The organism is Acidihalobacter prosperus, from assembly GCF_000754095.2.
GTDB classification, from domain to species: Bacteria; Pseudomonadota; Gammaproteobacteria; order DSM-5130; family Acidihalobacteraceae; genus Acidihalobacter; species Acidihalobacter prosperus.
Genome location: NZ_JQSG02000003.1, coordinates 617,469 through 673,899, shown reverse-complemented (window position 1 = coordinate 673,899; position 56,431 = coordinate 617,469). Strand labels below are relative to the sequence as shown.

At 65.5% G+C, this 56,431-nt stretch carries 54 protein-coding genes and 1 riboswitch (2 of these 55 only partly in view); of the genes, 29 read left to right on the top strand and 25 right to left on the bottom strand.

Features of this window, described 5'->3' with window-relative positions; genetic code table 11:
* From purH to THPRO_RS09815, 13 genes are all read right to left on the bottom strand, one after another.
* Positions 1-1,327 carry the 5' portion of a bifunctional phosphoribosylaminoimidazolecarboxamide formyltransferase/IMP cyclohydrolase gene (purH, locus tag THPRO_RS09875; RefSeq protein ID WP_038092432.1) on the bottom strand. It extends 242 nt beyond the left edge of the window, so the window shows 1,327 of its 1,569 coding nt (coding positions 1-1,327); its start codon is at positions 1,325-1,327; the stop codon falls past the left edge of the window.
* A gap of 92 nt (positions 1,328-1,419) precedes the next feature.
* Positions 1,420-1,710, bottom strand: coding sequence for a DNA-binding transcriptional regulator Fis (gene fis / locus THPRO_RS09870; protein ID WP_038092431.1), 291 nt, complete (start codon positions 1,708-1,710; stop codon positions 1,420-1,422).
* Positions 1,707-2,708 (bottom strand): tRNA dihydrouridine synthase DusB, encoded by a 1,002-nt coding sequence (gene dusB, locus THPRO_RS09865; RefSeq protein WP_082954569.1) that lies wholly within the window; start codon positions 2,706-2,708, stop codon positions 1,707-1,709. The genes fis and dusB overlap by 4 nt, the downstream gene beginning before the upstream one ends.
* A gap of 83 nt (positions 2,709-2,791) precedes the next feature.
* Positions 2,792-3,571: a DUF3426 domain-containing protein gene (locus THPRO_RS09860; protein ID WP_065089567.1), complete on the bottom strand. Its 780-nt coding sequence runs from the start codon at positions 3,569-3,571 to the stop codon at positions 2,792-2,794.
* On the bottom strand, positions 3,568-4,452 hold the full coding sequence (gene prmA, locus THPRO_RS09855; protein ID WP_038092430.1) for a 50S ribosomal protein L11 methyltransferase: 885 nt from the start codon (positions 4,450-4,452) through the stop codon (positions 3,568-3,570). The genes THPRO_RS09860 and prmA overlap by 4 nt, the downstream gene beginning before the upstream one ends.
* Before the next feature lie 65 nt (positions 4,453-4,517).
* Positions 4,518-5,858, bottom strand: a complete 1,341-nt coding sequence (gene accC / locus THPRO_RS09850) for an acetyl-CoA carboxylase biotin carboxylase subunit (protein WP_065089566.1) — start codon at positions 5,856-5,858, stop codon at positions 4,518-4,520.
* Between the two features lie 17 nt (positions 5,859-5,875).
* Positions 5,876-6,334 carry an acetyl-CoA carboxylase biotin carboxyl carrier protein gene (accB, locus tag THPRO_RS09845; protein WP_038092428.1) on the bottom strand — a complete coding sequence of 153 codons (459 nt, stop codon included), beginning with the start codon at positions 6,332-6,334 and terminating at the stop codon, positions 5,876-5,878.
* 9 nt (positions 6,335-6,343) lie between these two features.
* Entirely contained in the window at positions 6,344-6,796 is a 453-nt protein-coding gene (aroQ, locus tag THPRO_RS09840) for a type II 3-dehydroquinate dehydratase (protein ID WP_038092425.1), read from the bottom strand.
* A gap of 141 nt (positions 6,797-6,937) precedes the next feature.
* The gene (dsbD, locus tag THPRO_RS09835; RefSeq protein WP_082954568.1) at positions 6,938-9,223 is read right to left on the bottom strand and encodes a protein-disulfide reductase DsbD; all 2,286 of its coding nucleotides are present in this window, start codon (positions 9,221-9,223) and stop codon (positions 6,938-6,940) included.
* Positions 9,220-9,537 (bottom strand): divalent-cation tolerance protein CutA, encoded by a 318-nt coding sequence (gene cutA / locus THPRO_RS09830; RefSeq protein ID WP_038092529.1) that lies wholly within the window; start codon positions 9,535-9,537, stop codon positions 9,220-9,222. Before cutA ends, dsbD begins: the two co-directional genes overlap by 4 nt.
* Positions 9,530-10,324 (bottom strand): efflux RND transporter periplasmic adaptor subunit, encoded by a 795-nt coding sequence (locus THPRO_RS09825; protein WP_065089564.1) that lies wholly within the window; start codon positions 10,322-10,324, stop codon positions 9,530-9,532. Before THPRO_RS09825 ends, cutA begins: the two co-directional genes overlap by 8 nt.
* A complete protein-coding gene (locus THPRO_RS09820) occupies positions 10,321-11,652 on the bottom strand; it encodes a TolC family protein (RefSeq protein WP_052064586.1) in 1,332 nt (443 codons plus the stop codon). The genes THPRO_RS09825 and THPRO_RS09820 overlap by 4 nt, the downstream gene beginning before the upstream one ends.
* 6 nt (positions 11,653-11,658) lie before the next feature.
* Positions 11,659-12,204, bottom strand: coding sequence for a thioredoxin family protein (locus THPRO_RS09815; protein WP_038092422.1), 546 nt, complete (start codon positions 12,202-12,204; stop codon positions 11,659-11,661).
* Between the two features lie 190 nt (positions 12,205-12,394).
* On the opposite strand from THPRO_RS09815, the gene THPRO_RS09810 reads away from it, so the two are divergent.
* The 7 genes from THPRO_RS09810 (at position 12,395) to THPRO_RS09780 (ending at position 20,268) form a co-directional block, all read left to right on the top strand.
* Positions 12,395-12,847, top strand: coding sequence for an FxsA family protein (locus THPRO_RS09810; protein WP_052064585.1), 453 nt, complete (start codon positions 12,395-12,397; stop codon positions 12,845-12,847).
* Between the two features lie 128 nt (positions 12,848-12,975).
* Entirely contained in the window at positions 12,976-13,266 is a 291-nt protein-coding gene (gene groES / locus THPRO_RS09805) for a co-chaperone GroES (RefSeq protein WP_038092421.1), read from the top strand.
* A 49-nt stretch (positions 13,267-13,315) separates the two neighbouring features.
* Positions 13,316-14,968, top strand: a complete 1,653-nt coding sequence (groL, locus tag THPRO_RS09800; RefSeq protein ID WP_038092418.1) for a chaperonin GroEL — start codon at positions 13,316-13,318, stop codon at positions 14,966-14,968.
* Between the two features lie 261 nt (positions 14,969-15,229).
* Positions 15,230-15,697 carry a hypothetical protein gene (locus tag THPRO_RS09795; protein WP_065089563.1) on the top strand — a complete coding sequence of 156 codons (468 nt, stop codon included), beginning with the start codon at positions 15,230-15,232 and terminating at the stop codon, positions 15,695-15,697.
* A gap of 15 nt (positions 15,698-15,712) precedes the next feature.
* Positions 15,713-18,097, top strand: coding sequence for a protein kinase domain-containing protein (locus tag THPRO_RS09790; RefSeq protein ID WP_065089562.1), 2,385 nt, complete (start codon positions 15,713-15,715; stop codon positions 18,095-18,097).
* Positions 18,098-18,115: 18 nt separating this feature from the next.
* Positions 18,116-19,210 carry a type IV pilus twitching motility protein PilT gene (locus tag THPRO_RS09785; protein ID WP_038092416.1) on the top strand — a complete coding sequence of 365 codons (1,095 nt, stop codon included), beginning with the start codon at positions 18,116-18,118 and terminating at the stop codon, positions 19,208-19,210.
* Positions 19,211-19,212: 2 nt separating this feature from the next.
* Positions 19,213-20,268, top strand: coding sequence for a type IV pilus twitching motility protein PilT (locus tag THPRO_RS09780; protein WP_038092415.1), 1,056 nt, complete (start codon positions 19,213-19,215; stop codon positions 20,266-20,268).
* A 29-nt stretch (positions 20,269-20,297) separates the two neighbouring features.
* On the opposite strand, the gene THPRO_RS09775 is transcribed toward THPRO_RS09780, so the two are convergent.
* Both THPRO_RS09775 and THPRO_RS09770 read right to left on the bottom strand, forming a co-directional pair.
* Positions 20,298-21,038, bottom strand: a complete 741-nt coding sequence (locus THPRO_RS09775; protein ID WP_038092411.1) for a hypothetical protein — start codon at positions 21,036-21,038, stop codon at positions 20,298-20,300.
* Positions 21,038-21,592, bottom strand: a complete 555-nt coding sequence (locus THPRO_RS09770; RefSeq protein ID WP_065089561.1) for an RNA polymerase sigma factor — start codon at positions 21,590-21,592, stop codon at positions 21,038-21,040. Before THPRO_RS09770 ends, THPRO_RS09775 begins: the two co-directional genes overlap by 1 nt.
* Before the next feature lie 412 nt (positions 21,593-22,004).
* Here THPRO_RS09770 and THPRO_RS09765 point away from each other — a divergent pair, with 412 nt between their 5' ends.
* The 10 genes from THPRO_RS09765 to THPRO_RS09720 all read left to right on the top strand — a co-directional run bounded on the left by THPRO_RS09765 (position 22,005) and on the right by THPRO_RS09720 (position 33,306).
* The gene (locus THPRO_RS09765; RefSeq protein WP_038093725.1) at positions 22,005-22,472 is read left to right on the top strand and encodes a DsrE family protein; all 468 of its coding nucleotides are present in this window, start codon (positions 22,005-22,007) and stop codon (positions 22,470-22,472) included.
* A gap of 62 nt (positions 22,473-22,534) precedes the next feature.
* Entirely contained in the window at positions 22,535-23,971 is a 1,437-nt protein-coding gene (locus THPRO_RS09760) for a porin family protein (protein ID WP_038093679.1), read from the top strand.
* Between the two features lie 156 nt (positions 23,972-24,127).
* Positions 24,128-27,010, top strand: a complete 2,883-nt coding sequence (gene glnE, locus THPRO_RS09755; RefSeq protein WP_407922449.1) for a bifunctional [glutamate--ammonia ligase]-adenylyl-L-tyrosine phosphorylase/[glutamate--ammonia-ligase] adenylyltransferase — start codon at positions 24,128-24,130, stop codon at positions 27,008-27,010.
* A 51-nt stretch (positions 27,011-27,061) separates the two neighbouring features.
* Positions 27,062-27,982 carry a branched-chain amino acid transaminase gene (locus THPRO_RS09750; protein WP_038093681.1) on the top strand — a complete coding sequence of 307 codons (921 nt, stop codon included), beginning with the start codon at positions 27,062-27,064 and terminating at the stop codon, positions 27,980-27,982.
* A gap of 29 nt (positions 27,983-28,011) precedes the next feature.
* Entirely contained in the window at positions 28,012-28,248 is a 237-nt protein-coding gene (locus tag THPRO_RS09745) for a zinc-finger domain-containing protein (protein ID WP_065089560.1), read from the top strand.
* Positions 28,249-28,264: 16 nt separating this feature from the next.
* Positions 28,265-29,305 (top strand): lipopolysaccharide heptosyltransferase II, encoded by a 1,041-nt coding sequence (gene waaF / locus THPRO_RS09740; protein ID WP_038093684.1) that lies wholly within the window; start codon positions 28,265-28,267, stop codon positions 29,303-29,305.
* Entirely contained in the window at positions 29,305-30,351 is a 1,047-nt protein-coding gene (waaC, locus tag THPRO_RS09735) for a lipopolysaccharide heptosyltransferase I (RefSeq protein ID WP_038093687.1), read from the top strand. The genes waaF and waaC overlap by 1 nt, the downstream gene beginning before the upstream one ends.
* On the top strand, positions 30,341-31,099 hold the full coding sequence (locus THPRO_RS09730; RefSeq protein ID WP_038093690.1) for a glycosyltransferase family 2 protein: 759 nt from the start codon (positions 30,341-30,343) through the stop codon (positions 31,097-31,099). Before waaC ends, THPRO_RS09730 begins: the two co-directional genes overlap by 11 nt.
* An 8-nt stretch (positions 31,100-31,107) precedes the next feature.
* Entirely contained in the window at positions 31,108-32,172 is a 1,065-nt protein-coding gene (locus THPRO_RS09725; protein WP_052064708.1) for a glycosyltransferase family 9 protein, read from the top strand.
* Positions 32,173-32,196: 24 nt separating this feature from the next.
* On the top strand, positions 32,197-33,306 hold the full coding sequence (locus tag THPRO_RS09720; RefSeq protein ID WP_038093696.1) for a glycosyltransferase family 4 protein: 1,110 nt from the start codon (positions 32,197-32,199) through the stop codon (positions 33,304-33,306).
* Here the strand turns inward: THPRO_RS09720 and THPRO_RS09715 are convergent.
* Genes THPRO_RS09715 through lpxL form a run of 6 tightly spaced genes read right to left on the bottom strand, consistent with a single transcriptional unit; the run spans position 33,282 to position 39,454 of the window.
* The gene (locus THPRO_RS09715) at positions 33,282-34,382 is read right to left on the bottom strand and encodes a glycosyltransferase family protein (RefSeq protein ID WP_038093699.1); all 1,101 of its coding nucleotides are present in this window, start codon (positions 34,380-34,382) and stop codon (positions 33,282-33,284) included. The genes THPRO_RS09720 and THPRO_RS09715 overlap by 25 nt on opposite strands.
* 6 nt (positions 34,383-34,388) lie before the next feature.
* On the bottom strand, positions 34,389-35,507 hold the full coding sequence (locus THPRO_RS09710; protein ID WP_065089559.1) for a glycosyltransferase family 9 protein: 1,119 nt from the start codon (positions 35,505-35,507) through the stop codon (positions 34,389-34,391).
* A 5-nt stretch (positions 35,508-35,512) separates the two neighbouring features.
* Positions 35,513-36,331, bottom strand: coding sequence for a polysaccharide deacetylase family protein (locus tag THPRO_RS09705; protein ID WP_038093731.1), 819 nt, complete (start codon positions 36,329-36,331; stop codon positions 35,513-35,515).
* The gene (locus THPRO_RS09700; protein WP_052064709.1) at positions 36,328-37,434 is read right to left on the bottom strand and encodes a glycosyltransferase; all 1,107 of its coding nucleotides are present in this window, start codon (positions 37,432-37,434) and stop codon (positions 36,328-36,330) included. Before THPRO_RS09700 ends, THPRO_RS09705 begins: the two co-directional genes overlap by 4 nt.
* A complete protein-coding gene (gene rfaQ / locus THPRO_RS09695; protein WP_065089558.1) occupies positions 37,434-38,537 on the bottom strand; it encodes a putative lipopolysaccharide heptosyltransferase III in 1,104 nt (367 codons plus the stop codon). Before rfaQ ends, THPRO_RS09700 begins: the two co-directional genes overlap by 1 nt.
* A complete protein-coding gene (gene lpxL / locus THPRO_RS09690; protein WP_052064712.1) occupies positions 38,537-39,454 on the bottom strand; it encodes an LpxL/LpxP family Kdo(2)-lipid IV(A) lauroyl/palmitoleoyl acyltransferase in 918 nt (305 codons plus the stop codon). The genes rfaQ and lpxL overlap by 1 nt, the downstream gene beginning before the upstream one ends.
* A 154-nt stretch (positions 39,455-39,608) precedes the next feature.
* Here lpxL and hldE point away from each other — a divergent pair, with 154 nt between their 5' ends.
* The 6 genes from hldE (at position 39,609) to fabB (ending at position 46,075) form a co-directional block, all read left to right on the top strand.
* The gene (gene hldE, locus THPRO_RS09685; protein ID WP_038093708.1) at positions 39,609-41,066 is read left to right on the top strand and encodes a bifunctional D-glycero-beta-D-manno-heptose-7-phosphate kinase/D-glycero-beta-D-manno-heptose 1-phosphate adenylyltransferase HldE; all 1,458 of its coding nucleotides are present in this window, start codon (positions 39,609-39,611) and stop codon (positions 41,064-41,066) included.
* Positions 41,063-42,004 carry an ADP-glyceromanno-heptose 6-epimerase gene (gene rfaD / locus THPRO_RS09680; RefSeq protein WP_038093711.1) on the top strand — a complete coding sequence of 314 codons (942 nt, stop codon included), beginning with the start codon at positions 41,063-41,065 and terminating at the stop codon, positions 42,002-42,004. The genes hldE and rfaD overlap by 4 nt, the downstream gene beginning before the upstream one ends.
* Positions 42,005-42,013: 9 nt before the next feature.
* The gene (locus THPRO_RS09675) at positions 42,014-42,853 is read left to right on the top strand and encodes a hypothetical protein (protein WP_052064713.1); all 840 of its coding nucleotides are present in this window, start codon (positions 42,014-42,016) and stop codon (positions 42,851-42,853) included.
* Positions 42,853-44,154, top strand: coding sequence for a lipid IV(A) 3-deoxy-D-manno-octulosonic acid transferase (waaA, locus tag THPRO_RS09670; protein ID WP_330219985.1), 1,302 nt, complete (start codon positions 42,853-42,855; stop codon positions 44,152-44,154). The genes THPRO_RS09675 and waaA overlap by 1 nt, the downstream gene beginning before the upstream one ends.
* Before the next feature lie 178 nt (positions 44,155-44,332).
* A complete protein-coding gene (gene fabA / locus THPRO_RS09665) occupies positions 44,333-44,848 on the top strand; it encodes a 3-hydroxyacyl-[acyl-carrier-protein] dehydratase FabA (protein ID WP_038093714.1) in 516 nt (171 codons plus the stop codon).
* Positions 44,849-44,851: 3 nt separating this feature from the next.
* Entirely contained in the window at positions 44,852-46,075 is a 1,224-nt protein-coding gene (fabB, locus tag THPRO_RS09660) for a beta-ketoacyl-ACP synthase I (protein WP_065089557.1), read from the top strand.
* Positions 46,076-46,117: 42 nt separating this feature from the next.
* Here fabB and THPRO_RS09655 read toward each other — a convergent pair whose 3' ends face one another.
* On the bottom strand, positions 46,118-46,684 hold the full coding sequence (locus tag THPRO_RS09655; protein WP_052064714.1) for an isochorismatase family protein: 567 nt from the start codon (positions 46,682-46,684) through the stop codon (positions 46,118-46,120).
* Positions 46,685-46,718: 34 nt separating this feature from the next.
* Complete coding sequence (locus tag THPRO_RS09650) at positions 46,719-47,378, bottom strand: protein-L-isoaspartate O-methyltransferase family protein (protein ID WP_038093748.1); 660 nt, start codon at positions 47,376-47,378, stop codon at positions 46,719-46,721.
* Between the two features lie 150 nt (positions 47,379-47,528).
* Here THPRO_RS09650 and pap point away from each other — a divergent pair, with 150 nt between their 5' ends.
* The 5 genes from pap to THPRO_RS16685 all read left to right on the top strand — a co-directional run bounded on the left by pap (position 47,529) and on the right by THPRO_RS16685 (position 53,006).
* Positions 47,529-49,019, top strand: coding sequence for a polyphosphate:AMP phosphotransferase (gene pap / locus THPRO_RS09645; RefSeq protein WP_038093716.1), 1,491 nt, complete (start codon positions 47,529-47,531; stop codon positions 49,017-49,019).
* Between the two features lie 48 nt (positions 49,020-49,067).
* Positions 49,068-49,175: riboswitch (TPP riboswitch) on the top strand.
* A 51-nt stretch (positions 49,176-49,226) separates the two neighbouring features.
* The gene (thiC, locus tag THPRO_RS09640; protein ID WP_038093718.1) at positions 49,227-51,116 is read left to right on the top strand and encodes a phosphomethylpyrimidine synthase ThiC; all 1,890 of its coding nucleotides are present in this window, start codon (positions 49,227-49,229) and stop codon (positions 51,114-51,116) included.
* 87 nt (positions 51,117-51,203) lie between these two features.
* Positions 51,204-51,527, top strand: coding sequence for a type II toxin-antitoxin system RelE/ParE family toxin (locus tag THPRO_RS09635; RefSeq protein WP_065089556.1), 324 nt, complete (start codon positions 51,204-51,206; stop codon positions 51,525-51,527).
* A complete protein-coding gene (nadS, locus tag THPRO_RS09630) occupies positions 51,520-51,810 on the top strand; it encodes a NadS family protein (protein ID WP_038093720.1) in 291 nt (96 codons plus the stop codon). Before THPRO_RS09635 ends, nadS begins: the two co-directional genes overlap by 8 nt.
* Positions 51,811-51,881: 71 nt before the next feature.
* Positions 51,882-53,006, top strand: a complete 1,125-nt coding sequence (locus THPRO_RS16685) for a hypothetical protein (RefSeq protein ID WP_145930791.1) — start codon at positions 51,882-51,884, stop codon at positions 53,004-53,006.
* 618 nt (positions 53,007-53,624) lie between these two features.
* Here the strand turns inward: THPRO_RS16685 and THPRO_RS09625 are convergent.
* A complete protein-coding gene (locus THPRO_RS09625; protein WP_052064715.1) occupies positions 53,625-54,398 on the bottom strand; it encodes a nitrilase-related carbon-nitrogen hydrolase in 774 nt (257 codons plus the stop codon).
* Between the two features lie 443 nt (positions 54,399-54,841).
* Positions 54,842-54,970: a hypothetical protein gene (locus THPRO_RS17390; protein WP_269085367.1), complete on the bottom strand. Its 129-nt coding sequence runs from the start codon at positions 54,968-54,970 to the stop codon at positions 54,842-54,844.
* A 706-nt stretch (positions 54,971-55,676) separates the two neighbouring features.
* Here THPRO_RS17390 and THPRO_RS17280 point away from each other — a divergent pair.
* Positions 55,677-56,431, top strand: partial view of a hypothetical protein gene (locus tag THPRO_RS17280; RefSeq protein ID WP_052064716.1) — the 5' portion only. Its footprint extends 583 nt past the window's final position; only the first 755 of its 1,338 coding nucleotides appear in the window; it begins with the start codon at positions 55,677-55,679; its stop codon lies off the right edge, out of view.

Genomic DNA, 56,431 nt, shown 5'->3' with positions numbered 1-56,431 from the left:
GGCTCATCTGGCCGGCGCCGACGCCGACCGTCTGGCGGTCGCGCGCGTAGACGATGGCGTTCGACTTGACGAACTTGGCGACCTGCCAGGCGAACAGCAGGTCTTCGAGTTCCTGCGCCTCGGGCGCGCGGCGGGTCACGGTCTTGAGCTCATCGGTCGCGACCGCCGTCAGATCGCGATCCTGCACCAGCAGGCCGCCGTTGACGCGCTTGAAGTCGAATCCGGGCTGCGGTGCATCCCATTGACCGCAGGCCAGCAGGCGCACGTTCTTCTTCTCGGCCACGGCACGTGCCGCCGCCGGCGTGATTTCGGGGGCGATGATGACCTCGACGAACTGGCGGCTGACGATGGCGTGGGCGGTATCGCCGTCCAGCGGGCGGTTGAAGGCGATGATGCCGCCGAAGGCCGAGGTCGGGTCGGTCTGGTAGGCGCGTTCGTAGGCGGTCAGCAGATTCGGCGCGACGGCGACCCCGCAGGGGTTGGCGTGCTTGACGATGACGCAGGCCGGGGCGTCGAACTGCTTGACGCATTCCAATGCCGCATCGGTATCGGCGATGTTGTTGAAGGACAGCGCCTTGCCCTGTAGCTGACGTGCGCTGGCGACGCTGGCCTCGGCCAGGTTGCGTTCGCGGTAGAAGGCCGCGCGCTGATGGGGGTTTTCGCCGTAGCGCAGGTCCTCGGCCTTGTCGAACTGCAGGCTGAGCGTGTCCGGAAAGGGCGCGCGGCTGCCGTCGGCGGCGATTGCGCCTAGGTAGTTCGCGACCATGCCGTCGTAACGGGCGGTGTGGGCGAAGGCCTTGGCGGCCAGCGCGAAGCGGGTCTGCAGGCACGTGCCGCCGGCCTGGCGCAATTCCTCGACGAGTCCCGCATAGTCCGCCGGGTCGACGACCACGGCGACGTCGGCGTGGTTCTTGGCTGCGGCACGGACCATGGCCGGGCCACCGATGTCGATCTGCTCGATCGCCTCGGCCAGTGGGCAGTCGGGGTTGGCGATGGTCGCCTCGAAGGGGTAGAGATTGACCACCACGAGGTCGATGGCGCCGATGTCGTGCTCGGCCATGATCTCGTCGTCGATGCCGCGGCGACCGAGAATGCCGCCGTGGATCTTGGGGTGCAGGGTCTTGACGCGGCCGTCCATCATTTCCGGAAAGCGGGTGTGCTCGGATACGTCGAGTACGGGCAGGCCGGCCGCCTTCAGGTTGCGTGCGGTACCGCCGGTGGAGAGGAGTTCGACGCCCAGTTCGACGAGCGCCTGTGCGAGTGTTTCGATGCCGGTCTTGTCGGAAACGCTGATCAGCGCACGGCCAATGGATCGCTTGTCTTGCATGGAGGAACCCCCGCCACTTCAGGAAAAGCGCGCAGTATACCGGGACGTCCGGTTACGGTCTTGCCCGTCGGGACGGGTGGGGTGAGTGTCGCTCAGTTGAGCCCGTGGTCGAGCAGCTTCTTGCGCAGCGTGCCGCGGCTGATGCCGAGATAGGCGGCCGCCCGGCATTGGTTGCCGCGACATTGGATCAGCACGGCCTCCAGCAGCGGGCGTTCGACCTCGGCCAGAACCAGGCGGTAGAGGTCGCTGGGCTCGTGGCCGTCCAGGGTCTGGAAATAGTGCTCGAGCGAGGTTCTGACCGCGTCGGATAGCGGCGGGGGAGCATGTGCAGCAGCCGTATCCGCAAGAGACCGGGTCAGTTTCTGCGACGGTGGTGCGTTCATGCGGCAAGCCCCCTTGAATGGCTGTTCCGGAAAAAGGACTCGAGCAGGCGGTACTGCGCGGCGCTGCCCTCGGCGCTCAGTATGCGTGCGCGCCAATCGGCAATGCCGTGACGTGCTGTATTGATTGTGATCGTCTTAAGATACCAGTCGATGTGCTTGCGTGCGACCCTGTAACCGCGCGCTTCGCCGTAGAACCGGTACAGGGCCTGCACGTGTTCCAGCAGCGTTTCGCGGGTTTCGTCCGCGTCGGCGGCTCCCCCGGTCTCGCCGGTCCGCAGGAAATGATCGATCTCACGGAATATCCAGGGGTTGCCCTGAGCGGCCCGGCCGATCATGAGGGCGTCGGCTTCGCTTGCCTCAAGCACCGAAAGGGCCCGTTGCGGGCTGTCGATATCGCCATTGGCGATGACCGGGATACCGACCGCCCGCTTGACGGCGCGGATGGTACCGTATTCCGCGTGTCCCTCGAAGCGGCAGGCACGGGTGCGACCGTGCACCGCGAGCGCGCGAATGCCGGCGGCTTCGGCGATGCGGGCGACGACCACCGCGTTGCGGTGTTCGGGCGACCAGCCGGTGCGGATTTTGAGCGTGACCGGGATGTCGACGGCGTCGACCACGGCTTCGAGAATGCGCTTCACCAGCGCCTCGTCGCGCATCAACGCGGAGCCGGCCGCCTTGCTGCACACCTTCTTGGCGGGACAGCCCATGTTGATGTCGATGATCTGGGCGCCTTCGGCGGCGTTCACGCGCGCGGCCTCGGCCATCATCGACGGGTCGGCGCCGGCGATCTGGACGCTGCGAATGCCGGTTTCGCCGGCGTGATCGAGTCGGTGCCGGGTCTTGTCGCTGGCGCGGAGTTCGGGGCGCACGGTGACCATTTCGGAGACCGCCATGCCGGCGCCCAGCCTTCGGCACAGATTGCGGAACGGCTGATCGGTGACCCCGGCCATGGGCGCGAGGATCAACCGGTTGGAAATGGCATGGGCGCCGATCTGCATGTGCGTCGGGGTCGTCACGGGGAATCGAAAAAACATAGTTGAGCGGGTGGGGATTGTAAAGCAGGTGGACGCCTTGCGCCGCCTCAATGAAAGCTGAATTCGTAGCTGACCGCCTGCGGCCCCGGATCCTTGAAGGAAACGCTGATCGCAATCGGCGTGTCGGGGGGCATGGATTGCCGCGGATTGATGTCCGGCGGCAGATATTGGGCGGGTTTGAAGCGGCCGATGGCAACGGTCTTGCCCTGCAGATTGGAGAAGCTGATCTGCAGCACGGGATACGGTTGCGGGAAGGGGGCGGTATTGTCGATGGTGGCCGTGAGCATCAGTGCATGCGCGATATTGGGGTGCGTGAACACGTTGCGGCTGATCAGTTCGATGCGGTTCAGAGCCCGTAGGGGCGGCAGGGTGCAGCCGCGCAGTTCGCAGAGCTGCGCGAGCCAGGGGCGCAGCGCCGGCGTCTGCGCCAGCTGGTCGCGGACGCTGAGCAGGTACTGGCCGGCGAGCAGGGCAAGCAGGGCGAGGATGCCGAGGCTCCACGCCAGGGTGGCAAGCCAGCCGCGTGGCCGTTTCGATGCCGCTACGGCGTCGTCGCCGGTGTCCAGCGGTGCCGTCGCGACGGGTGCGCCAGACTCGGCGGCGGGCGGGTCCGGGTAGCCTAGCGGTAATTGCGGGTGATGTTCGTCTTCGTCCGAGAGCGTTTCCCGGGCCTCGAATACATGCTGGCATTCGCCGCAGCGCACCCAGCCGTCGGCGGCCGTGAGTTGGTGGCGGCTGATGCGGTAGAGGGCGTGGCACTGCGGACATTCGACGTACATGGTGTCCTCAAGGATACGGCCTGCCGCGCGGGCGGCAAAGCCCGTCAAGCATCGTCGATTCGCCGACCCGACAGGCGTACCCAGCCCTCCTGCGTGACGGGGGCGTCCCAGTCGATGCGGTCCGCGTAGGCGGCCGCAGTGGCCTCGGCCTGGGTCTCGAGTATGCCGGAGAGCAGCAGCCTGCCCCCTGGCCTGACGTGGGCGCAGAGCGTGTCGGCCAGTGCGATCAGCGGGCCCGACAGGATGTTCGCGACGACGAGATCGGCCCGCCAGGTGCCAGGCGCGTCGGGCTGGCCGATGTGCAGGCGCTCGTCGGCGATGTCGTTGCGCCGCGCGTTGTCGCGGGTGGCGGTCAACGCCTGCGGATCGATATCCACCGCCCAGGCCTCGCCGGCGCCGAGCATCAGGGCGGCGATGGCGAGCACGCCGGAGCCGCAGCCGAAGTCGAGCACGCGGTCGCCGTCATGCGTGTGGACGTCGAGCCACTTAAGGCAGAGCGCCGTCGTGGGGTGGGTGCCGGTGCCGAAGGCCAGCCCGGGATCGAGCCTCAGGTTGACGGCGTGCGGATCGGGCGGCTCGCACCAACTTGGACAGACCCAGACGCGCGCGCCGAATTGCATGGGTTTGAAATCGTCCATCCATGCGCGGGTCCAGTCCTGATCCGGCACGGCCGCCACGTGCGGGCTTGCGGCCAGCCCGTATTCCGCTTGCAGCGCAGCGGCCAGGGGGGCGAGATCGATATCGTCGGCAAACAGCGCGGTCAGGCTCAGTTCCGGCCACAGAGGGGTTTCGCCGGGGCCGGGCTCGAGCACCGGTGTGTCGCCCGCATCGCCGAGGGTCATCGACAGCGCGCCCGCGCTTTCGAGGCGGGCCTCGATCGTCTCGGCGAGGTGTTCGGGGACGGTAATGATCAGGTTCTGCCAAGGCATGGGCGTGTACGGGGTCGGAGATGGTCTGCCGCCGAGCGTATTCGCCGGCGGCGGGTGGCCCTGTCTTACAGGCCCAGCTTTTTTTCCAGATAGTGGATGTTGGTGCCGCCCTTGACGAAGGCGGCGTCAGAAATGATGTCCTGATGCAGGGGGATGTTGGTCTTGATGCCGTCGACCACGATTTCCTGCAGGGCGCCGCGCATGCGGGCGATGGCGGTCTCGCGGGTCTCGCCATAGGCGATCAGCTTGCCGATCAGCGAATCGTAGTTCGGCGGCACGCGATAGCCGTTGTAAATATGCGAGTCGACGCGGATGCCCGGTCCGCCTGGCGCGTGATACTGGGTGATCGTGCCGGGCGAGGGGAGGAAATTCTGCGGATCCTCCGCATTGATCCGGCATTCGATCGCGTGCCCCCGGAATTGGATGTCCTTTTGCCGGAACGGCAGCGGCTCGCCGCCGGCGATCAGCAGCTGCATGCGCACGATGTCGATGCCGGTGATCATTTCCGTCACCGGGTGCTCGACCTGTACGCGGGTATTCATTTCGATGAAATAGAACTCGCCGTTCTCGTACAGGAACTCGAAGGTGCCGGCGCCGCGGTAACCGATCTTGCGACAGGCTTCGGCCAGGCGCTCGCCGAGCTTGCTGCGTTCGCGCTCGCCGATGCCGGGGGCCGGTGCTTCCTCCACGACCTTTTGGTGGCGCCGCTGCATCGAGCAGTCGCGCTCGCCCAGGTGAACGGCATTGCCGTGGTGGTCGGCGAGCATCTGGAATTCCACGTGGCGGGGAGCCTCGAGGAACTTCTCCATGTAGACGGTGGGATTGCCGAAGGCGCCCTGCGCCTCGGCTCGGGTCATGGCGATGGCGTTGAGCAGGCTGGCCTCGGAGTGCACCACACGCATGCCGCGCCCGCCGCCGCCGCCCGCAGCCTTGATGATGACCGGGAAACCGATCTCGCGGGCAAGGCGAAGATTGGTGTCGGCGTCATCGTCGAGCGGACCGTCGGAACCGGGTACGCAGGGGACCCCGGCGGCCTTCATGGCATGTTTGGCGGAGACCTTGTCGCCCATCAGGCGGATGGTTTCCGCCTTGGGGCCGATGAAGATGAAGCCGCTCGATTCCACGCGCTCGGCAAAATCGGCGTTTTCCGCGAGGAAGCCATAGCCGGGATGGATGGCGACCGCGTCGGTCACCTCGGCCGCGCTGATGAGGGCCGGGATGTTGAGATAGCTCTCGGTGGACGAGGCGGGGCCGATGCAGACGGATTCGTCGGCCAGACGAACGTGCTTGAGATCGCGGTCGGCTTCGGAGTGGACGGCGACGGTCTTGATGCCGAGTTCGCGGCAGGCGCGCAGGATGCGCAGCGCGATTTCGCCGCGGTTGGCGATGACGACTTTCTTGAGCATGATCGGGTGCGTATCCCTTAGCCGATGACGAAAAGGGGTTCGCCGTATTCCACCGGCTGGCCGTTTTCCACCAGGATCGCCTTGACGACGCCGGCCTGTTCGGCCTCGATCTGATTGAGCATCTTCATCGCCTCGATGATGCACAGCGTATCGCCGACGGCAACGTTTTGGCCGATCTCGACGAAGGGCGGGGCGCCCGGCGAGGACGCCCGGTAGAACGTGCCCACCATGGGCGAAACGACACGCTGACCGTCCGGTATCGCCGATGAGTTTTCGGATGCTTCGGCATGCAGGAGCGCAGTGGCGCCGGTGGCGGGAGCGGCCGCCGCCGGCGCGGGCGCATAGGCGATCGGCGCTGCGCCTTGGGTGGCCTGGCGGCTGATGCGCACGGATTCCTCGCCCTCCTTGATCTCGATTTCGGCGATGCCGGAGGATTCGAGCAGTTCGATGAGCTTTTTGACTTTGCGGATATCCATACTGAAGCCTTATTGTTTGAGTGGTTGTCCGAGCGCGTCGGCCGCGGCCGCGACGGCCAGCCGATAGCCGAGCGGGCCGAAACCGCTGATCACGCCTCGTGCGACGTCCGAGAGGTAGGAGTGGGCACGGAAGGGCTCGCGCGCATGGACATTGGACAGATGAATCTCGATGAAGGGGATGCCAGTGGCGAGCAGCGCGTCGCGCAAGGCCACGCTGGTGTGCGTGTAGGCTGCGGGGTTGATCAGGATGTAGTCAACCGATTCGGTGGCCGCCTGCTGGATGCGGTCGACCAGCGCGCCTTCGTGATTGGACTGGAAATGGAGCAGTTCGTGGCCCAGCGATTGCGCCTGCCTGGTGGCGTCATCGACGATGGCATCGAGCCCGGTATGTCCGTACACGCCGGGCTCGCGCTTGCCGAGCAGGTTCAGGTTGGGGCCGTTGATAAGTAGGAGTCGCGACATGTGCGGCGATGCTGGCACGTACAGCTTGAATAGCGCCGGATTGTGCCGAATTCGGCATGAACTGTCCAGTTCGCTGCAAAATAACCGACGTTCGCGCGCGTTTTCCCGTCGGGTGGGCGGGGCGCACCCTTGCCGGCAGGCTCAACTGTCGGCGGCCTTGCGCACGTGCTTGACGAAATCCCCGGGCGGCATATAGCCGACGACCTGCAATGCGCGCTGTTCCCGGCCTTGGGCGTTGAAGAAGATGATGCCGGGGGGGCCGAACAGGCCGAAGCGTTTGAGCAGGGCCTTGTCGGCGGCGTTATTGGCGGTGACGTCGGCCTGTAGCAGCACGAATCCCGATAACGCCTGCTGCACCTTGGGGTTGGAGAAGGTGTAGGCCTCGAGTTCCTTGCAGGAGACGCACCAGTCGGCGTAGAAGTCGAGCATCACGGGTTTGCCCTTGGCCGCCGCCAGAGCCTGATCGAGGTCGGCGACGCTCTTGACGCGCTTGAAGGCGAGCCCGTGGTTTTCGGCCGCGGACTGTCCGCCGCCGCCAACGCTCGCGCTGCCGACGGACAATCCCTGCAGAGGCGTGAATACGCTGCCGCCGCCGGCGGCGACGCCGACCAGAATCAGCACGCCCCAGAGGGCGAGCACGATGCCCAGGCCCTTCCACAGCTTGTGCCATCCGGACACGCCGGTGCGCACGGGGTCGAAGGCGCCGAGATAGACGCTGGAGGCGACCAGCAGCAGGCCGGTCAAAAGGGCGATCGACCATCCCGGCAGGAAGCGCGAGAGCATCCAGATGGCGACGCCGAGCATCAGCACGCCAAAGGCGCCCTTGATGCCGTCCATCCAGGGGCCGGCCTTGGGCAGGAAGCGCCCGCAGGCCGTGCACACGATCAGCAGCGGCAGTCCCATGCCCATGCTGAGCGCGAACAGGCTCAGGCCGCCAAGCAGTGCGTCGCCGGTATTGGCAATCACGATCAGGGTGGCGACCAGGGGGGCGGTCACGCAAGGGCCGACGATGAGTGCGGAGAGAAAGCCCATCACGCCCACGCCGATCAGCGATCCGCCCTGCTGGCGGTTGCTGATCTCGGTCACGCGGCTCTGGATGAAATTCGGCATCTGCAGGTCGTAGAAACCGAACATCGACAGCGACAGCAGGACGAAAATGGCGGCGAAGGCCGAGAGTACCCAGGGGTTCTGGAACCAGGCCTGGATGCCGGCGCCGGTCAGTCCCACGACGACGCCGGCGACCGTGTAGGTCAGCGCCATCGCGAGCACGTACACCAGCGACAGCATGAAGGTGCGGCTCGGGCTGGGGGTTTCGCGCTGGCCGACGATGATGCCCGACAGGATCGGAAACAGCGGGAAGATGCAGGGCGTGAAGGCAAGGCCCAGGCCGAGCAGGAAGAACAGCCCAAGGCTCATCCACAGAGGCTTGTGCAGCAGAAAGGCGGCAAGCCGGTCCTGCTCGCTGCTGCTGCCGTTGGTGGCCGTTCCCGACTGCGCGGTTGCTGCGCCGGCGCTCGTCGAACCCGCTGCGGCACCGCCGCCGCCGGGCTTGAGGCTGAAATCGACGGTCTTGGTGATCGGCGCGTAGCATATGCCCTTGTCGGCGCAGCCCTGATAGTGAACCTTGAGCACGCCCTTGTCAGCCGCGCCCTGCGCGCGGGTGATCGGCAGGCGGACGTCGAAGGGATGCTCGTAGACCACCTGCTTGCCGAGAATCGGGTCGTCGACCGTTTTGCCGGGCGGCAGCTTGAACTGGCCAAGACTCAGGCCCTTGCCCTGTTCGAGAGCGAATTTGATCTGGTCGCGGTAGAGGTGGTAGCCGGGCGCGACGTCCCAGTGCGCGACGAGGTCGCCGTCGGCGTCGGTCTGCAGCGAGAACTTGAAGGCTTGCTCGGGCTGCAGGAATTGACCCTGGGCTTCGTTGTTGAGGTTGGCGGTAAGCGCCGCGAGCCCGTTCTTGCCGTTGCTACCGGCGTTCGCCTGAGTCGCAGGCAGGGCGATTTTGAGAGTCTGGGCGAACGGTGGGTAGCACACGCTCTGCTCGGCGCAGCCCTGCGCGGTCGCCTCCAGCGTCAGGGTGTCGGGCGCGCCGGCGGCGCGGGTGATGGGCAGGCGCACCGTGACCGGATGGGTGAAGACCTCGACCGTGCCGAAGGTTTCGTCGTGCTTCGTCTTGCCGGCGGGTATGCGCGGCGTGCCGAGGGTGATGCCGGGAGTCTCGCTCTTGAAGCTGAACTTGTCGCGGTACAGATAGTGTCCGGGGACGGTCTCCCAGCGTATTGCGACGCTGTTCGCGGACAGCGCGGTGGCGCTGGCGGGGAAGGCCTGTTCCGGCGGCAGCACGTTGCCGGCGGCATCCTGTTCGGCCAGTGCGGCGACCGGCAGCAGGAAGAGGGCGAGCAGAATCGGCAGGAGACGTTTCATCATGATGTGCTTGATTCGATCCAGTTGAGGTAGCCGGGCAGGCCGCGGCTGATGGTGGTGGCGATGATTTCGGGCAATTCGTAGGGATGGGCGTCGAGGATGGCGGATTCCACCTGCGGATACAGCGCATCCCGGGTCTTGATGAACAGCTGATGTTCGGTGCCGCTGTTTTCCCGGCCTTCCCACAGATAGAACGAGCGCACGGCCGGCAGCACATTGACGCAGGCCGCGAGCCGCGCGCGGACCAATTCGGCGGCGAGGCGTTCGGCACCCTCCTGATCGGGGTAGGTGGTCAGCACCAGCAGGGGGTCATTCATGGCGGGCGTCTCCGGGGAGGTCGATGCGCGCGGCGCCGCCCGGTTGCAGCGGCGCGCTCGGGTTCGGCGCGAAGCGTACCATCACTTCGCTGCCCGTGCCTGCGTCCGGCGACGGTACGGGCACGGCGAGCCGGCCCTCGTAACGCGCGTCGCCCACCCGCACCGCCAGCGCCTGGCCGGGGCGCAGGCCGGCGACCTGAGCGGGACTCAGCCGCGTCCGCGCGACCCATTGCCGCGGGTCGGCCACGATGACCATGGGCGTTGCGCGCAGCGCATTCTGCACGGTCTCGCCGGCGGCCACGGCCACGCGTAGCACGCGGCCGTCGATGGGGCTGCGCACGCTGGCGTGTTCGAGCGCGATGCGGGCGGCGGTCAGTTGGCTGCGGGCTTCGGCATAATCGGCGTCGGCCGTTGCGGCGGCGATCTCGGCCAGACGCAGGTCATGATCCGAAATGACGGTTTTCTCGTGCAGCGCGCGCGCGCGTTCGTATTCTCGTCGGGCCTCGTCGCGCGCCAGCGCGAATTTGCGCGCCTGGGCTTCGAGGCCGCCGACGCGCGCGCGCTGGGCGCGGTCGTCGAGGCGCACCAGTATCTGTCCCCGCTTGACCGTCTGCCCCGCGTTGACGTCCACCCGCGTGACGATGCCGGATGCCGGTGTGCTCAATGTCAGCGGTTCGGCGTAATCCAGCACGGCGGCGACTTCCGCGCCGTTGGCGGCAGGCATGCCGAGGGAGCCCAGTGCGATGGCCGTCGCCAGCGCGGCGGCGCAGTGTCTGCGTGAGGTCATGGCTTGTGCTCCGGCTGCCCGATCGGCTCCAGGTGGGTATCGCCGGTCAGGGTGGCAAGGGTTTCCCAGGCCAGCGCGCGCTCGAACCGGTTGGCCATCAGGCGCGATCGGGTCGCGCTCTGCTGCACCATGGCGTCGCCCAGATCGGTCTTGAGTTGCAGGTCGTAAAGCGCCCGGCTGCGGTCGAGATACAGGTCGCGGTAGTCCGTCTGCACCGCCAGCGCCTCGGCGCGCGCCTTCAGGGTCAGCAGGCGCTGCCAGGTTTCGAGTATCGCCTGCCGCAGGCGATACTCGTAGCGCGAGGCCTCTGCCCTGGCGCGGGATACCTCGGCGCGGGCCAGGTCGCTGTCGGCGTCGACGCGGCCTCCGCTGTATAGCGGCACCTCCAGCACCAGCCCGGCGCTGAAGGGGTCGCGGGTGCCGAAGTCGCGCGCATACCGCGTTGCGCGCAGTTCCAGGCCGAGCCGCGGGTTGCCTTCGGCCTGGCGTTCGGCAAGCCTGGATTGCGCGCGTGCCAGCCGTGCCCGCAGGGCCGCAAGGGCTGGGTTGTCCCGCAGTGCTCTCGCCAGCAGCGCTTCATAGTCTGGAGGCTGGCGGTCGATGCCGGCAAGATGGGGAGGAATCAGCTGCTCCGGCAGCGTGTCCGGTCTGCCCATGGCTGCTGCCAGCAGGGCGCGGCTGGTGCGCTGCGCGGCTTCGTCGGCGTAGCGTCGGCTGCGGGCGGCCTGGTAGGCATCCTCGCGGGCGAGCAGTTCGATATCCGATATCTGCCCAAGCTTGTTGCGGTCGCGGGCGCGGTCGAAATCCACGTAGGCTACGGCCATGGCTTCATTGGCCTCGGCGAAGCGCTGGTCCGCGAGCAGCACGTCGAAGAAACGGCGCATGATTTCCAGTCGCTGGCGCGCAAGGGTTTCTTTCTGTGCGTGGCGTGCGGCTTCCAGCCCCGCCTCGGCCGCGCGGTCCCGAGCGCGGCTGCGGCCGAAGTCGTACAGCGGCTGGTTCAGCACCAGGGCGGCGCTGGAATCGTTGTGTTCAGGGTAGGGGCTGGCGGGCGGTGGGTTGATGTAGCGCGCATCCAGCCGCGCGTCCAGCCGTGCCCCGTCTGCCGCATGCGCTCGGCGGGTCTCGGCCTGTGCGCGCGCCAGCGCGGACCGCGCGAGCGCGCGCTCGGGATGCGCGGCGGAGGCGAGCGACAGCGCGCTTTCCAGGCTGAGCGGTGTCGGCAGCGCCGTATCGGCCTGGGCCACGGGGGCGGTCAGCAGGGCGAGGGCGAGTATGAGCGCGGCTTGCGAGGCCGCCGAGGCTGGGAGTGGGAGATGGCTGCGCATCGGAGCTCAGCTGGTCTCCTTGCCGCGCATCTCCCGCTTGTAGCGGATGAATGAGGTGTCCTTGTAGCGGCCTTCCGCGACGTAATGTCCCAGCCACATGAACTCGCGTGCGCCGGAGGTCGCGCCCGTGTATCGGGTGATCAGTCGGCCGTTCAGATCAAAGAAGGCGAATACCGGTGTGGCGCGGACCTGGAACTGTTTGAAGGAAAAATCCTTCTGGGTGGTTTCGTGCCCCTGGAAGTCCGTGATTGGCAGGCTGCCCTGGATGTCCATCGAAAAAATCAGGAAATGCTTGCGGTAGTAGTCCTGTATCTCCGGACGGTTGAGTACGGTGGTCTTCATGCGATGGCAGAAGGGGCAATCCGCCTGCTCGAAGAAGATCAGTATGCCTTGCTTGCCGGCCTGACGGGCGGTGGTCAGTTCCTCCTGGAAGTTGCCGAAGCTTTCCTGGAAGAAGAATTTTCCCGGATCGCGGGGTTCCGCGGCGTGAGCGGCGGCGGCGAACAGCAGGCCGGCAAGTAATGCCTGGCCGAGCGTGCGCAACGATTTCATGATCGATCTCCCTGGTGTGACCGGCTTCATTATCGAGTCAGCCCTGGTGCCGGTCGGGTCGCTCCTATCTATATAGACGTTGGGAGTGGCCTGAATATTTCAACGATGCGGCATTGAAATGGCGGTGATTCGCCCCAATGCTCTTGGTCCACCCGCCAAAGGCGCCCCGGCGCCGGATTCGTCCGAGCCTATGCGTGTTTTTCCGCTCTTCGCATTGCTTCTGATCGGTTTTCCCCTGCTCGAACTGTATATCCTGATCAAGCTGGGGACGGTCATCGGCGCGTTCCCGACGGTCGCGCTGGTCGTCGGCACCGCGCTGCTCGGCGCCTTCCTGCTGCGCCGTCAGGGTCTGAGCAACTATCGCCGCATGCAGCAGAGCATGGCTCGCGGCGAGGTGCCGGCGCAGGAGATGCTGGAGGGGGTGGTGATCCTGCTGGGTGCCGTGCTGTTGCTCGTGCCCGGCGTGATTACCGATGTGCTTGGCCTGCTGTGCCTGCTGCCGCCGCTGAGGCGGGTGATCGTGGCGTTCTGGTTGCGCCGGACGGTAGTCGAGATGCAAGTGTCGTCGCGTGTTCGCGGTACGCACGGCGGTCGGGTCTATGATGCGGAGTACCGCCATCTGCCGTCCGACGATGACCGTTGAATGACGTGCGATACGAGGCCTTGATTTTGCCAAGTCCGCCACTATTATTAGCACTCTCCTACGCGGAGTGCTAAATACCACCGCCAAACTTCATCGTGGTTTTAATCTGAAATAAGGAGTCGTAGCACATGAACATTCGCCCCTTGCATGATCGCGTGGTCATCAAGCGCATGGAAGAAGAGCGCACCAGCCCCGGTGGCATCGTGATCCCCGACTCGGCGACCGAGAAACCCGTTCGCGGCGAAGTGCTGGCTGCGGGCAAGGGCAAGATTCTCGAGAACGGCGACGTCCGCCCGCTGGACGTCAAGGTCGGCGACAAGGTGCTGTTCGGCAAGTATGCCGGCACCGAGATCAAGATCGACGGCGAGGAGCTGCTCGTTATGCGCGAGGAAGATATCGTCGCGGTCGTCGAAGGCTGATCGGTCTTTCTGCGAATCCAACATCTGAATCAAGACAGAGGTACTGGCAATGAGTGCAAAGGAAGTCAAATTTTCCGACGACGCCCGCTCGCGCATGGTGCGCGGCGTGAACGTGCTGGCCAATGCGGTCAAGGTCACGCTGGGTCCCAAGGGTCGCAACGTGGTGCTTGAGCGTTCCTTCGGCGCGCCCACCGTGACCAAGGACGGCGTTTCCGTCGCCAAGGAAATCGAGTTGGACGACAAGTTCGAGAACATGGGCGCGCAGATGGTGAAGGAGGTCTCCTCGCAGACCTCGGATGTCGCCGGCGACGGCACCACCACCGCGACCGTGCTGGCCCAGGCCATCGTCCGCGAGGGCATGAAGTCGGTCACTGCGGGCATGAACCCGATGGATCTCAAGCGCGGCATCGACAAGGCCGTTGCGGCCACGGTCGATGAGCTCAAGAAGCTGTCCAAGCCCTGCACCGACAACAAGGCGATCGCCCAGGTCGGCACCATCTCCGCCAACTCCGACGCCTCGATCGGCAACATCATCGCCGAGGCGATGGAGAAGGTCGGCAAGGAAGGCGTGATCACCGTCGAAGAGGGTTCCGGTCTGGAGAACGATCTGGACGTGGTCGAGGGCATGCAGTTCGACCGCGGCTACCTGTCGCCCTACTTCGTGAACAACCAGCAGAGCATGTCGGCGGAGCTGGATGACCCCTTCATCCTGCTTTACGACAAGAAGATCTCCAATATCCGCGAGCTGCTGCCCGTGCTGGAAGGCGTGGCCAAGTCAGGCAAGCCGCTGCTGATCATCGCCGAGGATGTCGAGGGCGAGGCCCTGGCCACCCTGGTGGTCAACAGCATTCGCGGCATCGTCAAGGTCGCAGCCGTCAAGGCGCCGGGCTTCGGCGACCGCCGCAAGGCCATGCTGCAGGACATCGCCGTGCTGACCGGCGGCCAGGTGATCTCCGAAGAGGTTGGCCTGTCGCTGGAGAAGGCCTCCCTTGAGGATCTCGGTCGCGCCAAGAAGGTGCAGGTCACCAAGGAAAACACCACTATCATCGACGGTGTCGGCAGTGGCGCGGACATCAAGGCGCGCGTGGAGCAGATTCGCGCCCAGATCGAGGAGGCCTCCTCCGACTACGATCGCGAGAAGCTGCAGGAGCGCGTGGCCAAGTTGGCCGGCGGTGTGGCCGTGATCAAGGTCGGGGCCGCCACCGAGATGGAAATGAAGGAGAAGAAGGCGCGCGTCGAAGACGCCCTGCACGCCACCCGTGCGGCCGTCGAAGAAGGTGTGGTGCCCGGCGGTGGTACCGCGCTGGTGCGCGCGCTGGCCGGTCTGGCCGCGCTCAAGGGCGACAACGCCGATCAGGATGCGGGGATCAGCATCGCCCGTCGTGCGATGGAAGAGCCGCTGCGCCAGATCGTCGCCAATGCCGGTGAGGAGCCTTCCGTGATCCTGAACAAGGTTCGCGAGGGTGACGGCAATTACGGCTACAACGCCGCGACCGGCGAGTACGGCGACATGGTCGAGATGGGTATTCTCGATCCGACCAAGGTCACCCGCTCCGCGCTGCAGAACGCCGCTTCCGTGGCCGGCCTGATCATCACCACCGAGGCGATGGTTGCCGAGCTGCCGAAGAAGGACGAGGGCGGTGCCCCGGCCGGCGGCGACATGGGCGGCATGGGCGGCATGGGCGGCATGGGCATGATGTAACGCCCGGCGTACAAGCCGATCCAAGAGAGCCCCGCCTTGTGCGGGGCTCTTTTTTTGCCCGCATGGCGGAGGCCGCGAGCGTTTCGTGCCGATCGCGCGAACGGGGCGTCGTCGAAGGCCGCGGCGGCGCGATATGCGTTTTGTCAGGAAAATGGCTTAAGTGATTGTATGGTAATGAACATGCCCGCCGTGTTAGCTTTAATCGCCAGGGGCAGGGGTTCAGCGACCCCGATAAACTCAATAAATGCGTAGGGAGCGGACATGGTCGAGCATGCCTGGGTGGTGCCCAAGGCGCTGAAGCAAGTGCGGATGTGGATTCATCCCGAAGGGCAGGTGCTGGCAGGCATCTATCTCGTTTCGGATCATCCTGGCGAGCTGCCTGCCGAGCTGCCGATCGACCTGCTCAATCAACCCGCCCCCTTCCTGGCGTGTCAATGCCATGGCGGGGAGTTGCGTTTCTATAACAAAAATGCGCTGGTTCGCATGGAGTACGAATCCGAAGACGAAAGCCTGCGCGCGGCCGATGTGGTATTGCGCGGCGAGTTCGGTTTGATGGACGGTTCGGTTTTCGTGGGCGCCATTCGCGAGAATCTGCCGCCCGAACGCCGTCGTCTGCTGGATTATCTCAATGTGAATGTCGAACGCTTCATCCGTGTCTTCCTGGAAGAGGAGGCACGCGTGGCCTTGATCAACAAGGCCTATATCGTTCGGGCCATCCCCCGAGACTGAACCGGCGTTCGAGCTATGAGTCTGTTCCGAGATTTCCGCACCGAACGACGCATCGCGCAGATGCTGGCTATCAAGCAGATCAGCTCGGTGGAGGGTGTGGAGGCCCTGCAGAAGTTGCGCGAGTGCGCGGGCGAGTCCATACCTCGGCTGATTCGCCTGCTGGCGTCCGGCGAAAGCGCCAATCGCGGCCGGCTCGTCCAGATTCTGACGCGGCTGCTGGACGACGACAGCCTACCGCATTTCCACCGTGTGCTGGCCGCCGGCGAGCCGCGCCTGGCCCAGGCAGCGGTCGAGATCCTGCGTGGTGGACGGGGTTATAACCCCAATCATCTGTTGGAGTTTCTGGCGGACCCGGCGGTCCCCAAGGCGGCGTTGCTGGATATCCTGTCGGCGCAGGGCAAGGCGCTCGATGCCGCCGGCGTGTTGCGTCAGATCAGCCACCTGGACCCCAGCGAACGCAATATCGCCTTCCGTCTGCTCGCGGAGATTGCGGAGCCGTCGTTGATTCCCGAGCTGGCGAGCCGCGCCAACGCCCGTGATCTGCAGATTCGACAGGGCGTGGCGCGTGTATTGGGGCGATTCGATCATCCGCAGGCGCATGAGGCTCTGCGCCAGTTGCTCGACGACCCGGGCAAGACGGTGCGCCAGCTCGCCCTCGAAGGTCTCGCGGCCCATCCCGGTGCACTGGATATCGAAACCGCCTTTCGCCTGCTGCGCGACAGCGACATGTCGATACAGGGGCGCGCGGTGGAAACCATCATCCGGATGCAGGACCCCGAGACACTCACCCACCTGATCGACATCCTGCGCGACGAGTCGGAGTATGTCAGGCGTGCCGGCGTCGAGATCCTCAACGAAATCGGGGATACCACGGCGATCAAGACGCTGCTCCGGGCCATTCGTGACGACGACTGGTGGGTGCGCGCGCGTGCTGCGGACGCCCTGGCTCGAATCGGCGGCAGCCGAGTGATTCAGGCGGTCGTTTCCCTGCTGCGTGACGACGATGAATTCATCCGTCGTGCCGCGGTGGAGATCATGAACTCGATCAAGGACGAGGCCTCGTTCCGGCATTTGATCGATGCGTTGGCGGATTCGGACTGGTGGGTGCGCGAAAGAGCCGTCGATGCGCTCGCCAAGCTGGGCAACAAGGCCGCCGTGCCGGCGCTGATGCCGCTGCTTGAGCGTGACGATTCGACCGCGGTCGCAGTGCTGCGGGCACTGATGCGTCTGGGTGGCGTGGAGCAGATCGAGGCCGTATCGGCGCAGCTCAACCGGCCGGAGCCGGCGGTGCGCAGCGAAGCGATGCTGGTGCTCGTGGAACTGGCCGATGCGGCGCATGCTCCGACAATCCGCGGGCGCCTGGAGAAAGCGGCCCAGAGCGCGCCGGAAGACGAAGTGCGCGAACTGGCGCGCGACTGTGCGATCCGCCTAGGTGAACGCTACGCCGCACCGGGTGCGGCCGCCGCAACCTATGCCACGCCGATGACCGGGGATGCCTCGGAAGCCGGGAGCGCGGAAGCGGAGGTGCCGGTCATCGAGGGGCCGCCGATCAAGCTCAAGCTGCTGCGCGCAGGCGAGCTGTTGGGCGAGCGATACCGCCATATCCGGCGTATCGGGCGCGGTGCCTTCGGCACGGTGACGCTGGCCGAGGATTTGGTGCGCGGCGAGCAGGTTATCCTCAAGTTTCTGCATCCGCAGATGGCCGTGGACGACAACATGGTGCGGCGCTTCCAGCGCGAACATCATTTCGCCAAGCGCATCGAGCACCGCAACGTCATTCGGATCTACGATTTTTTCATGCTGGGCGGCTTGTACGTGATCAGCATGGAATACTTCCCTTCAACGGCCCTGTCCGCCGAGGTCAAGGCGCAGGTGCCACTCAGCCTGGAGCGGGCGTTGCACATCGCGCATGAAGTCGCCGCGGGCATGACCGCGGCGCATGCGATCGGCATCGTGCATCGCGATCTCAAGCCCGGCAACATCCTCACCAACGAACACAATCTGGTGAAGATCGTGGATTTCGGTGTCGCCGCTGCGGTCGACAGCACCGATACGCGTTTGACGCGAACCGGCCTGCTGGTCGGCACGCCCCGCTACATGGCGCCCGAGCAGGTGCTCGGCAAGACCATCGACGCGCGCACGGACATCTACAGCCTCGGCGTGATTCTGTATGAAATGCTCGCCGGCAGCTCGCCCTACAGCGGTGAGGACAACGTAGCGGTGATGTATCAGCATGTGCAGGGTGGCGCCGCGCCACTGCACGAGCGCAACCCCGAAATCTCACGCACGTTGAGTGCTTTCGTCGCCCGCATGATGGCCGTCGACCCGGACAAACGTTTCCGCAACATGTCCGAGGTGCGGCGTACGCTGGAGCCCTTTATGCACGATCACCGGCTGTGAGGCTGGGGAGGCGGCATCGTGGCGCGTATTGATGCCTTCTTGAAACTCGGTCGCGAACAGGGGTGTTCCGACGTGCATCTGGCGGTGGGTTCGCCGCCGTTGCTGCGCATGAACGGCGAAATCATGCCGATTCGTTTCAGGGAACTTGGCGATCGCGAGCTGCTGGGTTACGTCTTCGAAATCCTCAGCGAGAATCTCAAGCAGCGCTACCGCTTGGGCGAGGATCTCGATTTTTCCTACATGGCCGAGGGCGTCGGCCGCTTTCGCGCCAATGTGTTTCGCAAGGCGACCGGTATCGGCGCCTCGTTCAGACACATCCCTTCGCTCGTGCCGAGCCTTGGTGATCTGGGCCTGCCGCCCGTGGTTCATCGTCTGGCCGAGCATCGTCAGGGCATGGTGCTGGTGACCGGCTCGACCGGCACGGGTAAATCCACCACCCTGGCGGCCATGCTCGATCTCATCAACGGGCAGGATGCACTGAACGTGATCACGCTCGAAGACCCGATCGAATTCATCCATGAGAGCCGCAAGGCGCAGATCGTCCAGCGCGAGATCGGTACCCATGTGCCCGGGTTCAGCGAAGGTCTGCGTTCGGCGCTGCGCGAGGACCCCGACGTGATCCTGGTCGGCGAGCTGCGTGATCCCGACTCCATCATGATGGCCATGGTCGCCGCCGAAACCGGCCATCTCGTGCTGGCCACGCTGCATACCACCACGGCGGTCAAGACCATCGACCGGATCATCGACGCCTTGCCCGCCGAGCAGCGCGAGCAGGGCAAAAGTTTCCTGGCGAACAATCTGCGAGGGGTCATCTCCCAGGTGCTGGTGCGTTCGGCCGAGGGGGGCGGACGTCGCGTGGTGGTGGAATCCCTGGCCATGACGCCCGCGGTCGCGCAGATGCTGCTCAGCGACAAGACGCATCAAATCCCCTCGGTCATGCAGACCGGACGCGAGGCGGGCATGCAGTTGCTTGACCAGGGTCTGCTCGACGGGATCCAGCGCAAATTGATCGATCCGGACGACGCCTATCTCTACGCGCAGGATAAAAAGGCATTCCAGCGCTTCGTGACCGACGCATCGTTGCTGCCGCGCGTCGGCCTGGCCGGGGGCTGAGCGTGAGCCGCGTGGATCGCTGGCTGGAGGATTTGCTGCAGCGCGGCGGTTCCGACATGCACCTGATTGCGGGGCAGCGTCCCCGGATGCGACTGGACGGCGAACTTCAGGCCGTATCCGACAGCCCGCTACCCGCCGAGGAAATCGAAACCATGGCGGGCGAGCTGCTGGGCGAGCATGCCCGGGCGCGGTTCGAGCGCGAGGACGGAGTCGATTTCGCGTATCAAATGGCCGATCAGGCGCGTTTCCGGGTCAATCTCTTCCGCCATCTCGGCGGCCTTGGCCTGGTCATGCGGGCGATCCCTCATGTGCCGAGATCGCTGGAGGCGCTAGACCTGCCGCCGGTGCTGGGCAGCCTCTGTCAGCACAAGCAGGGGCTGGTGCTGGTGACCGGCAAGACCGGCTCGGGCAAGTCGACCACCTTGGCGGCGATGGTCGATTTTATCAATTCCAAGCGGCGTGGCCACATCCTCACCATCGAGGACCCCATCGAGTTCGTGCATTCGCGCAAGCGTAGTCTGATCAGCCAGCGCGAGGTCGGCGAGCACACGCCGAGCTTCGCGGCCGCACTGCGCTCGGCGCTGCGCGAGGACCCCGACGTGATTCTGGTGGGCGAACTGCGCGATCACGAAACCATTGCGCTGGCGGTCACCGCCGCGGAGACCGGTATCCTGGTGCTCGGCACCCTGCATACGCGGCGGGCGGATCTCACCGTGGACCGGTTGATCAACGTATTTCCCGCCGGTAAGCAGTCGCAGGTCCGGATCATGCTTTCGACGTCCCTGCGCGGCGTGGTGTCGCAGCAGCTCGTGCGCCGTGCCGAGGGTTCTGGACGGGTTGCTGCCACAGAGGTGCTGGTCAATACCGCAGCCGTGTCGAGCCTGATTAGGGACGGCAAGGTCGGACAGCTGGAAACTGCGATGCAGAGCGGCGCGTTGGTGGGCATGCAGACCATGGACGGCGATCTCCGCCGGCTGGTCGACGCCGGCGTCATCGAGGGGCACGAAGCCTACACCCACAGCACGCACAAAGAGGCCTTCCGTGCCTACCTGGCCTAGCGGCTTGAAGCCCCGTGCGCGCGACGCCGTTAGATGTTGACGTACATCCAGCCCTGGCGCAGGCGTTTGACCACCTCTTCCACGGCTGAAGGCGCAACCCGTACGTGCCGTATCAGGTCGACCGGCACGCCTGCTGCCTCAAGATGGTGCAGCGTGATGCCGCAGGCGACGAAATGCAGGTTCGGATACTTGCGCATCATTTCGCGGATGCGGGTCGCATAATCGGAGTTGTCGTTGGCCTCCAGCAGCTTGAGCCCGCCGGCATTGGCGACGACTTCGACCTCGATGCCATCTCGGCCACCCTTGTTCAGCAGATAGCTGGCCTGCTGCAGGGTACCCGCGAACTTGACCGGATTGTCCGTGGCCACATGCAGCAGCACCCGCGGCGGTGCCGCCTCCGTGCCCAGACCTGTGTCGAGACGGATGGCGCCGAGTCCGGCGAGGTGGTCGGTCAGCGAGGCCGCGTCCTCGCGCGAGTGGACCAGCCAGCCGCCGGCAAAACTCAGCAGCATCAGCGCGAGTACCGCGCAGCAGGCCGCGATGGACCGACGTTGGCCGAAGCCGCGCCGGCTTGCGTGTGCCTGCGGCGGTGGAGGTGGGACGAAGTAAGCCTGCTGGACCAGATCCTTGATGCGGCGCAGTTCGCAGACCTGATTGCGCAGGTCCGTATCCTCATACATCGTTTCGAGCAGCTCGGCACGATCGTCCACATCGAGTTCGTTGTCGATGTAGGCGTGCAGTCGAGGATCGTCACGAAATCCCGTGTTCATCACTTGACCCTTCTGAGTGAGGCGCGTGGAGATGACGTCTGCGGAGATTGCTGTTGTACGTCCGCCAGGGCGACCAGCAGGGCCTGACGCGCTCTGCTGAGACGGCTCATGACGGTGCCAATGGGTATATCCAAGATACGTGCCACTTCCGCATAGGCGAAACCGTTGAGGTCGACCAGGGTAATCACCTCGCGCTGACCGAGGGGCAGCGCCTTGATGGCCGCGCGCACGCGGTCCACGACCTGCTGCCGCTGATTGACCGTTTCCGGGCAGTCGTCGCAGGGAAAGGCTTCCTCGTCGAGAGGCTGATCCGGGCGCTGCCGACGCAGATGCGTGCGCCAGCAGTTGTGGAGTATCGCGTAGAGCCAGCTTTGCAGTCGTTCGGCCTCGCGCAGTTGCCCGGCCTTCTGCAGGCCCTTGGAGATGGCCTCCTGTGCCAGATCGTCGGCAAGCGTGGGGTCGCAACACCAGGCATAGGCCATGCGGTAGAGGCGCGGCCGCTCTTCGGCGATACGCTTCTTGATCTGGCTGGATAGGCTGACGAGGTCAAACATACCTGGCGTGTCCATGGGTTTCGGGCTCGTTTCCAGACATTAAGACGTCCAGTATACCGAAGTTATTCCCACGGGCGGCGCCCGCCGGGGGGCGGCGCATTGTCGCGGCGGCGCGCGGGCAGTCGATGGGGATGGCGTGCGTGAGTAAATCAACAGTTATTAATATTATGAATTTATATTTAATTATTTAATTAAATAGTGCATTTGTAGTTCGCTCTTGTTGTTTTTTTGAAATCACAACACATTGATTATATTGAGATAATAATATTTGTGAGTTTTTGTGAAGAATTTGTGGAATAAGTGTTAAACGGGGCGCATCTTGGTTCATTGAGGATTGCCTCACACCGCGTGCGATGGCGTGCGGTTGTAAGAAAAGACGATAAGTATCGCTATCCAGAGGGAGATCACCATGATGAGTCGATTTGTTTTCAGGGCGCTGCTGGCGCTGGTGTCACTGGGCCTGCTGGCGGCCGGCCCGGCTTCCGCCGAAGTGAAGATGCCGCCCATCGAACAGAAGCCTTTCGCCACCCACCATATCGTGCTGCAGATCAGCGACCCCAACCCGATGAAGCAGACCTTGGTTCTCAATGTGGCGGCCAATCTGGCCCGCTACTACGGCCCGGACAAGGTCGATCTTGAAATTGTGGCCTTCGGGCCCGGCCTGCGCCTGCTGCTCGACAACAACGTGAACCGCAAGCGTGTCATCGAGATGGCCAAGAACTACGGCATCAAGTTCGACGCCTGCCACAACACGCTGATGAATTTCTCCAAACAGCTCGGCTACACCCCGAAGCTGAATCCCGAGGCCGAGGTGGTCCCGGCGGGCGCCGCGCGCATCGTGGATCTCGTGCAGCATGGCTACATTCTGATCAAGCCCTGATCGACGGCGCGTCGTTCCGGGTTTCATTTCGTTCATAACAATTCGAGATCAGGGGAGTGTCTATGAAAAATCCTTCGAAGACCGTCTTCGCCAAGAGCATGCTGGCCGCGGCCGTCGCCGCGTCCATGGGCCTTGCGGCGCAATCCGCCGAGGCGGCCAACTGGCTGCAGCTCTACAATACCTCGCCCCCGGGCGTGTCGAAGCCGGTCAATGTCTGGGGCTTCATCCAGCCCGACTATGCGACCACCAGCGGCAATACCGTCAGCGGCCTGCAGGGACCACCTTCGGTCCGGGCCTTCAACGGCGCGGTGCCGAACTTCAACCTGATCGGTCCGAATCTGAGTTCCACCAACAGCTTCAACCTGCTGCGCGGCCGTATCGGCGTGCGCGGCACGCTGTCGCCGCTGGACAACAAGGTCGACTACTTCTTCCTGACCGAGTTCGGCAACAATGGCATGACCTACTTCGCCGGCCAGCACCCGGTGGTTTCGGATGCCTTCGTGACCTGGAATGCCGATCCCAAGCTGGTGCGTTTCTCGCTGGGCCTGCAGAAGGTGCCGGGCAGCTGGGAGTCGCGCGTGGGCATCCCGGTGCTGCCGTTCGTCAACTACAGTACGGCTTCGCTGCAGAATACGCTGGAACGCTTCATCGATCCCAAGACGCAGGTGACATCGGCGGGCAATGGCGGATACCAGTTCATTCCTTCGAGTAGCAATGTGACGGGTTATGGCTCGTATCGCGATATCGGCCTCAAGGTATTCAACTGGTTCGACCGCGGCCCCTGGGAATATGCCTACGCCTTCATGGTGGGCAACGGTGGGCCGATCACCGCCACCAACAACAACAACGGCATGGACACCTACGGCATGCTGCGCATGTCCTACGTGTTCGGCGGCAAGGGCGCCTATCGCAACGACGCTGGCGCTTGGGTGTGGTTCCACAACGGCCAGCGCAAGATCGATCAGATCGGCACCTACAAGCTCAACCGCTGGGGTGTGGGCGGCGAATACGGGCGGCACCAGCGTCAGGCCGGCGGTTACATCATGCACGCCGGCTACATGCAGGCAAGTGGATGGATCCTCGCGCCCGCGCCGTTCCAGTACGACGCGTCCGTAGCCAGCCAGTACTCCGGCCAGGCTCTGGGTGGATACAACAACCTGACCCAGTGGACCATCTATCCCGGCAGCGACAACAAGGCCTGGGGTGCGTACATCCAGGGCGGTTACTACGTCACCCACAACGTCCAGCTGCAGCTGCGCTACGACCAGTACAACCGCCTGACCAACAACGCGGCGCTGGAACGCGACTTCAAGACCTGGACGCTGGGAGCGCAGTACTTCCTCACCAAGAGCACGCGCCTGACCCTGAACTACGCAATCCAGAAGCTGGACGTGCCGCACCCGGATGCGATCACCAATCCGGTGCAGCGCAACAACGCGCAGCAGATCGCCAATTCGATGGGCAACCGAATCGATCTGGAGCTGACCGCGGTGTTCTGATCGCGCGGGCAGTCTTTACCGATTTTTCTCCGGTGCGGTAATAACCGCCGTTGCCCCGGCCTTGCGCCGGGGCTTCTTTTTTCGCGCTTGCGAACGAGTGGCACGGACCCGCCCTTGTCTCGCCGGCGGGCGCCCAGTAGTCTCCGGCAGATGTCGATCAAGCTGCCTCATCCGGATGCCACGGCCTTGCTGCCGCCGCCGCTGCAAGCGCGCTTCGCGCATCAGTGGGCGCGCTATCTGGAACGTCACGATGGCGATGCGGTGCTGTCTCCCGACCTGCCCGACAGCCTGCCGCGCGTTTGGGCGCTGAGTGACTTCGTGGCCGAAAGCTGCATTCAGTCGTCCGCGCTGATGCGCATGCTGATCGCGGACGACGCGCTGGTCGCCGCAGACAGGGCCGGCAAACTCAAGGCGCGCGTCCATGACGCCTTGGGGGGCGTGGAAGAAGAAGCCGCGTTCATGCGCGCGATCCGCGAGTGTCGCCGCCGCGAAATGGTCCGCATCGCCTGGCGTGATCTGGCGGGTGCGGCCGATCTGGCCGAAACCCTGGCGGATCTGTCCGAACTGGCCGATTGGCTGATCGAGGCGGCGCTGGCTTTTGCCGAGGACGCGCTCGCGCCGCGCTTCGGCCGTCCCGCCGACGGTCAGCGCCTGATCGTGCTGGCCTTGGGCAAGCTGGGCGGCGGCGAGCTGAATTTCTCCTCCGACGTCGACCTCATCTTCGCCTATGCGTCACCCGGACAGACCGACGGCCGCCAGTCGCTGGATCATCAGGCGTATTTCACGCGCCTGGCCCAGCGCCTGATCCGCTACCTGGCGGAGGCGACGGCGGACGGTCAGGTCTGGCGAGTGGATATGCGCCTGCGTCCCTTCGGCGACGATGGTCCGCTGGTCACGCATGCCGCGTCGATGGAGCATTACTACGCGGCGCACGGCCGGGAGTGGGAGCGCTATGCCTGGATCAAGGCGCGCGTGGCGGCTGGCGACCATGCGGCCGGCGAGCGCCTGCTGGCGACGTTACGGCCTTTCGTCTATCGGCGCTACCTCGACTATGGCGTGTTCGAATCGCTGCGCGAGATGAAGGCGATGATCAACCGCGAGTCGGAAAAGCGCGGCGAGCATGTCGATCTCAAGCGCTCGCCCGGCGGTATTCGAGAGATCGAGTTCATCGGCCAGGGCTTCCAGCTGATTCGTGCGGGCCGCGACCGCGGGCTGCAGCACCGCGGCATTCGCGAGACCCTCGCGCGGCTGGCCGACCGGGATCTGCTGCCGCGATGGGCGGAACGGGAATTGCAGTCGGCCTACGTCTATTTGCGCCAGGCCGAGAACCGCCTGCAGATGCAGGCCGATCAGCAGACGCATCGTCTGCCCGAGGATGCGTTGGGGCGATTGCGGCTGGCCTGGTCCATGGGCTGCGAGGATTGGCCGTCCTTCCGCGCCGTGCTCGACGAGCAGATGCGCGGTGTGCACGAGCATTTCGAGCGCATGTTCGCCTCGCCTCAGCTCGAGGCGGGCGGCGCGGGCGATGACGGACTCGCCCGCGCCTGGCGCGAAGGGGATGAAGCGGCGCTGCGCACGCTTCTTGCCGCCGACGGTTATGAGGAGACCGAAGCCGGGGCGGCCGCCGAACATCTCGCCGCACTGGCCAACGCACCGGCCACCCGTACCTTGACCGAAACCGCCCGCCAGCGACTGGCCCAGCTCGTGCCCCTGCTGGTGCGGGCGGCGGTCACGCTGCCTGCGCCGGCGCGGACGCTGGCGCGGGCGTTGACCCTGATCCAGGCCATGGCGGGCCGTTCGGTCTACCTCGCGCTGCTGGTGGAGAGCCCGCTGGCGCTATCGCAGCTGGTACGCCTGTGCGCGGCCAGCCCCTGGATCGCCGAGCAGCTGGCGCGCATGCCGCTGCTGCTAGACGAACTGCTGGACCCGCGTAGCCTGTACGCGCCGCCGGAGCGCGAAGGGCTGGCCCGCGAGCTGTCGGCGGCGCTGGCCGAGGTGCCGGACGACGACGTGGAACAGCTGATGGATCGCCTGCGTCAGTTCAAGGCGGCTCAGGTGCTCAAGGTCGCGGCCGCGGACGTGACCGGCGCGTTGCCGCTGATGCGGGTAAGCGACCAGCTGACCTGGATCGCCGAGGTGATACTCGATAGGGTGCTGGCCGTGGCTGGTCACCAGCTTGCCGCCCGGCACGGCCCGCCCTGGCTGGCCGGCGAGGACCGCGAGGCGGGTTTTGGGATCGTGGCCTACGGCAAGCTCGGTGGCATCGAGCTGGGTTATGGTTCCGATCTGGACGTGGTGTTCCTCTACGAATCCGGTACCGGCGAGCAGCTCACGCGCGGCGAGCGCCCGATCGACAACGCGGTCTATTTCGCGCGCCTCGCGCAGCGGGTGATACACCTGCTCGGCACTTATACGTCGGCGGGCACGCTCTACGAGATCGATATCAGGCTGCGCCCCAGCGGCGCCTCCGGCCTGCTGGTCAGTTCGCTGGATGCCTTCTCGCTTTACCAGCAGGATCAGGCCTGGGTGTGGGAGCATCAGGCCCTGGTGCGCGCGCGTTTCATCGCCGGCGCACCGTCGGTGGCATCGGGCTTTGCCGCCATTCGCGAGCGCACCTTGTGTCGGGAACGGGCGCCTGCGGCGCTGCGCCGCGAGGTGCGCGAGATGCGCGAACGCATGTGGCGGACGCTGGGCAGCCGCGATCCTGTGCAATTCGATCTGAAAAAGGACCCGGGCGGTATCGCGGATATCGAATTTCTGGTGCAATATAACGTGCTCTTGCACGCGCGCGCCCATCCGGCGCTGGTCCGCTACACGGACAATATCCGTCTACTGCAAGCGTTGGCCGAGGCGGGCGTCATGGACCCGGCCGACGCCGCGTTGCTGACGGATGCCTACAAGGCCTATCGAGACCGCACGCATGCCCTGACGCTCCAGGCGATGCCCGCCGTGGTGCCGTCGGACGAGGTCGCCGGCCTGCGGGCCGCGGTGGGCCGCCTGTGGGAGGCGCAGCTGGGCGAAGAGGGTGCGGCGCCCTGAGGGCGTCGATTCACAAACACGAACGACGATGCACATGACAGGAGAAAAACGATGACGATGGCCGACCGCGACGGTCTGATCTGGCTCGACGGCGAGATGGTCCCCTGGCGCGAGGCCAAGGTGCACGTGCTCACCCATACCCTGCATTACGGCATGGGCGTGTTCGAGGGCGTACGCGCCTACCGCACCCCCCGCGGGCCGGCGATCTTCCGTCTCGAGGATCACACCCGTCGGTTGTTCAACTCGGCCAAGATCCTCGGCATGGAGATTCCCTTCGACCCCGAGCTGATCTCGCAGGCCCAGATCGAGGTCGTGCGCCAGAACAAGCTCGACAGCGCCTATATCCGGCCGATGTGCTTCTACGGCTCGGAGAGCATGGGGTTGCACGCACAGAACCTGAAGGTGCACTGCATGGTCGCGGCCTGGCCCTGGGGCAGCTATCTCGGGCAGGAAGGCCTCGAGCGCGGTATCCGCGTGAAGGTCTCCTCGTTCAGCCGTCACCACATCAATGTCACCATGTGCCGCGCCAAGTCCAACGGCAGCTACATGAATTCCATGCTGGCGGTGAAGGACGCCACCGCCTGCGGCTACGACGAGGCCCTGCTGCTCGACACCGAGGGCTACGTGGCCGAGGGCAGCGGCGAGAACGTGTTCATCGTGCACGACGGCGCCCTCTACACCCCGGACCTCACCTCCGCGCTGGACGGCATCACCCGCCGCACCATCTTCGCCTTCGCGGAATCCTTCGGCATCCCGGTGCGCGAGAAGCGCATCACCCGCGACGAGGTCTACATCGCGGACGAGGCCTTCTTCACCGGCACCGCCGCCGAGGTCACCCCGATCCGCGAGGTGGACGGCCGCGCCATCGGCAGCGGCTCGCGCGGGCCGATCACCGAGCGCCTGCAGCAGCAGTACTTCGATGTGGTGCAGGGGCGCGATGCGGGTTACGATCACTGGCTGAGCTACGTCTGAAGCGAACGAAGCCAACAGGGATAATAAAGATGCCGAACCCGCATACCGCCGACCACCAGGGCGAATACCGCACGCCGAATGCCGCGCGCGTCGTGGCCGTCAGCGACACCGACCTGCCACTGCACTGCCCCATGCCGGGTAGTGCCTTATGGAGCTCGCACCCACGCGTCTATCTGCCCATCGACGAGATGGCGCCGGGGCCGGATGGCGTGCGGCATGCCAGTTGCCCGTACTGCGGGACCGAATACGCCTACAAGGCGGGCTGAGGTCCTGGGCGCCGGCATGGGGGCGGTGGCCGCCGAACCCCAACGATGCCTGATCGTCGGCCCGTCCTGGGTCGGCGACATGATCATGGCCCAGAGCCTTTTCAAGTTGTTGCGCGCGCGTTTCCCCGAGCTCGTGATGGACGTGCTCGCACCGGGCTGGACCGCGCCGCTGCTGGCGCGCATGCCGGAAGTGCGGCAGGCGATCCCGCAGCCTGTGGGCCATGGGCGCCTGGGGCTGAGCGAGCGCTACCGGCTTGGACGCCGCCTGCGTGCCGAGGCCTACGACTGGGCCGTGATCCTGCCCAGCAGCCTCAAGTCCGCGCTGGTGCCGTGGTTTGCCGGGATCCCGCGCCGCACCGGCTTTCTGGGCGAGTATCGCTATGGACTGCTCAACGACCGACGCCGGCTGGACAAGCGCGCATTGCCGCGCACGATACAGCGTTTTGCCGCGCTGGGCCTGCCGCCGGGGGCGTCGGCCGCGTTCGAGTCGCTGCCGTTTCCCGCGCTGCACGTCGACCGGGACATCGCCATCGAGACGGCGGCACGGCTCGGGCTAGATGCCTCGCGGCCGGTGCTGGCGTTGTGCCCGGGAGCCGAGTATGGCCCGGCCAAGCGCTGGCCGCCCGAGTATTTCGCCGCCGTCGCCCGGCACTACCGCACACAGGGTTGGCAGTCGTGGGTGTTCGGCTCGGAGCGCGACAAGGCCATGGCCGAGGTCGTCTGCCGCGACGCCGGCCCCGACTGCGTCAACCTGGCGGGCCGGACCACGCTGACCGAAGCCGTCGACCTGATGGCCCTGACGCGCGCCGTGGTCAGCAACGATTCCGGCCTGATGCATCTGGCGGCGGCGCTGGAACGTCCGCTGGTGGCGGTCTACGGCTCGTCCGATCCGGACTTCACCCCGCCGCTGGCCATGCCGGGCAGGGCGCGCATCGAGCGCCTCGGTCTCGAATGCAGCCCCTGCTTCAAGCGCGAATGCCCGCTCGGTCATCTCGAATGCCTGCGCGGTCTGCACCCCGAACGCGTGGTGCGCGCGCTGGACGCACTGGTCGTCTGATGCGCGTGTTGCTGGTCAAGCTGTCCTCGCTGGGCGACGTGATCCATACCCTGCCGGCGCTCAGCGACGCCTTCCGCGCCTTGCCCGGCATCCGCTTCGACTGGGTGGTGGAGGAGGGTTTTGCCGAGATTCCCGCCTGGCACCCTGCGGTCGACCGCGTCATACCCGCTGGCCTGCGCCGCTGGCGGCGCAACTGGCGTGGCACCCGAGTCGAGCGCCGGGCATTTCGCGCCTGGCTGGGCGAGCGCGAATACGACCGCGTGATCGACGCCCAGGGCCTGATCAAGAGCGCCTGGGTGGCGCGGCTCGCCCGCGGCCCGCGCTGGGGGCTGGATCGCGCCTCGGCGCGCGAACCGCTGGCCGCCTGGGCCTACGCGCATCGGGTGCGCGTGTCCCGCGACCAGCATGCCGTCGTGCGCACGCGTCTGCTGCTGGCCGCTGCGCTGGGTTACCCGCCCCCGGACAGCCCCGCGTCCTACGGCCTGCAGCGCGACCGCCTGCCGGCGCCACCCGTGCCGGCAGGCGACCTGCTGTTTCTGCACGGCACCACCTGGCCGAGCAAGCACTGGCCGGAGACCTACTGGCGCGAACTGACGGCCATGGCCGCAGCCGCGGGGCATCGCATTTTGCTGCCCTGGGGCAGCGAGGCCGAGCGCGCGCGTGCCGAGTCCATGGCCGCGGCGGGCGGCGATGCGGCCACGGTACTCCCGCGTTGCGGTCTGGGCGAGCTGGCCGCGCTGATCGGCGCTTCGCGCGCGGTCGTAGGGGTCGATACCGGGCTGGCGCACCTGGCCGCGGCGTTGGGTACGCCCTCGGTGACCCTGTACGGCGCGACCCGCGCCGACCGCACCGGCACCTTCGGCGAGCGGCAGGTGCATCTGGCCGCGGATTTCCCCTGTTCGCCCTGCCTCGCGCGGGAGTGCCGTTATCGCGGCGAGGCCGCGGTGCAGCCGGCCTGCTACGCGACGCTCGGCCCCGAGCGCGTTTGGCGCGAACTGGACGCATTGCTGGCAGCCGGACCACGGGGGGTGGCAGGTGGCGCGTGAACCTTTTTCGGCCGTCATCATCACCCACAACGAGGCCGCGCGTATCGGTGCCTGCCTCGACTGCCTCGACTTCGCCGACGAAATCCTGATCGTCGATTCCGGCAGCACCGACGGCACCCTGGCCATCGCCGAGGGCCGCGGCATCCGCGTGGTACATCACGACTGGGCCGGCTTCGGCCCTCAGAAGCGTTTTGCCGTGGATCAGGCCCTGCACGACTGGGTGTTGTGCGTGGATGCCGACGAACGCGTTTCCGAGGCTCTGCGTGCGAGCATCGAGGGGGCGCTGACCGAACCCAAGGCGATGGTTTGCCGCATCGCCCGGCGCAACCGCTTCATGGGGCGCTGGCTGCGCCACGGCGAAGGCTATCCGGACTACGTCATCCGCCTGTTTCACCGCGATCACGCCGAGTGGAGCGAGGATGCGGTGCACGAAACCGTGCTCACCGACGATCCCGTCATCACCCTCGCGGGCGATCTGCTGCACGAATCCGAGTACGGGGTCGCCGAATACGCGGCCAAGCAGGCACGCTACGCCCACCTGCAGGCCGAAAGGGTGCGCGCCGCGGGCGGCGGCTCCTCCTGGGTGCGCGCGGTCGTCAGTCCGGGGCTGCGCTTCGTCAAGTTCTACGTGATCAGGCTAGGCTTCCTCGACGGCCTCCCCGGTCTCGCGCACATTCTGCTAGGCTGCTTCGCCTCGTTTCTCAAGCACCTCGATCTGGTGGCCGGCCGGCGGCGCGGCACCGACTAGGAATCGTCATGTCAGATATAGCTATGCCCACCCTCGACGTGCCGACCCGCCCGCGCATCCTGGTCATCCGCCGCGACAACATCGGCGATCTGGTCTGCACCCTGCCGATGATTACCGCCTTGCGGCGCCGCTACCCGGAGGCGCACATCGCCGCGCTGGTCAACAGCTACAACCGCGACGTGCTGGCAGGTCACCCCGACCTCGATGCGGTCTACGCCTACACCAAGGCCAAGCATCGCGAGGACGGCGAGAGCGTCGCGGGGGTGTACTGGCGGCGCATCAAGCTCACCCTGCACCTGCGTCGCGAGCGCTTCGATTACGCCGTTCTCGGCGGCGCGCACTTCCTGCCGCGGGCGCTGCGTCTGGCGCGTCCGCTGGGGGCGCGCCACATCGTCGGTTTCACCGAGCCTGGGCGGCGCGGTGCGGGCGCCATCGACACGCCGGTACCCTACGGCAGCGGCGCGGGTATGCACGAGGTCGAGGACATCTTCCGCCTGCTCGCGCCCTTCGGCATCGAGGGGCCGCCGCCGGCCGCCCGGCTCGCGCCCGATGCGGTGCTTGCCGACGCGATCCGTACGGGCCTGCCCGCCGCGGCAGCCGGCAGGCCGCTGGTCGGGCTGCACGTCAGCGCACGCAAGCCCTCCAACCGCTGGCCGGTGGAGCGCTTCGTCGAACTCGCGCGGCGCCTGCACGAGGCACACGGCGCGCACTTCCTGCTGTTCTGGTCGCCGGGTGCGCCGGACGACCGTTTCCATCCCGGCGACGACGACAAGGCGGATCATCTCGCCGCCGTGCTGGGCCCGGATCTGCTCACCCCCTGCCGCACCGAGCGACTCGCCGAGCTGATCGCGGGGCTTTCGCTGTGCGACCGGGTGATCTGCAGCGACGGCGGCGCGATGCACATCGCCGCGGCGCTGGAGCGGCCCATCGTCTGCCTGTTCGGCGCCACCGATCCGGTGCGCTGGCATCCCTGGGCCACGGATTACCGCCTGCTGCAGACGCCGGCCCGCGACGTCAGCGATGTCGATGTCGATGCGGTGCTTGTGGCTTTCTCGGAACTGATGTCCCGCTAAACGGCGGGCTGACCGCAGATCGACATGAATATCCTGCTGATCACCAACGAATTCAGCACTCGCAACGGTTGGGCGACCGTCGCCCTGGAGCTGGTCGTGCGTTTGCGCGAGCGCCACCGCGTGACGGTGCTGTCCGAGCAGGGCGATGCGCAGAACTCCGGGCTTGACCTGATCACCTCCAATGGTTACAGGACGCCGCGCGCGCTGCGCCGCGATGCCGACAGCATCGTGCGATGCCTGTCAGGCGAACGCTTCGACGTGATCGTGTGCGCGATCGAGCCGCATCTCCCGCTTGCCGCGCGGCTCAAGCGCCGTCTCGGCATCCCGCGTCTGGTGCTGATCGGACAGGGGACCTATATCTACTACCCCTTCATCCGTGGTCGATGGCGCTGGCCGAATCGCTGGGCCGCGCGCGCGGTCGACATGCTGGTCGTGCCCAGCGGCTTCACCGCAGCCAAGGCGCGGGCCTGGTACCGCGGGCCGCTGGAGATCGTGCCCTGGGGTGTCAACACCGAGACCTACCGTCCGCTGCCAGAGGTCGAAAAGGAGTCGGCTTTCCTTTTCGTGGGCGCGCAGAAACCGCGCAAGGGTGTCGACGATCTGCTCGACGGTTTCGCGCGACTGGTCACCGAGTACCCCGAGGCGCGGTTGTACCTGGTCGGCAGCCCGAGCGAGCGTTATACGCGGCGGATTGCCGAACTGGGCATCGACGCGCAGGTGATCAAGACCGGCGTCGTGACGCACGAACAACTGCTTGGCTATTACGCCCGCTGTCTCTGTCATGTATTGCCCTCGGTCAACACCCACGACGCCTTCGAGGGCTACGGCCTGGTGCATCTCGAAGCCAACGCCTGCGGTATTCCCTCCATCGGCTCGCTCGGCACGGCCAACGAGGAAATCATCGTCGATGGCGTGAATGGCCTGTTGTGCAAGCCTCACGATCCCGAATCGGTCTATCGCTGCATGCGCCGCATCCTCAACGACGACGGTGCCACACAGCGTATGTTCGAGGCGTCGCTGCAGCATGCCCGCGGCTATACCTGGGGACGGGTGATCGAAGCCTTCGAGGCACGCATTTTGCCGGTCAGCGGGACGGCGAGTGAGGCCGATCAACCCAGTTCGGCGAGGAACTGAAGCAGGGCCTCGCCGAGGTGCGCATAGTCGCGCTGCGCGCGTACCGCTTCCCGCCCGCGTTCGCCCATCGCGTCCAACGGATCGCGACCGAGGGTCAGCACGCGTTCCACGCCTGCGGCGATGCCCGCCTCGTCGAAGGGGCAGTACAGGGCAGCCTCCTCGTCGAACACCGCGCGGTAGTCCGGCAGCTCCGAGAGCAGGGCGGGGATGCCTGCGGCGTAGTATTCGAAGGTCTTGGTCGGCGACGAACCGAGGTAAAGGCGCAGCGGCGGGATCAGGCCGAGGCCCACGTCTGCCTCGGCGAGGCGGCGCAGCAGCGCGTCGCGCGGTACCGGCGGGTGATAGACGAAGCGCGGATCGTTCGGCAGGCCGAGGCGTTTCCGCCCGGCCTCGTCCAGCGGCGTGTAGAGGTGCAGCTCATAGTCGCCGCGGGCGGCGGCGAAGCCCGCCAGCACCGTATCCATGCGCCGCAGCCGGTCGATGGTGCCGGCGTAGACGAAGCGGATCGGACCGCTGCGCGGCGGGCGTGCGGGCAGGCCGAGGCCGGCGAAGTCGAAGCCGAGCGGCAGTGGGTGGCTGGGCACGTTAAGCGCCGGGTGGAACAGGCGGCGGTGGGTGTCTGTGATCGGCAGATAGGCATCGCAGCGGGCAATCAGCCGCGCCTCCGCGCGCGCGCGCCAGCGGTATTCCAGCGCCTTGCGCAGCCTGGCGCGGCCGGTTACGCGGGATTCGTGATAGCGCCGGTAGGCATGCGGGAAGGAGTCCCAGAAGGCGATGCGCGGGCCGTGCCCGCTGCGCGCGCGCAGCATCGCTGCGAGCGCGGGAAAGAGGTTGCGCACCACGATCCAGTCATAATCCCCGAGGTCGACGAGACCGCCCAGCGCATCGGCCAGCCCACGGCGCCGGCAGGCGTGGGGCAGGGTGATCGTCCCGTCCTCGCGCAGGGCGCGCGTCGCCTCGCGGTCGAAATAGACCCGCTCGACCTGGGCGAGACCGGCCAGACGGCGTCCGAAGATCGCTTCCACGGCGGAGTGGTCGCTGCCGCGGTAGAGGTCGGTGACGAGCAGGATGCGCACGGCGGTTCAGGTGCCGGTCGCGGCGCGCCGGTCCAGCCGGGCCAGGACCGCGGCGGCCACCGCATCGACGCCGATGCGCGACATGGGTTCGGGCAGGGTGCGTGCCGTCGCGTCCCAGGGAGCGGTCAGCACGGTGTGGCGGTCGAGGTCGTAGAGCGGGCCGGCCCCGGCGGGGTCCGAGGCGCCGAACAGGCAGACGGTGGGCGTGCCGACCGCGATGGCGACATGCATCGGGCCGGTGTCGCCGGTCACCAGCACGTCGAGGCGCTCGATCAGCGCGGGCAGGCGGTCCAGCCCCAGCGTCCCGGCAAGATCGACCGCCGCCTCGCCGATGCCTTCGGTGATGCGGCGGCAACGCGCGGCCTCGGCCGGCGAGCCGGTGAGCACCAGGCGCAGACCGGGTCGGCGTGCGGCGAGGGTACGCCCGAGCGCGACATAGTGTCGTTCCGGCCAGGCGCGATGGGGTTCGGAGGCGCCGGTCTGCAGCCCGACCAGCGGCGTGTCCGCGACCAAGCCGTGTGCGGCGAGAACGGTCCGGGCCGCTTCTCGCGCCGCACCGTGCACCGGCAGGTGCATGCGCGGATCGTCGCTGTCCGCGCCGGCCAGATGCGCTACCGCGAGGCGCTGGCGCAGGCCATGGCCGAGGTCCTGCCAGGTCAATCGCGGCTCGGCATTGCTGAGCAGGAAGCGATTACGGCTGGTGTTGGGCAGCTTGAAGATGAAGGGAATGCCGGCGAGGGACAGCAGTGGCGTCATCTGCGGTTCGTTGCCGTGAAACACCGCCGCGGCGTCGGGGCGCAGCCTGCGCAGTGCGCCCAGGGTACGCGCGAAATCGCCGTAGCGTCCGCTGTAGAAGATCCGTTCGTCGATGTCCGGGTGACCGTCCAGCAGACGACCGGTGGCTGGGTGCAGCAGGGCGACGAGACGGGCCTCGGGGTAGCGCGCGCGCAGGGCGTGGATGCCGGCGGTGCTCATCGCGGTATCGCCGAGCGCGGTGGTGGAGACGGCGAGCAGGGTGTTCACCGCCGCGGGCGCGAAGTCCGCCGCGGGACGCGGGTGGCGGCCGAGCGCGTGGGCGGCGCGCAGGCCGAGGTAGAGCAGGTCGGTGAGGGGCTGGACGCGCATCCGCCTCAGCGCCGCAGCGCCAGGTAGAGTCTGGCCCGCCGCGGCGAGCGGTAGATGAAGAGCTGGCGGGCGAGCCAGCTGCCCGGACGTTCCTTGGTGTCGATGCGGCGGATGGCGGCGATGTTGTCGAAGGGCAGATTGGTGCCGCGGATCACGCTGTACTGGGCCTGGAAGCCGAGGCCGGCGGCGAGCGTCGGATATTCCGCTTCGATATGGCCCCAGGGCCAGCACAGATGGCGATCGTTGAGACCGAGTCGTTCGGCCAAGGTCGCGCGCGAGCGTTCCAGGTCCTCGCGCAGCGCGGCGTTGCGCGCGGCGGGGTCGGGGTGCAGCTGGTCCCAGCGCACGTGGCCGTGGCTGTGGGAGTGAAATTCCACCGTGCCGTCGGCGCTCATCGCCTCGATCTCGGACCAGCGCAGCATCGCGCGGTCGGCTTCGCCGGCCTCGATCAGGCGCTTGCAGGTGCGGTGGTCCGGGCAGTCGGGCAGGTCTTCCCAGCCGCCCGCGTGCGGACGCGGCTGTCCGTCGCCGATCCAGCCGGTGACGGCGAAGATGATCGCGTGCAGCCCAAGGCGCTTGAGCACCGGGTAGGCGTGCACGTAGTTGTCGAGGTAGCCGTCGTCGAAGGTGATCGCCACGCTGCGTTTCGGGAGTGTGGCGCGGCCCTGCATGAAGGCGAGCAGTTCGTCGGCGGTGATCGTCCGGTAGCCGCTGCGCGCGAGCTGCGTCATGTGCGCCTCGAAGGTCGCCGGCGATACGGTGACCAGTCCGGGGCGGGGCGTGACATGGTGGTACATGAGCACGGGTACGGCGCGGGCGGTCATCGGGCGGTTCTCGCGGAGTGGTGCAGCAGATCGTCGCACAGTCGCTCGGTGGCATCGAGCATGGCGTCGAGGCTGAAGTGGGCGTGCACGTGCGCGCGTCCACGCTCGCCGAGGCTGCGTGCCCAGTCGGGGTCGGCGAACACGCGCTCCAGGGCGGCAGCCATGGCCTCGGCGTCCTCTGGCGGGACCAGCAGACCGGTGTCCTCGTCGCGGATCAGTTCGGGCACGCCGCCGACGCGGGTGGCGACCACCGGCAGGCCGAGTCCCAGCGCCTGGGTCACGGCTTGCGGCACGCCCTCGGAGCGCGAGCTGAGCAGCAGGGCATCGGCGGCGCCCAAGAGGTCGGGGACGTCGTCGCGATGTCCGAGGAAGTGCACGCGGCCGCTGAGTCCCAGCGCGTCGGCGCGCGCGCCCAGTTCGTCGCGCATCGGTCCGTCGCCGGCGAGGATCAGCTGCAGCCGCGGCCGCGCGTCGGCCAGTCGCTGCAGCGCATCGAGCGCCAGCAGGTGGCGCTTGACCCCGCGCAGCACGCCGACCATGAGCAGCAGTTCGTCGTCCTCGCCGAGCCCGAGAGCAGCACGCACCGTGGCGCGGTCGCGGGTCGGGCGGAAACCGGCGAAGTCGATGCCGGTGGGGATGCTCACCACCTGTGCGGCGGGGAAGCCGCACTCCTCCACCAGGCGCGCGCGCACCGCCTCGCCGCAGGCGACGATGCGATCGGGCAGGTAATGCACGAAGTTGGTCCAGCCGCGGCGCAGCGGATTGTTGAGATGGCGCGTGCGCAGCAGCACCGGGCTGCGCGCCCAGCGTGCGGCGATGCCGCCGACCCAGCTGTCGACGCCGCTGTGGGTGTTGACCACGTCGATGCGCAGCCGGCGCAGCTCGCGTGCGAGGCGCGCCGCGCTGGCGAGATCGGCGGCACCGCGCAGCGGCAGGATCAGGGTGGGTATGCCGGCGGTTTCGGCGGCGACGCGCAGTTGCGCGCTCTCTCGGGTGGCCAGCCAGATGTCGTGGCCGCGTGCGCGCATGCCGGCCATCTCGGCGAGGATGCGCCGCTCCTGGCCGCCGAAGCCGTCGGACCATTCCGTGTGCAGGATACGCATCAGGCCGCTCCCGAGCGCGCCAGCGCGGATTCCAGCTCCGCCATTACCAGCGAGGCGGGCAGGCGTTCCAGGCAGTCGCTGCGCTTGCTGCCGTCGCAGCCGTCTTGGCCGCAGGGCACGCAGGTCCAGGCCTGCTGGATGACCCGGTGCGGGCCGCTGCGTTGCAGGCCGGAACGCGCCGGATAGGGGTTGGTCGCGGCGTGGCCGTTCGGCCAGGGGCCCCAATCGAAGGCGCCGGAAGGGCCGAAGATCGCGACGACGGGCGTGCCCATGGCGGCGGCCATGTGCATGGGCGCGGTGTCGACGCCGAAGAAGAGGTCGGCCCGTTCGCTGAGCGCCGCGGTCTGCTTGAGGGTGAGGCGACCGCCGAGGTCGAGCGGGCGGTGCGCGCAGCGCCCGAGGATGGCGTCGAGCCGTTCGCGCTCGCGCGCGTCCGGGGCGCAGGAAACGGCCACCTGCAGGCCCAACCGGCCGATCAGGCGATCGATGACCGCGGCCATGCCGGCGTCGGTCCAGCACTTGAAAAACCAGCGCGAGGTGGGGTGGATGTGCACCAGCGGCCGGTCGGCGCGGTAGCCGCTCTCGTCGAGCAGGGCGCGCACGGCCTCGCGGTCGACATCGTCCACCGCGAGGATCACGCCGACCGCGCCGATCGCCGCCTCGGCGCCGCCGAGATCGAGGTTGCGCAGCACGGTATGGCGAGGGCCGGGCAGCGGCGCGACCGGCTCGTCGATCAGCCAGCGGCGCCAGCGCTTGTCCCTGCCCGCGGCGAAGGGCGCGCGCCGGCGTCGTGCGCCGGACAGGCGGGCGGCGATGGCGCCGCGGTCGCCCTCGGTGGTGCTGATCGCCAGATCGAAGCGGCGCGCGCGCAGGCTGCGGAAGAAGGCCAGCTCGCGGCGCAGCAGCGCGCGGCGCGATTCGCCGGGTTGGCGTGACGGATAGACGAACAGTTCTTCGAGATCGGGATGGCCGGCGAGCATGGATTCGGTGCCGGCCTTGACCAGTGCGCTGACGCGGTGGCCGCCGGCGCGCAGGGCCGAAACCAGCGGCGCGGTGAGCAGCACGTCGCCGATGTTGCGGAACTTGATCACCAGGACGTTCATCAGTAGAAGCGCGGCTCGTCGCCGGGCCGGTCCTTGAAGCGCCGGTTGACCCACAGGTACTGCTCCGGGAAGCGGCGCGCGAAATCCTCGATCAGGCGGTTGATGCGGGTGGCGTCGGCGGCGTCGTCGCCGCTGGGGAAGTCCTCAAGCACCGGCAGGAATTCGAGCAGGTAGCGCGCGCTGCCCGGCAGGCGGGCGCTGAAGAAGGGCACCACCGGCGCGCCGGTCAGGCGGGCGATGCGCGAGGTGCCGGTGTTGGTCGCCGCCGGTATGCCAAAGAAGGGCGCGAACACGCTGCCCTTGTGTCCGTAGTTCTGGTCCGAGGCGTACCACACGACGTGCCCCTCGCGCAGGCTGCGCAGCAGGCCGCGGGAGTCGTGGCGCGGGATGGCCTTGCCGTAGCGGCGCGAGCGGCTGGCCGACATCGCACGCTCGATCACCGGATTCTCGTGCGGGCGGTACATCACATGCAGGTCCATGCGCGCGGCCAGAGGTTGCCCGGCGATCTCGAGGTCGGTGAAATGCGCGCCGACCAGCATCACGCCGTGGCCCTGCGCGCGCGCCGCCTCGAAGTGCTCCAGCCCGGCCCATTCGACCTGACGCTGGATCTTCTCCGTTGGCGCCCACCAGCTCATCGCGGTCTCGATCACGCCCATGCCGAGCGAGGTGAAGTGGCGGCGTACCAGCTGCGCCCGCTCGGCCTCGCTGCGTTCGGGAAAGCACAGGTCGATGTTGATGCGCGCGATGCGCCGCCGACGCGGGGCGAATGCGTAGGCCACGCGTCCCAGTGTGCGGCCCACGGCCAGCGCCACCGGAAACGGCAGCCAGGTGACCGCGCGCAGCAATCCCAGCGCGACCCAGGTGGGCCAGTGGCGGGGGGCGAGCAGCAAGGGTTCGGCAGGCGGGGCGTCGGACACGTTCGATAAGCGCGCTAAATGCGCCATTCTACGGGGCCGGAGGCGACCGTCACAAGCGGAGAGCATGGTAATATACGCCGCTTTCCGGACTGGACCCGTTTGCCGTGACCCGATTCGCCGCCTTCCGCGCGCTCCGCCCTGCGGGGCATCCGGCATGATGCCGGCCATTCCCGCCTTCGAGAGCGCCCGCGTCCTGGTCGTCGGCGACCTGATGTTGGACCGCTACTGGCACGGCGAAACCTCGCGCATCTCGCCCGAGGCGCCGGTGCCGGTGGTGCACGTCGGCCCGAGCGAGGAGCGCCCAGGCGGCGCGGCCAACGTAGCCCTGAATCTGGCCGCCCTCGGCGCCAGGCCGCTGCTGCTCGGCCTGACCGGCGACGACGAGGCCGCCGACACCCTGGAGGGGCTGCTGGTGCCTGCTGGGGTGTCGTGCCGCTTCGCGCGTCTGCCGACCCATCCGACGGTGACCAAGCTGCGCGTACTCAGCCGTCACCAGCAGCTCATCCGCCTCGACTTCGAGCAGGGCTTCGCGCCGGCCGACGCCGCGCGCATCGCCCAGGACATGGTCGACTGCCTGGACGAGATCGACGTGGTGGTGCTTTCCGACTACGGCAAGGGCACCCTGGCGGCGAGCCGCGAACTCATCGCGCTGGCGCGCGCGCAGGGCAAGCCGGTGGTGGTCGATCCCAAGGGCAGCGATTTCGGGCGCTACCGCGGCGCTTCGGTGATCACCCCCAACCGCAAGGAATTCGAGGCCGTGGTTGGCCGTTGCGTCGACGATGCGCAGCTCTTCGAGCGCGGCCACGCCCTGATCGAACGCGAGCTGCTCGATACCCTGCTGATCACGCGCAGCGAGGAAGGCATGACCCTGCTGCGCGACGGCGAACCCCCGCTCAACCTGCCCACGCTCGCCCGCGAGGTGTTCGACGTCACCGGTGCGGGCGATACCGTGGTCGCGGTACTGGCGGGCGCCCTGGCCTGCGGCCAGGACTGGCCGCAGGCCACAGCGCTTGCCAACCTGGCCGCCGGTCTTGTGGTCGGCAAGCTCGGCACCGCCACGGTCAGCGTCGCCGAGCTGCGCCGCGCCCTGTTCGCGCACGAGGAGTCGGCCTTCGGCGTGGTCGGCGAGGCGCGCCTGCTGGAGGCGGTCGCCGAGGCGCGCGCCCACGGCGAGCGCATCGTGATGACCAACGGCTGTTTCGACATCCTGCACGCCGGCCATGTCGACTATCTCGCCCAGGCCCGGCGCTTGGGCGACCGTCTCATCGTCGCCGTGAACACCGACGATTCGGTGCAGCGACTCAAGGGGCCGGCGCGCCCGGTCAACGCGCTGGAGCACCGCATGGCGGTGCTCGCGGGTCTGGCCGCGGTGGACTGGGTCGTGCCCTTCGACGAGGACACCCCCGAGCGCCTGATCTGCGGCGTGCTGCCGGACGTGCTGGTCAAGGGCGGCGACTACCGCCCCGAGGACGTGGCCGGCTATGGCTGCGTCACCGCTGCCGGAGGGGAGGTGCGCACCATCGACTTCCGTTACGATTGTTCCACCAGCCGCATCATCGACGCCATCCTGCGTGGCCGCGGCGAAGACGCATCGAGGGGTTCCAGCGAATGATCATCGTCACCGGCGGCGCCGGTTTCATCGGCAGCAACATCGTGCAGCGGCTCAACGCGCGCGGCGAAACCGACATCCTGGTCGTCGACGATCTGACGGACGGCACCAAGTTCGTCAATCTCGCCGACCTGCAGATCGCGGACTATCTGGACAAGGACGACTTCATCGTCCGCGTCCGTGCCGGCGAGGACTTCGGCGCCCGCGCGATCTTCCACGAGGGCGCCTGCTCGGCCACCACCGAGTGGGACGGGCGCTTCATGATGGAAAACAACTACGCCTACTCCAAGACGCTGTTGCACTACTGCCTGGATCGCGGCGTGGCGTTTCTCTACGCCTCCTCCGCCTCGGTCTACGGCGCCGGCCCCGACTTCGTCGAGCGCCTCGACTGCGAGCGCCCGCTGAACGTCTACGGCTACTCCAAGTTCCAGTTCGACCAGTATGTGCGCCGGCTGCTGCCCGGGGCGCGCAGCCAGATCGCGGGTTTCCGCTATTTCAACGTCTACGGCCCACGCGAACAGCACAAGGGGTCCATGGCCAGCGTCGCCTTCCACCTCAACAACCAACTGCTCGAAAGCGGCCGTTGCCGGCTGTTCGAGGGCACGGACGGCTACGGCGACGGCGAGCAGAGCCGCGATTTCGTCTATGTCGGCGACTGCGCCGACGTCAATCTCTGGTTCCTGGATCACCCCGACGTGTCCGGTATCTTCAACCTCGGCACCGGCCGCGCGCAGACCTTTAACGACGTCGCGCGCGCGGTGATCGCCTGGCACGGCAAGGGCGACCTGCAGTACATCCCCTTTCCTGACCACCTCAAGGGGCGTTACCAGAGCTATACTCAGGCGGACATCGCGGCCCTGCGGCAGGCCGGCTACGACGCGCCCTTCAAGACCGTCGAGGAAGGTGTGCAGGAATACCTAGCGTGGTTGAATCATAACTAAGGCATCATCATGAAGAATGGCAAATTGGATATTTACAAGAAAAACATTACGTCCGAACACGGTGAAGATGGCATCCTGGAATATTTGCTATCGGTGGTGGGGGAGTCTGTTCCCAAGGTGCTTGTGGAAGTCGGTGCCTGGGATGGTGTTTTTGGTTCCAATACTTACACTCTTTGGAAAGCTCTGGGTTGGAAGGCGGTGCTAATCGAAGGGCAGCCCGATAAATTTCTTCAATTGGAGGAAAATACGAAAGACGCAGTGGGTGTTGTTTGTGTGAATAGATTTATCACCGCCAAGGGCAGAGATAGTTTGGACTCCATTTTTAACGAATTGAGTATGGAACCTGATATTGGGATTATATCCATTGATATCGATTCATTTGATTATTATGTTTGGAAGTATCTGGATTATATAAATCCATCTATTGTTGTGATTGAGCACAATCAGGAGATTCCTCCCTATATTGATTATTTCGATCCTGAGGGGGCTGTTTACTTCAGATGTTCCGCAAAAGCTCTTGAGAGGCTTGGGGGAGAGAAAGGATATAAATTGGTCTCATGTACTACGACAAATTGTATATTTATACAGCAATCGCTATTTGATTCTGCGGTGATGCCCGATCTCCCTGTGGAGGCCTTGTTTGACTATAGTAGGCTGGCTCCTCAGGCAATGTTTTCAGCAATGAATGACAATAAATATCCAGTTTTTACGCGTAAGACGAGTAGTGGTGTACCTGCATTGATTAGATTTTATTACTACTTGGAGTCGATAATAATCAAGAAAAAGAAATACATAAGGCCATCTCGTGAAGTGGCCGAGCATATGAGAAAGCTGGGCTTGGATCCATAGTGAAATGGGCGTTGTCTTCATTTATCTATAAAATCGTTCTTGTTTTGTTTGCCCCCTTCGTGCCGTTGCGCCTGCTCTGGCGCTCGCGGCGCAATCCCGCCTACCGCCGCCGCATCGGCGAGCGCTTCGCGCGTTTCGCGCCGCTGCCCGCACGGCCGCGGCTGTGGGTGCATGCGGTCTCGGTGGGCGAGGTCATCGCGGCGGCGCCGCTGGTGCGCCGGTTGCGGCAGGCCTACCCGGAACATGCCGTGCTGTTGACCTGCACCACGCCCACCGGCTCCGCGCAGATCGCGCGCCTGTTCGGCGATACGGTCGAGCACGTCTACCTGCCCTATGATCTGCCGCACGTGGTCGCGCGCTTTCTCGACCGCACCCGCCCGCATCTCGCGCTGATCATGGAGACCGAGCTGTGGCCCAACCTGTTCGCGGCCTGTGCCGGGCGCGACATCCCGCTGATGGTGGCGAACGCCCGTCTGTCCGAACGCTCCGCCGCCGGCTATGCGCGCCTGCGCGGACTGACGCGTGAAACCCTGGGGCAGGTGACGCTGATCGCCGCCCAGGACACGCAAAGCGCCCGTCGCTTCACGGCCCTCGGCGCGCGTTCGGTGCGCGTGCTCGGCAATCTCAAATACGACCTCGAAGTGCCCGCCGAAATGGTGGCGCGCGGCCGCGCGCTGCGAACGGGTTTCGGCAGGGGGCGTCCGGTGTGGGTGGCCGCCAGCACCCATCCGGGCGAACCTGAGGCCGTGCTGGCGGCTTTCGCGGACGTACGCAAGCGCTTCGCCGACGCGCTGCTGATCCTTGTGCCGCGCCACCCCGAACGCTTTGGAGAGGCCTTTTCGCTGTGCGCGCAGGCGGGATACCGGGTGGCCCGGCGCAGCCTCGGCGAAAGCGGCAGCGCCGACACCGACGTGCTGCTCGGCGACACCCTCGGTGAGTTGCTCATGCTGTATGCGGCAGCCGATGCGGCCTTCGTCGGCGGCAGCCTGGTGCCGACCGGTGGCCACAACCCGCTGGAGCCGGCGTCACTCGGGCTGCCGGTGGTCACCGGTCCGTACCGCGGCAATTTCGAATCGATCTACGAGGCGCTGATCGAGGCCGGCGCGGCCGAGGTGGTCGAGGATGCCGACGCATTGGGCGCGGCCATGACCGCCCTGCTGGGCGATCCGGCACAGCGACGGCAGGCAGGCTCGGCAGGGCATGCGGTAGTGCTGCGCAACCGCGGCGCGCTGGCGCGCACACTGGAAGCGGTGGGCGAGCTGACGGCGCGGGGGGGCCGTCGCGCCACGAGCAGTGTATGATGCCGCACTCCGCCCGGTGGGGTGGATGGGGCGTGATCCGTCCCGCCGATACGTGGTCGGCGAGATCCGAGGTGGCACATGACCGCGGGCGCCGACCTCTGGCAGCATGAGGGGACGCTCGGACCCGACCGAGCCGCTGGGACAATGATAACGGCGCCGCAGGCGTCTGGTGGAGTGTATGGAGCGACAAACGAGTTACACGCGTGAGGACCTGCTGAAGTGCGGGCATGGCGAGCTGTTCGGCCCCGGCAACGCGCAGCTGCCGTTGCCGCCGATGCTGATGTTCGACCGCATCACCCAGATCACCGAAAACGGGGGGCCGCACGGCAAGGGTCAGGTGTTGGCCGAACTCGACATCACCCCGGATCTGTGGTTCTTCGGCTGCCATTTCGAAGGCGACCCGGTGATGCCCGGCTGTCTGGGGCTCGACGCGATGTGGCAGCTCGTCGGCTTCTACCTCGGCTGGTGCGGCGGTCCGGGCCGCGGCCGGGCCCTCGGCGCGGGCGAGGTCAAGTTCACCGGTCAGGTCACCCCGGCGCACCGGCTCGTGAGCTACGAAATCAACATCAAGCGTCTCGTCAAGCGCAAGCTCTACATGGGCGTGGCCGATGCGGTCATGCGCGTGGACGGGCGCGACATCTACGAAGCCCACGACCTGCGCGTCGGGCTGTTCACGTCGACCGAGGGGTTCTAGGTCATGTCCACACGTCGTGTCGTAGTCACCGGCATGGGAGTCGTGTCGAGCATCGGCAACAACTGCGCGGAGGTGCTCGACGCCCTGCGCGAGGGCCGCTCGGGCATCGAGCATTGCGCCGAGTATGCGGATCTCGGCTTCCGTTCCCATATCCACGGCTCGATCAAGCTCGATCCCGACGAACTGATCGACCGCAAGCAGCGCCGCTTCATGGGCGACGGCGCCGCCTTCAACTACATCGCCATGGCCGAGGCCATCGCCAGTTCCGGTCTGGAGGAGCGCGACATCTCCCATCCGCGCACCGGGCTGGTCGTGGGCTCGGGCGGCACCTCGACCGCCAACCTGCTGCTCGCCACCGACACCCTGCGCGAGAAGGGGCTGCGCCGGGTGGGTCCGTACATGGTGACGCGCACCATGTCGAACACCAATGCGGCCTGTCTCGCCACGCCGTTCAAAATCAAGGGCGTGAACTACTCGATCAGCTCCGCCTGCGCCACCAGCGCGCACTGCATCGGCAATGCCGCCGAGCTGATCCAGATGGGCAAGCAGGACATCGTTTTCGCTGGCGGCGGCGAGGAAGTGCACTGGACCATGACCCTGCTGTTCGACGCCATGGGCGCGCTCTCCAGCAAGTACAACGACACTCCGCAAGTCGCCTCGCGGCCCTACGACGCCGCGCGCGACGGCTTCGTGATCTCCGGCGGCGGCGGCGTGCTGGTGATGGAGGAGCTGGAGCACGCCAAGGCGCGCGGCGCGAACATCCTCGCCGAACTGGTCGGCTACGGCGCCACCTCCGACGGCTACGACATGGTCGCGCCCTCGGGCGAGGGCGCGGTGCGCTGCATGCAGCAGGCAATGGCGACCGTCGACGGCCCGATCGACTACATCAACGCGCATGGCACCAGCACGCCGGCCGGCGACCTGCCCGAGCTGCGCGCGATGAGCGAGGCCTTCAAGGGCGAGGTACCCGCGGTCAGCTCCACCAAGTCGATCACCGGCCATGCGCTGGGTGCGGCCGGCGTGAACGAGGCGATCTATTCGCTGTTGATGATGCAGCACGATTTCATCGCCGCGTCCGCCAATATCGACGAGCTGGACCCGGCGGCGGAGGGCATTCCGATCGTGCGCGAACGGCGCGACGGCGTGCGCCTGAACCGCGTGATGTCGAACAGCTTCGGCTTCGGCGGCACCAACGCCACCCTGGTGTTCCAGCGCTACGAGGGTTGAACCGGGCTGCGTGCGCGCCGCCGCATCGGCGCGGTGCGCACGCTAGCGGATCAGGGCGGATACGGCCTTGAACTGCGGGTGGGCGGCATCGCCCAGCCATTCGAACACCACCGATTCGGTGTTGGTCACGACCACCCCCGCCTGTCTCAGCCGCGCGAGCGCATTGGCCGCATTGGCCGGATCGCGCGAACACACCGCGTCCTCGACCACGAACACCTGGCGTCCAAGTTCGGCCAGTTCCAGCGCTGTCTGCAGCACGCAGACATGGGCCTCGATGCCGGCGATCACGGCCTGGCGGCGGTCCTCGGTCTGCAGTTGCCACCAGTAGTCCGGCACGCCGCAGCAGGAGAAACGGGTCTTCTCCACCACCGGCGTGCGTGCCGGCAGGCGTTCGGAAAGGCTGGCGTCGGTCGTGCCGAGCCCGCGCGGGTACTGCTCGCTGAGCAGGGCGGGGATTTCCAGCAGCGTCGCCGCCTCCAGCAGGATGCCGGTGTTGCGCAGGACGCGCGCGCGGTCGCCTTCGGGCATGGCGCCGAGCAGGCGCGTCTGCAGGTCGATCAGCAGCAGCCGGCTGTTGCCGGCGCGGCACAGGGGCGTGGTTTCGGTCATGCGCGGCCGTTTCCCTTGCGCGGCGCCGACAATCCTAGAGGATGAAGACCTGCTGCTTGCTCAGGCCGCGAAGCGGCTTGACCCCGGTCTCGAACAGCGTGTGTCGCGTGCAGCTGGTTTCGTCCATGCGCGTGATCAGCATGGCGCGCATGACCGGCGCCTCGCCGACGATGGCGAACAGCCGCCCGCCCACCGCAAGACGCTGCTCGAAGGGCGCCAGCTGCGCCGCCTCGGGCAGGGAGCCGGTAACGGCGATCGCGTCGTAGCGGTCGCGCAGGCCCCAGCCCTGCGCGGCGTCGCCCACGCGCAGGGTGGCGTTGTTGAGTTCGAGCGCCCTGAGCCGCGCCTGCGCGGCGTGCTTGAAATCGGGCTCGATGTCCACGCTGTCGACCTGCGCGGCGAGGCAGGCGAGGCAGGCGGTGAGATAGCCGCTGCCGGTGCCGATCTCCAGCGCCACCTCGTTGTCGCGCGGCGCCAGCGCCTGCAGCGCGCGGGCAACGATCTTGGGCTGCAGCATGAACTCGCCGTGACCGAGCGGCACATCGAGGTCGGCGTAGGCGAGGCCCGCGTAGGCGTCGCCGACGAACTGCTCGCGCGGCAGACGGCCCACCACTTCCAGCACGCGCTGATCCAGAACGTCCCAGGGGCGGATCTGCTGTTCGACCATGATGAAGCGGAGTTGTGCGTAGTCCACGGTATCCATAGCCTCGGCGGCGGAAAGGGCGATCGTCATCGTTCGGTGCCTGCGGTAACCACAAAGAATCCGAAGATTACGGGGAGAAGGCGGTGCGGGCAAGCCCGGGGTGCTACGCTTGGCTGGAATCGGAAACGGCGGAGGGCGTGCATGTTCGAGGCAGCGGAACTGGGCCGCAAGGTCGACAAGGCGGCCTTCGCCGCCGCCATGCCGGAGCTGCGGCTGGGCCTGCTGGAGGCGCAGCGGCGCGCGCGCGAGGCCGGCGTGCCGGTGGTGATCCTGATTGCCGGCGTGTCCGGTGCGGGCAAGGGGCAGGTGGTCAACCGTCTGCTCGAATGGCTGGATTCGCGCGGCGTGCAGGTACAGGCCTACTGGGACGAGACCGACGAGGAGCTGCAGCGTCCGCGCTGGTGGCGCTATTGGCGCACCCTGCCGCCCGCCGGCAGCGTCGGCGTGTTGTTCGGCGCCTGGTATACGCCGGTGCTGCTCGACCAGATCGCCGGCCGCGCCGACGCGCAAGCCCTGGCCGCCGAGATCACGCGCATCGTCGACACGGAACGGACGTTGGTGCGCGCCGGCGTGCTGGTGCTCAAGTTCTGGTGCCATCTGCCCGAGAAGGAGCAGGCCAAGCGCATCAAGGAGCGCCGCAAGGACCCCGAGAGCCACTGGCGCATGGCCCCCGAGACCGTGCGTTACGCCAATCATTACAAGGATTTCGTGCGCGTCGGCACGCAGGTGCTGCGCGAGACCGACACCGGTGACGCGCCCTGGTACCTGATCGAGGCCACCGACCGCCGCTACCGCGACCTGACCATCGGCCGGACCCTGCTCAAGGCCCTGCAGGCGCGGCTCGACGCCCCGCCGGCGCCCGAACACCTGCAGACCTCGCATGCGCCGGTCTTGCCGGATGCGCCGAGCGCGCGCGTCACCGTGCTCGACCACGTGGACCTCGACTCGCGCCTCGAACGCGACGATTACCGCCAGGAGATGGACCACTGGCAGGCCGAGGTGAACCGCCTGACCTGGAAGGCCTTCCGCGCACGCCGACCCTGCGTGGCCCTGTTCGAGGGCTGGGACGCGGCGGGCAAGGGCGGCGCCATCCGCCGGCTGATCCAGTCCATGGACGCGCGCCTGTACACCGTCGTGCCCATCGCCGCGCCGACCGACGAGGAGCGTGCGCATCACTATCTGTGGCGCTTCTGGCGCCATATCCCGCGCGACGGCTACTGCGCCCTGTTCGACCGCAGCTGGTATGGCCGCGTGCTGGTCGAGCGGGTCGAGGGCTTCGCCGCCCCGGTCGAGTGGGCGCGTGCGTACCATGAAATCAACGACTTCGAGGCCCAGCTCGCCGAGCATGGCGTCGTCATCACCAAGTTCTGGCTGCACATCGACAAGGAAGAGCAGTTGCAGCGCTTCAAGGCGCGCGAGCAGACGCCCTACAAGCAGCACAAGATCACCCCCGACGACTGGCGCAACCGCGACCGCTGGGACGACTACAAGGCCGCCGTCAACGAGATGGTGGTGCGCACCAGCACCGAATACGCGCCCTGGGAGATCGTCCCGGCCAACGACAAGCACCTCGCCCGCGTCACCGTGCTCAAGACCTTCGCGCGGCGGCTCAAGGACGCGCTGGACGACTAGCGGCGCCGCTTGCATTGCCCGCGGCTCTTCTATAGTTTCCGTACCGTTACACGAAGCTAGGGGTGCCCAGAGCGCATCGACCGCGTGCCGGGCTGAGACAGACCCTTGGAACCTGAACCGGATAATCCCGGCGGAGGGAAGCTTCGGAGCGCCGCACGCGGTCCTTCCGACTCGCCCGCCCTTCGCCGCACGACGAGGAAGCACACGATGAGCGCGATTCCCCAGGGCTTTGTCGAGAAGACCAGCAAACTCTCCGAAGAAGTCACCCGCCCGTTCCCCAATTCGCGCAAGGTCTACGTGCAGGGCTCGCGCGCGGATCTGCGCGTCGGCCTGCGCGAGGTCGAGCAGACCCCGACGCACGCCGACGGCGGCGTGGAGGAGAATCCGCCGATCCCGGTCTACGACACCTCCGGCCCCTACACCGATCCCGATGCGCGCATCGACCTGATGAAGGGCCTCGCGCCGCTGCGTGCGCCCTGGATCGCCGAGCGCGGCGACACCGTGCAGCTCGACGGCCCGACCTCCGAGTTCGGGCGCCGCCGGCAGGACGACGCCGCCCTCGCCAGCCTGCGCTTCGAGCACATCCGCGCGCCGCGCCGCGCCGCGCCCGGCCGCAACGTCACCCAGATGCACTACGCCCGCTTGGGGCAAGTCACGCCCGAAATGGAGTACGTCGCCCTGCGCGAGAACGTGAAGCTGCAGGCCCTGCGCGCCGACCCGCGCTACGCCAAGCTGCTGCGCCAGCACCCCGGCGAGTCCTTCGGCGCCAGCCTGCCGGACGAGATCACGCCCGAGTTCGTGCGCGACGAGGTCGCCCGCGGCCGCGCCATCATCCCCGCCAACATCAACCACCCCGAGCTGGAGCCGATGATCATCGGGCGCAACTTCCGGGTGAAGGTGAACACCAACATCGGCAACTCCGCCGTCACCTCCTCCATCGAGGAAGAGGTCGAGAAGATGGTGTGGTCCGCGCGCTGGGGCGGCGATACGCTGATGGACCTGTCCACCGGCAAGAACATCCACGAAACCCGCGAGTGGATCCTGCGCAACGCGCCCATGCCCATCGGCACCGTGCCGATCTACCAGGCGCTGGAAAAAGTCGACGGCAAGCCCGAGGCGCTGACCTGGGAGCTGTTCCGCGACACCCTGATCGAGCAGGCCGAGCAGGGCGTGGACTACTTCACCATCCACGCCGGCGTGCGCCTGCAGTACGTCCCGCTCACCGCCGACCGCGTCACCGGCATCGTCTCGCGCGGCGGTTCGATCATGGCGAAGTGGTGCCTGGCCCATCACCAGGAAAACTTCCTCTACACCCACTTCGAAGACATCTGCGAGATCATGAAGGCCTACGACGTGTCCTTCTCGCTGGGCGACGGCCTGCGCCCCGGCTGCCTCGCGGACGCCAACGACCGCGCCCAGTTCGCCGAGCTGGAAACCCTCGGCGAACTGACCAAGCTCGCCTGGGCGCACGACGTGCAGGTGATGATCGAAGGCCCCGGTCACGTGCCGCTGCAGAAGGTCAAGGAGAACGTCGACAAGGAACTGGCCGACTGCTACGAGGCGCCGTTCTATACCCTCGGGCCGCTGGTCACCGACATCGCCCCCGGCTACGACCACATCACCTCCGGCATCGGAGCGGCCAACATCGGCTGGTACGGCACCGCCATGCTCTGCTACGTCACGCCCAAGGAGCATCTCGGTCTGCCCAACAAGCAGGACGTGCGCGACGGCATCATCACCTACAAGATCGCCGCCCACGCCGCCGATGTCGCCAAGGGCTTCCCCGGCGCACAGCTGCGCGACAACGCTCTGTCCAAGGCCCGCTTCGAGTTCCGCTGGGAAGACCAGTTCAACCTCGGCCTCGACCCCGAAAAGGCCCGCGAATTCCACGACGCCACCCTGCCCAAGCAGGCCCACAAGGTCGCGCACTTCTGCTCCATGTGCGGCCCGAACTTCTGTTCCATGAAAATCACTCAAGACGTCCGAGAGTTCGCTGCTAGGCAAGGCCTGAGTGAAGCCGAGGCAATCGAGAAAGGCATGCAGGAGAAAGCGATCGAGTTCGTGAAGACCGGAGCCGAGATATACAAGGCGGTGTGATCAGCCCGTCCCGAGCTTGAAATATGAAGGGGGCATTGCCCCCTTCTTTTTCGCTCTATGCATACGCCAATGGCGTATAATCCACCAATGGAAATCGTCGAAACCAGTGTATTCACCAGGCAGATCACATCCTTGGTCGACGATGAGGGTTACGCTGAACTACAGCACGCATTGATACGACGCCCCGATCTCGGCGATCTGATTCCCGGCAGCGGTGGGCTGCGCAAGGTGCGCTGGGCTCAACGCGGTCGAGGCAAGCGCGGTGGCATTCGGGTGATTTATTACTGGTATGACCCCGAACACATGATTTATATGCTTCTGGCCTATGCCAAGAACGAGCAGGAAAACCTGATGCAGGATCAGATCAAGGTGCTGCGCAAACTGATAGAAGAGGAATTCGGACGTGGATAAGGCATTGTTTGACGAACTGGCTGAGAGTTTGAAGGAGGCTGGGAAAATCCACCGCGGAGATCAGGCGCCGTCACGCAGATTTGCGTTCGATGCATTGGACGTGAAAGCGATCCGCGAACGCACTGGTCTTTCGCAGGGACGCTTTGCGCTTCTCATGGGCGTCAGCGTCAGGACGCTGCAGAACTGGGAACAGGGAAGGCGGCAACCCCAAGGGCCGGCGGAGTCGTTGCTGAGGATTGTGAAGAATGATCCGCAGGGGGCGATGAAGGCGTTGCATGGTTAGGGTTGATCTGGATTGCACCAGCAATGAAAAATACAATCTATCTGTATGTTAATAACTAGTAGAAAAGCTCAATGAATATGACCAATCAAGAGTTGAATGTTTTAGATGTGACTAGAAGACGGCTAGTAGATGATCAGATAGTAGTATTAGATTGTGTTTGGAAAGTATTCAGAAGGACTGGGAAAGGAACGCTTGATAAGAAAATGTATAGCATTCTAAAAAGACCAGACGCGAGAGTATATATAGAGGAATTTGGAAAAGGTGTTCTAATACAAATGTATGAGGATGGTCGTTCGGTATATCGGCCTACCTTTCTGGGGGCGCTAGCATGTTCAGAAGGAGGTCGCCTGGAAGAGTTGATGAAAAGATACATTACCTTTGCCGCAAAAAATTTTGATGATTATCCGGATATTGAGGTAATTTCATCTGGAAATATTGGTAGTGAATGCAATTTATCCGAAGATGAACTTGTTGACATATGTGCGTTGCTGGATCTCGCCGGCTGGTGGGCGGGAGGGGTTCGTGGGGCATCAAATTGGAGTGCCCAAATTCCAGACCAGATAGAGAAAGTTGCTTATGGGGGAAATGTCGAAGATTTCTTCTATGAGTTCATACATGAGCGATCTGCGATTTTTTTGGAAGTTGAAGAGGCGAAGCGAGGTTTGGGATTTGGTGTTTTTTCACCAGAAGATGAAGATTTGCCGTTAAACCAAGGTGGTCGGGGTGGCGACACTGATTTGGCGATTGATTTTGGATTTATAGAGGATGTCGGATTGCGGCGCCAGTTGGAGGCGGACTGGGGTGAGTTGATAAGTATTCGCCAAGTCCATGCATGGAAGGCTTGCGTGATTTTGTGTGGCTCCATCTTGGAAGGGGTGTTGCTAGATATCCTACGGCGCAAAAGTTTTGCGCAATTAAAGGAGTCTTTTGTTGCTACCAATAAGATAAAATATAGTGCAAATGTGGAAGAGTGGAGCCTATCGAGATTGGTTGATTTTGCATTAGATGTTGGGTTGTTAAGAGATGACCATCATGATCTCATGGGCGTAGTCGGGGGTTTTAGAAACCTTGTTCACCCCGGAAGACAATACAGAAATAATAGGCAAATAGGCGTTGAAGATGCTGATGTTTCTTTTTCCGTGATTAAATACTGCATTCGTGATGTTTCGCGCAGTTTGCAGAGGTTCCTAGAATAGTGCTCACGTAGGATTAAGTGTCCCTTATTATCTTGCTCTTCGCGAAGATTATTTCGAGAATCTGAACTATGTGGTTCCAATATTGACTCGTAATTTTCTCGGCCAGATTTGTTCAGGGTGTTCGGGTGAGGCAAGACGTAAAAAGGGAATCAATATCTATGCGAATCGCTACACCTCTGTGACACGCTTTGCTTGTGTCTTAATCTTTCCCTTTGTCGCCTTGCCTCGCGGGGAAGCTTCTGGACGGAGCCGGCCCGGAGGACTCGGGCCGAGCAGCCTGCGCCCGGACGGCGCTTGGCTGCGACCCCGGCCAGACGGATTCACGCGAGGTTGCCCGTAGGGTCAAGGCGATCCGGGGCGAATTTCTTTGGTGACTTTCTTTGTTCGTGCAAAGAAAGTCACTCGCACGCCCGCACTCAAATCGAATAAAGCGCGCAGATGGTCATGGCGTGTGAATCGATTCCGCTTGCTCTTGCAAATGACCAGAACGTTCATTTGGGTTGGGTGTTTCAATTAAACCTTGTCTGGCTTTGTGGTTAGTCACGAACCATGTGTCGAGATAACCGGCGGGCCTCATCAGGCGTAATTGCAGACTCTCGATTCTCCAACGCTTGGGCATCAGCCTTGCGTATGTATCTCGGGTAATGCCTGCAGATAATCGATCGCGTCATGGCCACAATCACCGCCAATCGATTCAACCAGGAGTTCCGCCCCTTGTCCGGCCGCCGCGATGGGCCCGAATGGGCCGGCGATGCAGCTCAAGCCGACAAAACTCAGCTCGCCCTCTTCTCCGACCCTGTTCGCATAGACGACATGGATGCCGTTTTCGATGGCTCGGGTGGGAATCATCAGCTTGGGAACATTGTCGTGCGGCGCCATCAGCGCGGTCGGCACGAGCGCGATCTCGGCATGTTGCAATGCGGTTTCGCGGAGCAGCTCGGGGAACTCGATATCGAAGCAGATCAGGATGCCAAAGCGAATGCCCTTGTAGTCGAACAATACGGGGCCATTCCCGCGTTTGAAGACGCTTTTCTCCCAGTCGCCGTACAGGGCGCGTTTGCGGTAAGTGATCGGACGGGATGCACCGGGCGCGAAAAAATGCGCCGCGTTGAAGATGCCTTCGGGCGACTTTTCATACGAGCCGACGACGAGCGCGACGCCCGTCCGCCGCGCCACCTCCGCGATGGCCCCCAACACGTCGTCCGTCACCTCGCCGGCAACCGTGCGCACCCTCTCCGGCGCCTGGTAATAACCGGTCAGGAAGCATTCGGGGAAAACCAGCACTTCCACGTTCTTCTCGCGGGCCTGTTCCGCCGCCGTGCCGATGATGACCAGATTCCGCTCGACCGAGCCGGTGATGCCGTTGTCCTGCCAGATGCCGACGGTGATCATGTTTACGCCTATCAGTTGTTCACGCGTTCCGTGCCCGACAATCGCGGAGGATCGCCGAACATCGTTATTCGGGGTGAGGTCTAGCTTTGAAACATTGTGTCAACGAGATGCGGATGTCAGGGGCTTGCGATCCGATAATGTCCCTTGCCGGCATAACGTACCGCCTCAATCGCCGTTATTAAACATCTGCGCACGGTTTCGGGCGCGAATCAGCTTCCTTGGCTTTGAACTGATTCAGGGATGCGCCGAGCAACGGGGTTCGCACGCCCGCACCAAAACAAGTTTAGAAATACGATGCTCAGGCGTGTGAAACCATGCGGCCATTTTGCTATCGCCTGACCAGTAGCCGTCTAAAAACGTTGGTAGCGATTAGCACGCAATCCCCGAAGGTGTGATGTGTAGCGACGCGCCAAACAAATAAACACGCACAAGCACCGCGTCACTCACTCCTCGTCAGACTCATCCCGCCTATTCTCTGACTGGGCAAGCAGCCTGGGCGCGACATACAGCAGCACGACGGCCCCGACGATGACAATGCCAAGCAGTATCAGAAAGCCGTAGCCGTCGTTCATCGATCCTCCTGTTGTTCGTCAATGATAGCCCCGTCATCGGCAGCGGGAAAAGATGTTGTGGCGTCGGGCGGCAGCGCCATCGTCAGGCTCTGGATGAAGCTTGCCACGAATTATCGAACCGTCGACGGGGCAACAATCGTGCGGCAGGTATTGGTTGACGGGTCGGTGCCGTTGATCACGCACAGTCCTCGACCGGCGACGATCTGCGACAAGGCTGGCTGGCCCGATTCGGCGAGACCGCTTCCCGTTGGGGGCGGCCTCTGGCCGCTGCGCGGCGCTGCGGGTCATGACGATATCCGTGGCGGTCATTTTATGCGCGGTTATTCGCTGCCGAATTTTGTGAAGCCAATGCAAGTCGGCAGGCGAGGGCGGAATGTGCTTCAAAAAACCGTACACCGTGTAAAGCAGGCGTTACAACGTGCGTGCAGCCCGTGTTAATTCAAGGTTTTGGAAGCGACATGGGTCGCGCGACTGTGCCGGGTGTTAGCATGGCGTTACAGTTTCGAGGCGCGCTCAAACGCGATAAAAATACAAATAAACAAATATAAACAATGACTTGAGATTGTTGGCACAGTGGTTGCTTTTGTACAGGTGAACTGCTTTCGATTGTCCAGGCAATACGGGCCGAAGTTTAAAAAATTGCAGGCAATCGGGTTCACCCACACCGGCCGTTGCGGCTCGGTCATTGACTTGAAGGGGATATATCATGGATATGAAGAAAACTCAGTTGGCAGTCGCGATCGCCGCCCTTGTTGCCTCGCCTCTGGCGCTGGCGGAAAACGGCGGACCGAAGGGCGACCCGTTGCACGAGCATTACAACGTCAGCGTGAACAACAGCGTGAGCGCGTCGTCGGATGTGAATTCGCAGGCTGAATCGAGCTCGATGACGCACAGCCATCTCGACGCTTACGGCTCGGTGAGTCTGGACGGTTCCGCGATGGCGGTTGTCGATGACAAGCAGATCAACAGCGGCAGCATGGTGACCAATACCCATCACCAGAACAACGCCCGCATCGGCGACGAAGCCGCCAAGAACGTGAGCGGCAACATCGCGATCAACAATGCCGCCGGCGACAACAACATGCAGGACAACGCCGCGGCGATTTCCGCCCTGGATGCGTCCTTCGTGTTCGGTTCGGCCAATGCGCGCACGGTCGCGTTGCAGAAGAACTCGGGCAACGAGACCATCAACAGCGGCAACGTGAACAACGCCAGCATGTCCGGTTCCGCGCTGCAGAATGCCAAGGGCAATATCGCGGCCAACGTCGCGGCCGGCACCAGCAACCTGCAGAAGAACAACATGTCCATCTCGGTGGCCAATGCGCGCGTCTCGGAGGCCAACGTGGCCTCGGTGCAGCGTAGCGGCGGCAACATGACCATGAATGCCGGTCGTCTCGACGTGTACGAGGATACGACTTCCGTCACCCTCAACGGCGGCATGGGCGGTGGGTATGCCGGTAT

Coding starts and splice junctions, on each gene's coding strand:
- THPRO_RS09795 (WP_065089563.1), top strand. CDS start 15,230: ATGGTCGAGCATGCCTGGGTGGTGCCCAAGGCGCTGAAGCAAGTGCGG.
- THPRO_RS09820 (WP_052064586.1), bottom strand. CDS start 11,652: ATGCGCAGCCATCTCCCACTCCCAGCCTCGGCGGCCTCGCAAGCCGCG.
- hldE (WP_038093708.1), top strand. CDS start 39,609: ATGATGCCGGCCATTCCCGCCTTCGAGAGCGCCCGCGTCCTGGTCGTC.
- aroQ (WP_038092425.1), bottom strand. CDS start 6,796: ATGTCGCGACTCCTACTTATCAACGGCCCCAACCTGAACCTGCTCGGC.
- groL (WP_038092418.1), top strand. CDS start 13,316: ATGAGTGCAAAGGAAGTCAAATTTTCCGACGACGCCCGCTCGCGCATG.
- THPRO_RS09760 (WP_038093679.1), top strand. CDS start 22,535: ATGAAAAATCCTTCGAAGACCGTCTTCGCCAAGAGCATGCTGGCCGCG.
- THPRO_RS09815 (WP_038092422.1), bottom strand. CDS start 12,204: ATGAAATCGTTGCGCACGCTCGGCCAGGCATTACTTGCCGGCCTGCTG.
- rfaD (WP_038093711.1), top strand. CDS start 41,063: ATGATCATCGTCACCGGCGGCGCCGGTTTCATCGGCAGCAACATCGTG.
- THPRO_RS09700 (WP_052064709.1), bottom strand. CDS start 37,434: ATGCGTATCCTGCACACGGAATGGTCCGACGGCTTCGGCGGCCAGGAG.
- pap (WP_038093716.1), top strand. CDS start 47,529: ATGTTCGAGGCAGCGGAACTGGGCCGCAAGGTCGACAAGGCGGCCTTC.
- THPRO_RS09790 (WP_065089562.1), top strand. CDS start 15,713: ATGAGTCTGTTCCGAGATTTCCGCACCGAACGACGCATCGCGCAGATG.
- THPRO_RS09810 (WP_052064585.1), top strand. CDS start 12,395: ATGCGTGTTTTTCCGCTCTTCGCATTGCTTCTGATCGGTTTTCCCCTG.
- THPRO_RS09775 (WP_038092411.1), bottom strand. CDS start 21,038: ATGAACACGGGATTTCGTGACGATCCTCGACTGCACGCCTACATCGAC.
- waaC (WP_038093687.1), top strand. CDS start 29,305: ATGCGCGTGTTGCTGGTCAAGCTGTCCTCGCTGGGCGACGTGATCCAT.
- THPRO_RS09745 (WP_065089560.1), top strand. CDS start 28,012: ATGCCGAACCCGCATACCGCCGACCACCAGGGCGAATACCGCACGCCG.
- thiC (WP_038093718.1), top strand. CDS start 49,227: ATGAGCGCGATTCCCCAGGGCTTTGTCGAGAAGACCAGCAAACTCTCC.
- rfaQ (WP_065089558.1), bottom strand. CDS start 38,537: ATGAACGTCCTGGTGATCAAGTTCCGCAACATCGGCGACGTGCTGCTC.
- fabB (WP_065089557.1), top strand. CDS start 44,852: ATGTCCACACGTCGTGTCGTAGTCACCGGCATGGGAGTCGTGTCGAGC.
- THPRO_RS09710 (WP_065089559.1), bottom strand. CDS start 35,507: ATGCGCGTCCAGCCCCTCACCGACCTGCTCTACCTCGGCCTGCGCGCC.
- THPRO_RS09625 (WP_052064715.1), bottom strand. CDS start 54,398: ATGATCACCGTCGGCATCTGGCAGGACAACGGCATCACCGGCTCGGTC.
- THPRO_RS16685 (WP_145930791.1), top strand. CDS start 51,882: ATGAATATGACCAATCAAGAGTTGAATGTTTTAGATGTGACTAGAAGA.
- fis (WP_038092431.1), bottom strand. CDS start 1,710: ATGAACGCACCACCGTCGCAGAAACTGACCCGGTCTCTTGCGGATACG.
- accC (WP_065089566.1), bottom strand. CDS start 5,858: ATGCTCAAGAAAGTCGTCATCGCCAACCGCGGCGAAATCGCGCTGCGC.
- THPRO_RS17390 (WP_269085367.1), bottom strand. CDS start 54,970: ATGAACGACGGCTACGGCTTTCTGATACTGCTTGGCATTGTCATCGTC.
- THPRO_RS09635 (WP_065089556.1), top strand. CDS start 51,204: ATGGAAATCGTCGAAACCAGTGTATTCACCAGGCAGATCACATCCTTG.
- THPRO_RS09750 (WP_038093681.1), top strand. CDS start 27,062: ATGACGATGGCCGACCGCGACGGTCTGATCTGGCTCGACGGCGAGATG.
- THPRO_RS09725 (WP_052064708.1), top strand. CDS start 31,108: ATGTCAGATATAGCTATGCCCACCCTCGACGTGCCGACCCGCCCGCGC.
- dsbD (WP_082954568.1), bottom strand. CDS start 9,223: ATGATGAAACGTCTCCTGCCGATTCTGCTCGCCCTCTTCCTGCTGCCG.
- THPRO_RS09675 (WP_052064713.1), top strand. CDS start 42,014: ATGAAGAATGGCAAATTGGATATTTACAAGAAAAACATTACGTCCGAA.
- THPRO_RS09655 (WP_052064714.1), bottom strand. CDS start 46,684: ATGACCGAAACCACGCCCCTGTGCCGCGCCGGCAACAGCCGGCTGCTG.
- THPRO_RS09765 (WP_038093725.1), top strand. CDS start 22,005: ATGAGTCGATTTGTTTTCAGGGCGCTGCTGGCGCTGGTGTCACTGGGC.
- THPRO_RS09720 (WP_038093696.1), top strand. CDS start 32,197: ATGAATATCCTGCTGATCACCAACGAATTCAGCACTCGCAACGGTTGG.
- groES (WP_038092421.1), top strand. CDS start 12,976: ATGAACATTCGCCCCTTGCATGATCGCGTGGTCATCAAGCGCATGGAA.
- prmA (WP_038092430.1), bottom strand. CDS start 4,452: ATGCCTTGGCAGAACCTGATCATTACCGTCCCCGAACACCTCGCCGAG.
- fabA (WP_038093714.1), top strand. CDS start 44,333: ATGGAGCGACAAACGAGTTACACGCGTGAGGACCTGCTGAAGTGCGGG.
- waaF (WP_038093684.1), top strand. CDS start 28,265: ATGGGGGCGGTGGCCGCCGAACCCCAACGATGCCTGATCGTCGGCCCG.
- cutA (WP_038092529.1), bottom strand. CDS start 9,537: ATGAATGACCCCCTGCTGGTGCTGACCACCTACCCCGATCAGGAGGGT.
- dusB (WP_082954569.1), bottom strand. CDS start 2,708: ATGCAGATCGGCGCCCATGCCATTTCCAACCGGTTGATCCTCGCGCCC.
- THPRO_RS09825 (WP_065089564.1), bottom strand. CDS start 10,324: ATGACCTCACGCAGACACTGCGCCGCCGCGCTGGCGACGGCCATCGCA.
- THPRO_RS09770 (WP_065089561.1), bottom strand. CDS start 21,592: ATGTTTGACCTCGTCAGCCTATCCAGCCAGATCAAGAAGCGTATCGCC.
- accB (WP_038092428.1), bottom strand. CDS start 6,334: ATGGATATCCGCAAAGTCAAAAAGCTCATCGAACTGCTCGAATCCTCC.
- THPRO_RS09705 (WP_038093731.1), bottom strand. CDS start 36,331: ATGACCGCCCGCGCCGTACCCGTGCTCATGTACCACCATGTCACGCCC.